Origin of the sequence: Prosthecobacter sp. (assembly GCF_044222565.1) — a bacterium.
Taxonomy (GTDB): Bacteria; Verrucomicrobiota; Verrucomicrobiia; order Verrucomicrobiales; family Verrucomicrobiaceae; genus Prosthecobacter.
Map to the genome: position 1 here is coordinate 171,994 of NZ_JBGANA010000009.1, position 57,671 is coordinate 229,664.

Here is a 57,671-nt window from a genome sequence, read left to right on the forward strand (position 1 = left end):
AATCCTCCAACCCGCTCCCATCATGTTGCTCTCGTATCGCTCCCTTTCCGTCGCCGCCGTTTTCAGCCTCAGTTCCCTCCTCAGCGCCGCTGACAATCCCTTCATCGGCCGCTGGGCCCTCACCATCCCTGGCGGCGGCGCAGGCTGGCTTGGCGTGGAGTCCAAAGACGGCGCTCTCACCTCCAGCGTCCTCTGGGGCGGCGGCAGCGTGGTCCCCACCACCAGCACCAAGCTCGATGGCGATACCCTCATCGTCACCCGCGAGCAAAAGAACAAGGAAGGCAAGCTCAACGCCACCGAAACCATCACCGCCAAAGCCGATGGCGATGTCCTCAAGCTCACCACCGCCAAGAAAAACGCCGCAGGCAAGGACATGGGTCAGCCCCAGGAGTTCACCGGCAAGCGCATCCCCGCCGTCCCCGCAGCCCCCGACCTCTCCAAGGTGAAATTCGGCGAGCCCATCCAGCTCCTCAATGGCAAAGACCTCACCGGCTGGCGTCTTCTCAAAGAAGGCGTCGACAACGGCTGGAGCGTCGTCGATGGCATCCTGCAAAACCGCGTGGTGAAGGCCAAGGACAAGCACTTCGGCAATCTCCGCACCGATGCCGAATTCGAAGACTTCAATCTCAAAACCGAAGTCCGCACCCAGGAAGGCAGCAACAGCGGCATCTACCTCCGCGGCATTTATGAAGTGCAGGTCATGGAGAGCTTCGGCCAGCCTCTCGATTCCCACCACATGGGCGCTCTTTACAGCCGCATCACCCCAAGTGTCGCTGCCGAAAAGCCGATCGGCGAATGGCAGACCCTCGACATCACCCTGGTTGATCGCCACCTCACCGTGATCCTCAACGGCAAGACCATCATCGACAACGCCCCCGTCCTCGGCTGCACCGGCGGCGCCATGAGCAGCGATGAATTCAAGCCCGGCCCGATCTACCTTCAGGGCGATCACACCAACGTGGACTACCGCAACATGGTCCTGCGCCCGGTGGTGAAGTGAGGTTTGCACTCCCCGTCCGCTGCCCTGGCCTCTGACGGCCAGGGAGCAGGCTCCGTCGTAGGATGGGCGTGGCTTCGGCCCGCCCGTCCACCAGCGCTTTTCAAGGCCCATTCCATACAGCCTTCCAGCGCTGGTAGGGCGGGCTGTCCCAGCCCTCAGTCGCCGGAGATCATCATGTTCTAGCCAAAGATAGCCTTCTGACCGGCAATGAGATCGACGAATCGATAGGTCGCCGCTCTCGCACCTCTTTCGCAAGCCGGCGAAAAGTTTCACACCCTGGATGCCCCGGCCATCTAGCGTCTAGAACCTGGGATCGAGCATCTAGGATCCTGCTCTCACAGCCCCAGCCGCTCCTTCACCGTTTTGATCGCCTTGTGCCGGTTGTCCACGGCGAGCTTTTTGAAAATGTGCTCGTTGTGCCGGTTCACCGTATGGATGGCAATGTCCAGGATCTGCGCGATCTCCGGGTTGCTCTTGCCCTCGCACACCCAGTGCATCACCTCGGCCTCCCGCACCGTCAGGCCCAGCGTTTCCAGCCGTTTGATGGAGATCTTCGCCACCTCCACGCGCACCAGCAGATAGAAGCGGTCATCCTTGCAGCGTGCCAGCGAAAGCACCAGACGATGATCCTGCTGCTCCATCTCCAGCGGCGGTGAGACTTTCTCATTCAGGTCCGCCAGCTTCTGCAGCCATTGGCGGATCTGTGGCGGCAGAAAATAATGCGCTCCGCCGGGCGCACGCTCCAGGGCTTTGCCAAAAAACCAGTGGGCCGCTTTGTCGCCTTCGATGATTTCGCCCTTTTCCGTCACAATCAGCAGCTCGCACGCCGCGGAGGACGTCGGCGCATCGCTGAGTGTCTGGGGTGCGAACTCCGTCGTCTTTCCCAAAATGGAGCTGTGGTGCGGCGCAGGCTGCGCGGCATTGTAAAAACTCAGGCGCTGGTTCGCGATGCGGATTTCATCGCCGTTCCGCAGGCGCCTCGCGCAGTTCAGCCGCAAGCCGTTGACCACGATCCCGTTGCGGCTCCCCAGATCATTGATCCACCAGTCGTCGTTCAAATTCATCAGCACCGCGTGCCGGCGCGAGGCCTGCACATTGTTGATCGGGATGTCGTTGTCAGAACGGCGGCCGATGAAGCAGGGGCCTGAGAGTGTGTGCTCTCCTCCACTCCATTTGAGACAGGCTGGTTGGCCCTGCGTACCGGCATTCACTGGCATGCTTAAGAATGTGCGCAGTTTCACACAATGTGCAACGCATGCGAAAAAAATTCGCAGGTATTGGCAGGTCTGCCAATAGCGCATTTTTCACTCCCATGGGAGAGGTGGCGCGGCACTTCCCCGCACTCATGAAAACCAATGTTTTGGAATCTGTTCAGACACGCTCATCGCGGGCGTGTTCTGTGTCTGCCAGTGCTGCTGCCAGCAGGCTCCCCTGCACCCCCCTCGCCTCGGGTTCGCAGCGCCCTTTCTGCATGCTTTGTGTGCACTGCCCCAAATGCCTGGAAAATCCGCACTCCGTCAGCTGCGACCTCTGCGCCGGCTGCCGCGCCTGCTCCATGCATGGCCGCAGTCAGTAAGGGCTGAGTCTTTTTTGTCAGGACAGGCTGGACCCGTTCGTTTATTGTACGAACAACCAACCCACCTATGAATACGATCCCTGTCCCCGTTTCTGGACAGGCGGCCTCGATTCAGCAAGCCGTCTGTGCCCACGACGCCGAAGCGCGTTTTGTCACCCGCAATCTCCACCGCGTCTGGCAGACCCGGCGCATGAAAGCCACCTTTCTGCGGCCTTTTCGCAGAGCCCTCCGCCCTCTTCTCGTATGGCTCCGCCAGGATCACGTCTATGTCCAGCATGGTGAGCTCGGCGCACCGCCCGTCGGTCTCCGCTTGAAGCAGTTCGGCTGGGAGACCATCGCCCTGAGCATCATCCTCGGCCCGCTGGCCTTCATCATGCTGCTCCCGCTCCTCATCGTCATCTTCCCCGTCGCCGTTCTCATCGGCTTGGGTGCCGTCATCGCTGCCGCTGTGCAAACCGATGCCGAAGATGTGGAGCACCACACCCTCACCTGGCATACGATGCACTAATTCGCTCTGCCGCCTCGGCGCAGCAAAGCAGCCTTGTTACTGGGGAACAAAGAAGGGTTCCGCTGTGGCCCCCAATCGCTCCCGCCATTGCGGGGCCTCCACATCACCCCTTCTTCTGCTTCTTCATCACCCGATACACCAGCCACGCCGCGATGTTGATCACCGCGAGCGCGCCTAGCAATTGTGTCAAAGTGGTCAGCAAACTCCCTTTTCCCAAACCGCTGCCCACCAGGCTGAAGGCCACGTTCAGAGGCATGTAGCCCAGCAGTGTGCCCAGTAGAAAGCGCGTGTGTTTCACCGGAGTCATCCCCAGCAGCACATTCAGCACCAGCCCCGGAACCATCAGCTGCCGCACCCAGAACACCCGCAGGACAGACGGCTTCTTCAGCAGCTTTTTCAGCCACGGCCACTTCTCCGCGCGAGATTCCACCGCACGTCGAAACCCATGCCTGGAAAGCACAAACGCTCCATACGAACCCAGCGTCGATGCCACCAGCGAGAGCACCAGCCCTTCGCCAAAGCCAAACACCAGCCCGGCCGCCGCGCACATCGGCAGCCGCGGCACCCCCAGCATCACGGCTCCGGCGCACGCTCCCATGAAGATCGCATGCGCTCCCCAGCCAAACTCGCGCACCAGGTCCTTCCACCGCTTTACATCCGTCAGCCAATCTTTCAGCGGCGTGAAATGCACCACCGTCATAAACGCCGCCACCATCAGCACCGCAAACAGCACCTGCCGCGTCTCCTTGCCCAAGGCACGCGAAGTCTCCTGCTCCACCTCGATCGCTGTCGAGGCATCCAGTTCTTCGATTTCAGGCGTGGGCTCTTCCGGCTTGTCCATCATTGCAGCTTCCACAGTTTCCCGTCGCTGCGCACATAGACCGCCCCTCCGGAGATCGCTGGCGTCGTCAGCACCGTCTCCTTCAGTTCAATTTCTTTCAGCACTTTGCCTTCCGGCGCTTCTGGATCGATCACCTGAAAAATCCCGCGCTCATTCACAATGTAGATGCGCTTCCCCGCCGCCACTGGCGATCCGCTGAAAGGCCCCTTCATGCGCAGCTTCCACGCTTCGTCACCATTCTTCACGCTCGCCTTGATCAGCACGCCGGCGCCATTCACCACATAGATGGAGTCGCCCAGCACCAGCGGACTCGCCGTGCCCGAGTTCAGCTTCTCATTCCGCCACAGCTGCGTCACCGCGCCCTTCTCCGGAGCCAGCGCCGTGATGCCATGAGACACCGCATACAGCGTATCGCCTGCGCCCACGCTCGAAGGAATCGTGCTCGCCCCGTCGCTGTAATCCCACACCGTCTTTCCCGTCGACGGTTCCACTGCCAGGATGCCCTTGCTCGACTGCAGCGCCACCGTGTTTTTCCACACCGTCGCGCTCGTCCAGTTCGCCGCCTTCGGCCGCTCCAGCTTCCACTTGTTCTTCCCCGTCGCCACATCCAGCCCCGCTGTGAAGGACTCGCTGTCATTCTCGCTCTGCACCACCAGCGTCCCATCCAGCACCACCGGAGATTGCGACATCCCCAGGCTGTTGCTCGCATTCGGGTAGTCAAACGTCAGCCCCCGCAGCCACAGCAGATTCCCGTCCAGATCAAACGCGAACAAATCGTTGGAGGAAAACAGCGCAAACACGCGGTCCCCGTCGCTGCACGGCGTATTCGCCGCCACACACGTCTTGTTGTGCGTCATCGTGCGTCCCGTGCTGCGCATCGCCCGCTCCCAGCGCTTCGTGCCGTCCGCCGCATTGAAGCAAAACACATGCAGCGTCTCCTGCCCCGGCCCGCTCGAGCACGTGACAAACACCCGGTCTCCAACCACAATCGGCGCCGATAGCCCGCGCCCCGGCAGATCCGCCGCCCACGCAATTTTCAAATCATCCCCCGGCACCTTCGCCTCCGTGGAAACCGCCGTCGCATTCGGTCCGCGGAATTGCAGCCAGTCGGCATGCACCACACCTGTTGCCACGCAAAGCATCAAACCCGTCAAAATCGTCTTCATAGTCTTCGTCGTTCTAAGTTAACTCATTTCGCCGCCAGAATCGCCGTGCCTGTCGCATCACACACACGCAGCTGGAACTCCCACTCCACCGTCCACTGCTCCGTCTGCTCATTCTGGCAGCACTTCACCAGGATTGTGTTCTTCCCCTTCTTCAGCTGGCATGGCATTTTGTACTGATCCAGCTTTGCCCCACGGTGATACTCATCGCGCGCAAACAGCAGCTCCCCGTTCAGCCAGATTTTCCAGCCGTCCTTGCAGCCGATGCGGATCTCCGCGGCCCGATCTTCCGTGCTGAAGAAATCCGTCGCCGCATAGCCCACCACGCTCTTCTCCATCCCGAAGGGTTTGTTGAAGTCGATCTTCCCGTACTCATCCGTACTTGTGAAGTCCACCCACTTCGCCTCCTTGCCTTTTCCTTCATAGACCGCATCAAACTTCAGCTCCTTCTCCGGCGGATACACCGTATCGAATCCCGCACGATCCGCATTGCTGAACGGCGCGATCATCTTCCAGCTCATCAAAAATCCAAAATGCTTTGGCAGGTCCACCTTCTGTCCCAGGTCCCGCAGCTTCTTTGCCAGCACCTTGATCTGGTCCTCATCCCGCGCTCCACCCAGTCCCTTGCCAAAGGCCACGATCGCCGCCGCGTTGTCCTTCTTTTCCAGCGCCGCATCTCCCGCCTCGATCAGCTTCGCCACCGGGTGCCTTCTCAGGTCCGAGCTCGGATCCTCCAGCAGCGTCGGCGTCAGCTCCTCCGCCAGTTTTTCATCCGCCCGATGAATCAAATCAAACGCCACCACCCGCGCCCCCGGGCTGTTTTTTGTATCCTTTAAAAAAGTCACCAGCGCCGGCACCGGCAGCTTCTTCGCCTTTAGCGCCTCATCCGCGAGCACCCCAACCGCCGTCCGCAGCCAGTTCTCCGCCAGCGGATTCGCCCCGTTCATTCCCTTCAGCACTTCCGGCAAAGAAGCTGGGTCCGCCTTCACGATCTCCCCCCACGCCTTCGCCGCCGCCTCATTCCCTTCACCTTCCTTCTTCACCGCACGCAGCGTCTCAATGGGTTTCGACAAATCGGCAGCGTTCGCGGTCCACGCGGTGGCGATCAATAGCAGGGCGGTATAAGTCTTCATGTGGGGAAAGGCGGCGGATGCTCTCACAAAGAACGCCCCGCGCCAACCGCGAGTTTCGCCATCTTCAGCACCATTGAAGGGATCTCACCTCGCCGCCAGATCATAGCAGAAAATCTGGTCCTGGGCGCGGATGATCAGCTTCTTGTCATGGATGCTCGGGTGCGGCCAGCTTGGTCCCTTCACCGCAGGCAGTTTGAAGGTGCCCTGCAGTTTGTAGCCTGCCGGCGTCGCGTCGATGAGGCCCATCGTCCCGTCCTGCCAGCGGAAATAAAGCTCTCCTTCCGCACTGATGACCGCCGCGCTTTCACGGCCGGGGCGCTCGCTCTGCTCCCACACGACTTTGCCAGTCTTCCATTCGAGACAAACTGGTATGCCGTTGTTGTGGCCGCTGCCCGCATAGATGTAGTCGCCGATGCGCACCATCCCGCCGTGATGATTCTGAAACGTGGCCGCCTTGAGAAAATACTTCTCTTCAGCTGCCACGCCTTCTCCATCCTTCTTCAGCTGCAGCAGTGCCGCGCCCGTGCCGTAACCCGAAGAGGTAAAAACATAATCATCCCACACCAGCGGCGTCGGAATGTTCGCCGTCCCATTGGCCACATCATTGTAAGTCCACAGCGTTTTGCCATCGCTGGCCCGCACGCTGACCAGGCCGCGCCCCGCCAGCGTGATGTACTGCTTCACCCCGCCGCCGTTGGAGATCACCACTCCGGTGTAGCCCGCACCATCCTTGCCACGCTTGCCCACTTCGGCTGGCAAAGCAGACTTCCACTTCACCTCGCCCGTTTTCTTGTCCATTGCAGCCACAATGCAGTCATTGCCACCCGGCACGCCAATCACCAGATCGCCATCCACCAGCGGTGATTCGCTGAAACCCCACCCGCTCATGATCAGGCCGCCCAGATCCGCCGTGTAGCTCTTCCGCCATAGCAGCTCGCCGCTCATCGCATCGCAGCAGGAAAGGATGCCATCCTTCGTCACGGAATACAGCCGCTCTCCATCAAACGTCGGCGCGCCATTCGGCTGGTCACGCTTGTCGCTGATCACCGTGCTCCACACCTCTTTTTGCGTCTCCAGTTCAAAGGCCGTCAGCGACACACCTTCCTTGCGGTTTCCCACCACAAACACACGCCCTTTGCCCACCGTCACAGATCCCATGCCGCCACCCGCGCCTTTGATCTCCCACAGCAGCTTCGGCCCTTCCGCAGGCCAGGACTTGAGCAAACCGGTTTCATTCGAGATGCCGTCTCTGTTCTGCCCGCGAAACTGATGCCACCCCGGTGTCAGGGCGGCGGTTTCTGCTGAGAACGTGATGCCCGCCGAGAGCGAGCCAAACAATGCCATGAGGAGCCGGGAAGTGTGCATGCAGAGATGCCAAACGCTCGTCACCGCCCGCTTTATCGCTTTGTCCGATTTGGCAGGCGCCCCGCCTTCCCCTGCCTGCGTCCTCGACACCGCCCAAATCTCCGCCACTATACGCGCCCCCTTTTCCCCCAATGCTCTCTGTCTCCAACGTCAGCAAAACCTACGCCGGCCGCACCCTCTTCAGCCAGGTGTCGTTCCACATCAACCGTGGCGAAAAAATCGGCCTCATCGGCCCCAATGGCGCTGGCAAGTCCACCCTTTTCTCCCTCCTCCTTCAGGAAACCGTCCCCGATGAAGGCAAGGTCGTCATGGAGCGCGGCCTCGACTTCGGCTTCCTCCCACAGGAAAGCGCCCCCATCGAAGACGTCACCGTTCTGGAACTCGCCACCGGCCACGTGGACGAGCACTCCCGCTGGGAGATCGAGCCCAAGGCCAAGCGCATCCTCAGCGGCCTCGCCTTTCGCGAGTCCGACTTCGAGCGCAATGCCCGCACCCTCAGCGGCGGCTGGGTCATGCGCGCCCACCTCGCCCGCCTCCTCGTCCAGGAGCCCGACCTCCTCCTGCTCGACGAACCGACGAACCATCTCGACCTCGAATCCCTCATCTGGTTTCAAACCTACCTGCAGAGCTATCCCGGCGCCATTCTCATGATTTCGCATGACCGCGAATTCCTCAACGCCCTCTGCGACAGCATCCTCGAAGTCGCCCACAGCAAGATCACCCGCTACACCGGCAACTACGACGACTATACCCGCGAAAAAGCCGCCCGCATGGAGCAGATGCAGGGCGCTTATGACAATCAGCAGCGCGAGCTCGCCAAGATGCAGGCCTGGGTGGACAAGTTCAAAGCCAAGGCCAACTTCGCCTCCCGCGCGCAGGACAAGGCCAAGATGATCGACCGCATCGAAAAAGTCGATGCCCCGGTGGCCGACGCTAAAACCGTCAAGTTCCGCTTCCCCCAGCCACCCCGCAGCGGCCAGCGCGTCATCCGCATCAAGGACGTCGATTTCGCCTACGGCCAGACTCCCGTCTATACCGGCCTCGATCTCGAGATCGAGCGCGGTCAGCGCACCGTCCTCGTCGGCCCAAACGGCGCCGGTAAATCCACGCTCCTCAAACTTCTCGCCGGCGCCCTCACCCCGCAGTCCGGCACTTACGAGCTCGGCCACAATGTGAAGCTCGGCTACTTCGCCCAGTATCGTGGAGACGTGCTCAACATGAAGCACACCGTGCTCGAGTCCGCCATGGACCTCCCCAGCCGCCCCGGTGAAAACATGTCCCGCACGTTGCTCGGCTCCTTCCTCTTCCACGGCGACGACGTCTTCAAGCCCGTCGGCGTTCTCAGCGGTGGTGAAAAATCCCGCCTCGTGCTCGTGCGCCTCCTGCTGGATCCGCCGAACTTCCTCCTCATGGACGAGCCCACCACCCATCTCGACATGGGCAGCATCGATGCGCTCATCAATGCGCTCGATCAGTACGAAGGCACCCTCGTCTTCATCAGCCATGACGTGCACTTCATCCGCCAGATGGCCAAGCATGTCCTCCACGTCAGCGCCGGCGTCATCACGCCCTACGCAGGCGACTACCAGTACTACCTCGACAAAACCAAAGCCGGCTCCGCCCGCGAAGCCCTCACCGCCACCCTCCACAACGCCCAGCCCACCAGCTACGGCAGCAGCAGCGGCCCCGCAGTGAAAGAAGCCCCCAAAAGCAAGCAGCAGCGCCGCCTCGAAGCCGATGCCCGCAACGCCCGCAGCAAGGCCAAAAAGGAGCTCGATCTCCGCGTCTTCCACATCGAGCAGGAACTCGCCACCCTCGACAAGCGCAAGCACCAAATCGTCCAGATGCTCCAGGAAGAAGCCACTTATGCAGACGCCGCCCAGTTCCGCGCCCTCAGCGCCGAACTCGAAACCGTCGAGACCAAAATTACCAAGCTCACCGCCGAGTGGGAAAAAGACACCGAAGCTTTGGAAGCCATCAACAACGCCCCTCCCATTTAGCCGGGAGCAAAGTAAGGCACTCCGATGCCGGGAGCGCGGCACTCCGATGCCGCTCTGGGAGCTTTCTCACGTCCAGAAAATCCCTCATCCTCCATCCGGTCTCTAAACACGCTTGCGCACAGCTTCATCCCGACACGCCGAAAGCAATTGAGTAGGCGATTTCGCGAAAGCTGAATAAAGAATGTTTGCCGCTGCGTTGTGCTGAAATGCCACGCCTGAAATCCGCTGATCCAAACTCCGAGAGCCTGTTTTGCCATGCTCCGAGTTGTGATTCGTTTGTGGCCGTTCAAGTATGATCCCGCTGATTTCTGCACTAGCGGTTCTGATCACAGTGGCAGCCGCCGAATGGCTCCACACCCGCCGCATTCGCATCGCCCAGCGTCTCGCCTTCGGCACCTCCGGCGCACGCCCCTGGACACGCTTCGTCCCACTCCTGCGCTCCCTCAGCCTCGCCGCCTTCACCTGGGGCCTCGCTACCCTCATCCAGCTTCAGACCACCGCCAACGACCCCGCCAAAGACACAAAAAACGACACCGCCACGCGCCTAGTCTTCATCGCCGACTTGTCCCCCAGCATGTACCTGCAGGACGCCGGACCCGACGGTGCCCTCACACGCCACGACCGCATGCGCGATGTGACAGAAGGCATCCTCCAGCGCGTCAGCGGCAATCTCCGCTTCGGCGTCATCGGCTTCTACACCGAGTCCATCCCCGTCGTCATGGAGGCGCGCGATCCCGAACTCGTGCGCAATGTCTTCAACGGCCTCCCGCTTTCGTACGCCATGCCCGTCGGCAAAACCGATCTCGGCAAAGCCGTGAACGAAGCACTCGAACACGTCGCCGCATTCCCCCCAAACAGCACACGCCTCGTCATCTTCACCGATGGCGACTCCGTCAGCCTCGTGCCCATCCAAAAGCGCCCGCAATCCGTCAAGGAAGTCCTCGTTCTCGGCCTCGGCAATCCCACCAAAGGCACCTACATCGACAGCCACCAGTCACGCCAGGAAGGCGATACCCTCCAGCGCCTCGCCACCGCCCTCGGCGGCATCTACGAAGACGTCAACACCAAGCACCTCGCCACCACCGCGCTTGGCGATCTCGTCGTGCCCCTCGCCCCCTTGCAGAAAGGCCTCAGCCTCGCCCAGCTCGCTATTCTCGCCATGGTCCTCGGCGCCTTCATCAATGCCGCCATTCCCCTCGCTCAGGAATACCTCGGCAGCACCTGGCGGCCAGTCGCAGTCACGCGCAGCAGCGCAGAATCCTCTCCCATCATCGAAAGGAAACTGCCCGCATGAGGAAGTTCTTCACCCTCATATGGCTGCTCTGTCCAGTCGCCGCACTCTACTACCACTTCAATGAAGGCCAGGATCAACTGGCACGCGTCAAAGCCCGCCAGCGCGTCGAAGCCATCCGCTTACTCGAACGTGCCCCGGAACCCGACTACGCCCTCATCATCGAAGAGTACGACAAGCTCACCGCCGAACTCCCCAAAAGCGAACGCCCTCTCGTAAAGCATCAAATCCGCCTCGCCAAAGCCAAGGCCCGCCTTGAAATGCTCGATGTCGTCGGTGCCACCGATGAACTCACCCTCCTTCTTCAAGAAGCCGCGCAGGTCCATGGCGAAGACGCCAAGCTCACCCGCGCCGTCCGCGAGGCCCTCGGCAAGGCCTACTATTACGCCACCTACCTTCTCAAAACCAACGGTGCCGCCGAATCCGAATGGCGCCCCTACGCCGAGCGCACCCGCCAAATTTTCCGGTTTCTCGCCGAGCACCAGGAACCCGGCGCCCTCGCCAAATACGAAGAACGCGTCGCCGCCGAATTCGCCAAAACCACGCACCCATGAGCCTCACAAAACCACAGCGCTCTGGTCACACACCCCATCATCCAAGCGACCCATCGTTATTTGGAGTGCGGTCGCGCAGTGAGGCACGAACGCAGCTACCGCTTTCCGCAGGCCGGTCATCTCACTCAAATCGTGACGACATTCAAAATCGCCAGCCATCGTGCTCGCAGTCCGCAAAGATGTCTCGTCATCATCCCACGCTTCAATCCTCCAATTACCCCGAGATTCGTTTTGAGGACGTCGATCAGCCAAGCCTGAACTTCCAAGTGGAAATGCCGAACAACTTGCCAACTCTTCGCAACACTCCAAGCGTTCACCAGGGGCATTTCTCAAATGCTCCGGCCCTCCCCAGCCCCAAAGGGGCTGCGCATCATAGCGAAGGGTTGCCGAGCCTCGGCGAGGCTACCCTGGTACGACGCACGACAAATCGGAAAGCAAACCCAGCGCCTGCTGCACACGCCGCGTTCACCAGCAGCGTCCTCACCGCACCCCCGCCGCATTCACAGCGCCTGCTCAATCTCCACACCTTGCGAGTCATGCCCTTAACCGCACGCCATTTCATCATTCATAGATTAGGCGGCCTCACACTCCTTCTCCTCGCCGTCCTCACCCACGCCCAGGAACCCGCCAAGGCTTCCTCCTCCGCCATTGAAGGCATCAAAGGCGTCAAACAAGAAGCCGTCGAAAGCATCAAGAAGATCGAGCCACCCACCACCACTCCCGTCTCCCCGCCCACCGTGCAAGGCGTCAAAACCACCGTCCCTCCCGCACCTCCTCCGCCCCCTCCACCTCCCGCAAATCCCGTCACACCCAACACCGTTCAGGGCGTCAAACCACCTCCGCCTCCCAACACCGTGCAGGCTCCTCCGCCTCCGCCACCACCACCCGCAAACCCCATCACTCCCAACACCGTGCAAGGCGTGAAGCCACCCCCTCCTCCCAACACCGTCCAGTCCGTCCCTCCTCCTCCCGCCACCAATGCCGTGACCACCATTCGCGCCGTCAAAGGCGTCGAAGGCATCGCCGTCCCCAAGCAGCGCAATCTCGAAGCCGCCCTCCAGATCAAAGCCGGCACCAAACCCGACCCCAAAAACAAAGCCGCCGCCGCAGCCCTCTTCGGCCGCCCCGGCAAAGGCCCGCTACCCACCGAGGACGGCGACGGCCGCGCCGCCCTCCAGGAGTTCGAAAAACAAACCACCCCCGGCTCCTAAAAAGTAGCCCAGTTGCGCCGCAACTGGACCTCTTCCCCGCTTCGCCCTCCCTCTTTCAATCGCTCTCATGACCTCCTCCTCCCAGCGCCTCACGCTCCTCCTTCTCGGCCTAGCGCTGCTCACCTCCGCGCCCGCCCAGGACCCTGCGCCCGCAAATCCGCCCACTCCCGCGCCCGTCGCCGCTCCCACCCCCGCGCCCCCTCCACCCCCCGACCCCAAAATCCTCAGAGAAACCGAGGCCATCCTCAAAGACCGCTTCTCCCGCGATCCCAACGACCTCCTCCGCCACATCGAACGCGTCGGCACCACCGATCCCGCCACGCTCCCCGTCAATGACCGCTTCCAGTTCCGCTTCGTCACCAGCGACTGGCCCAAGATTCGTGAAGAACTCGCGCTCATGCCCCCCGACCTCGCGCGCAAAATCTACGACAAAATGCTCGTCGATCTCACCGACCGTCAGCGTCCCAACATCCGTCTCGAAGACGTCCTCGGTCTCGCCGACTCCGCACCCGGAGAGCTCACCGGCGACAACCTCCGCCGCCTCGGCCAGCTCACCAGCATCGCCGTCCCCGTCGCTGAAAACTACTGGCTCGTGGACCGCCTGAAAAAAGGCACCGCCAAGCTCGGCGGCACAGATCCCGCCAAACGCCTCGCCGCCGCGCGCCTCCTCATCTACGCCAACTTCAAAGACCTCGCCCGCACCTACCTGCCTTCTCCCGCAGAGATGGATCAAATCGCCGACGAAGGTCTTAAAAACGAACTTCGCAATTTCCTCACCACCCAGCAGGAGCGCGAAAACGCCCAGCACGCCGAAGTCCAGCGCATCTGGGACGAAAACATCAACGCCCTTCTCAACCCAGACACCTCCAAAGCCAAAGCCTGGGAGAAAAGCAAAGCCGGTAACAACATCTCCAAAGTCATCACCCAGGTGCCCACCAGCACCCTCGCTTCCGTCCTCGCCGAAGCCGCCAAGACCAATCCGCAGGGTGCCATGCATCTCGTCACCGCTTTCACCCGCAAAGTACAAAACGACCGCAATGGCGATGTCACCTCACGCGCCGAAAATCTCGCCGCCCAATCCACCATCGCCAGTCTCCTCCTCGATCTCGTCCCCTCCGGCGAGCAGCCCTGGAGCCAGATTTTTGAGATGATGGCCGACCACTGGACCAGCGAAGCCGACTACACCTACCAGCAAAAATCCACCAACAACAACCAGGGCCGCTACGTCGCCCCCGAAGAACTCCTGGCCGTCGCTCCCGCAGGCAAATGGGCCGCAGCACTCACCACCAGCGTGCGCGACCGCATCGATGTCGCTATGTCCCGCCTCATCCTCACCGGCGCTCAGTTTGATCAGGCCGCCGAACGCATCGTCGAGATCGGCAAACGCAGCCCCACTGCGGGCGCAGCACTCGCCGAAGACTTCCTCACCGTCTGGGGCAAGACCCACAACCCCCAGCTCCCCGAGCAGCTCCGCCGCAAATACGGCCTGCCCGATGACGCCCGCATCCCCGTCACTCCCATCATGATGGAGAAGAACATCGACAGCCTCGCGCGCATGATGACCCTCTTCCGCAATGCCGGCCTCGCCCCCAAGGACTACGCCAGCGTCGTCGCCGCCTTCGATCTCGCCTACAGCACCGCAGAAACCTATCGCACCAGCCACATCGAAAAAGTCTTCGGCCCCATGGACAAAATGGATGAGCCCGTCTTCTCCCTCATCCTCGCCAAGATGAATTCCAATCTCGGCGAACGCTGGCGCAAGATGGACGTGCAGCGCGCCGGACTCACCCAGCGCGATGAAGGACAAACCCTCGATATGGTGCGCTCCGGTTACGACACCGCATTAAAGCTCATCGACGCCTGGCTCAAAGGCCACGCCGGAAGCTGGCGTGCCCCAATGCTCGCTGGCACCCTTTGCGTGGACTGGGGCGACTTCGAATACTTCCAGCAGCTTGTCGTCGCCGATCCGCAAAAGCGCATGTTCGCCTTCAAAGAAAAGAACGTCATGGCGCAGGATTACTTCGACCGCGCCTGCACCGCTTACGCCGCCACGGTGCCAAAGCTCAGCCCCAGCGACTACACGGTCGAGCCTCACATGGCCTGGTTCAATGGCCTCCTCGGCATCGGCTCCAACAACCAGCTCAATCTCTCCAAGGCCATGAACCGCGCGGCCTTGACCAAGATCCGCGATCACCTCACCGCCCTCCCCGGCAAGGCCGCAAAGGATCACATCAGCCTCTTCGCCAAGATCATCAACACACGCCTCAACGACGAAAAAGACCCGCTCCACGAAGACCTCGAATACCGCTACATCGCCAGCGCCATGATCATCACTAAGGATGATCCCTTCACCCTCGGTGCTGCCAAGAAGCTCACCTACTTCGACGAACTCCTCAGCGAAGTCCGCCTGCAAACCCGCGTCGATGGCCCCAACACCGTCGGCCGCGATCAGGACTTCGGCATCATCGTCAGCATCATCCACACCGAGGCCATGACCCGCGCCGCCAAGTTCGGCCAGTACCTCACCAACGACCTCAACCCCGGCCCCAACCAGGGCAAAAAAAACTCCCCTCTCGTCAAGAAGATGGTCGAGACCCAGGGCCCTCGCGATGAGCTCGAGCTGAACATCACCCAGGCCCTCGCGCCCTTCTTCGACATCAAGTCCATCACCTTCTCCACGCCCGAAGTAAAACCCCGCCCCACCGCGAAGCCCGGCTGGGAGGAAACCGTCCTCGCCTACCTCCACGTTCGCGCCAAGGACGCCAGCGTCGATAAAATCCCGCCCGTCGAACTCGCGCTCAAATTCGTCGATATGACCGGCCCCGTCAGCATCCCCGCTGAATCCGCCGAGACCATCATCAAAGTCTCCTCCGATCCCGTCCCCCCACGTCCCGCCAGCCACATCGAGATCACGCAAACCCTCGACAACCGCCAGCTTCCCATCAACGGCGCACTCACCCTCGAAATCAAAGCCACCTCCACCGGCCTCACTCCCGACCTCGATCAGCTTCTAACCTTCGACCCCAAGGCCGTCATCAGCGTCAAGCACACCAATCCCCACGAAGGTCTTCAGATCAAAGAACTCAACTCCTGGGGCGATGAAGTCACCCCCACCTCCGAACGCCTCTGGACCCTCACCCTCGATGGCGATGCCGTCCGCGCCGCCGAAACCCCGCTCACCTTCCACTTCCCCACCGCGAAAGCCAAAGACGCCACCATGACCTTGCAAACCTACAAGGACATGAACCTCACCACCCTTACCGACCCCGCCGTCACCCTCGGCATGAAGTCCACCCCCGCAGACATCGTCACCCATCCCACCCAGCATCCCACCCAATGGCTCGCCATCATCGCCACCGGCATCATCATCGCCATCGGCTTCGCCTTCCTCCTCTTCCGCAAACGCGCTCCTGATCCCTCTCAAGCCACCCGCGTCACCTTCCACATGCCCGCCGAAGTCGATGCCTTCTCCGTCGTCGCCCTCCTCCGCCGCCTCCGCACCAGCCCCCAGGTAAAACTCAAGGACTCCCAAAAGCAGGAACTCCAATCCGACCTCACCCGCATCGAGCAGCAATGCTTCACCCCCACCCCCTCCATCCCCGAATCCGACCTCCGCACCATCGCCACCAAATGGCTCCGCTGCGCCTCCTAACATTCTTCCTGGTCTATCCTAAGTACGTAGTTCGGGCTTTAGCCCGCTCCGGAATCCCCGCCTCACCCCAAACTCCAATCCACCCATCACACGTTGAGTAGTACCGGCTTCAGCCGGAATTCGGCCTCCCCAGTTCCACTCTTCTCCCCTCTGTCTTCCGTGGATTCAGAGTATTCCGTGGTTCAAAAATTCGTCTCAGCTCCTCCGGCTCTGAAATTTTTCTACCCCTAATTTTTCTACCTCATTTCTCCTCACATGCCCACCCCTCCCAACGCCCGTTCCGCCCAGCAATTCGTCGCCGGCGTCCGTGAACGCGTCGCCAAAATCGTCGTCGGCCAGGACATCGTCGTCGAGCGCGTTTTGATCGCCATGCTCACCGGCGGCCACCTGCTCATGCAGGGTCTTCCCGGCCTCGCCAAGACCCTCCTCGTCAACAGCATCGCCAAGGCCATCAACCTCGACTTCAAGCGCATCCAGTTCACCGTGGACATGCTGCCCTCCGACATCATCGGCTCCGAAATCATCGATCAAAAAACCGGCGACTTTCGCATCCATCGCGGCCCCGTCTTCACCAATCTTCTCCTCGCCGACGAAATCAATCGCGCCGCTCCCAAAGTGCAGGGCGCCATGCTCGAAGCCATGCAGGAGCGCAAAGTCACCATCGGTGGCCAGGCCCTCAAACTCCCCACACCCTTCCTCGTCATCGCCACGCAGAACCCCGTCGAGCAGTCCGGCACCTTCGAACTCCCCGAAGCCCAGCTCGACCGCTTCATGCTCCTCCACCGCCTCGGCTATCCCAGCCGCGAAGACGAGCAGATGATCCTCATGCGTCAGCTCGGCATGGGCTTGAAGCACGAAGACGGCGGCGCTGTCCCACGCTCCGCCTTCGACATGATTGAAGACAACCCCGGTGCATCCATCGCCGATCTCGTCCACGCCATGGAAGCCGTGCAGTCCGTCCATGTCAGCGAAGTCTTCGTCAAACACTGCGTCGAGCTCGTTCGCCGCACCCGCGAATCCAAGCTCCTCGACTTCGGCTGCAGCCCCCGCGCCGGTCTCGCCTTGATCAATTCCGCCCGCGCCCGCGCTGTCATGCACGATCGCGATTTCGTCACGCCCGAAGATCTCTTCGATCTCGCCGAAGACGTCATCCTCCATCGCATCCGCGTCAGCTACGAAGCCTCCGCCGCAGGCCACACCGCCGCCGAAGTCCTGCAAAGCATCCTCGCCACCCTCGGCTGATCATATCTCATACCATGAACCAGCAGGTCAAACTCAACGACGATCCCGTCGATGCCCGGCAGTTCGAGGTCACGGTCAAGCACTTGGCCAACAGCCTCAACTTCGGCCAGGACGAATCCGTCTTCCACGGCAGCGGCCTCGAGTTTGCCCAGTCGCGCCTCTACACTCCCGGCGACCCCGTCAAATCCATCGACTGGAAAGTCTCCGCCCGCGTCGGCAAGCTCTTCATCAAAGAATACCAGGAGCCCAAGCAGATCCCCCTCTACCTCCTCGTCGATACCTCCGCCTCCATGTGCGTGAGCTCGCAGACGCTCAGCAAATACGCTTGGGCAGTGCGCATCGCCACCGGCATCGCCCTCGCCGCTCAGTCCTCCATGACCCCCGTCGGTCTCCTCGGCTGCGGCGCGCGCGAGCTCCACGTGCGCCCCTCCCTCTCGCGCAATCTCGTCATGGAATGGTCGCACAAACTGCGTCATCACAACTTCGTCGAGGAAACCTCCCTCGCCCAGCGCGCCCGCGAAATCGCCCCCGCCCTCAAGCGCCTCACCACCGTCATCGTCCTCAGCGATCTCCACGACCCCGGCGCCTTCGCAGCTCTCCAGGTCCTCGGCCAGGAGCACGACTGCATCGTCCTCCATCTGCAAGACCCCGCCGAGCTGAACCTCAAAGGCGCAGGCCTCTTCCGCGGTTCCGAGGCCGAATCCGGCCGCGCCTTCGTCGGCCACGGTCGCCGCAGTTTCATCGACAGCGCCACATGGCAGAGCGAGCTCACCCGCTTCGGTATCGACTACCTCTACCTCCGCACCGACCAGCCCATCCTCGGCCGCCTGCGCCATTTCTTAAACCGTCGCGGCCTCGGAGGCAGCGCTGGCAGATAGCATCGCATGAACCCGGACTCACACTGGCCCATCCCCCGCCTCCTCTCCCTCCTCTTCGTGGTGGGACTCGTGGCCGCCGTGTTCCTCTCCCGCCCGCCCGAAACCGACACCCTCAATGTCCCCCTCGGCGTCGAGCAGGCCGCCATCATCACCTACAGCGGCCCCCTCATGACCGTCGCTCCTTACAAGTGGGGCGTCGCTGTCAATGTCCGCATCGCCGACATCAAGGAAGTCGAAGGCCGCCGCATCTATGACGTGCGCTACATCGTCAACCGCGCCGGCACCTTCGATCTCAAAGACTACCTCATCTCCGCAGACGGCAGCCCCCTCACCAACCTGCCCACCTTCAAATTCTCCGGCGACGCCAAGCTCTCCAAAAATCTCGACACCCGCATTCAGGAAACCGAAGCCGTTCAAATCGATGTCGGCGGCCGCTACTACGAAACCATGGCCCTCCTCTTCGTGTTATGGATTCTCTGGCTCCTCCTTATCATCTTCTACAAACGTCCGCGCAAAGCTGCGGCCACCTCCACAGGTCCCACCGGCCCCACTCCTGACGAACTCCTCGCCCACTTCCGCGCTCAGCTCGAATCCGGCACCCTCTGCACCACCGACAAAGCCCGCATGGAGATGCTCCTCCTCCACCGCTGGCGCGAGGAACTCTCCCTCGGCTCCCTGCCCATGGACCTCGCCCTTCAAAAGATCAGTCGTCATGCCAAAACCGCCGCTGCACTAAAAACCCTCCAGCACTGGCTCCACCACCCCGCATCCTCCGTTCAGACCGCCGAAATCTCCGCCCTGCTACTTCCTACCAGAACCCCGCAGGAGGTGCCAGCATGACCTTCCAGCATCCCCAGCTCCTCAGCCTCCTCGCCCTCCCCGTCACCCTCGCCTTCTGGGAATTCGTTCGCCGCGGCCAGCCCATGGTTTTGCCCTTCGATCACGGCCGCCAGCGCTCCGGCTGGTTCCTGCGCCTCCTCGTCCTCACGGCCACCCCGCCGGAGGTCGAGCGCCGCCTCAACAACGTCCAGTTCGTCCTCGATACCTCCGGCAGCATGGCCGAGCCCCACGGCTCTCAGGCCAATGGCCGCCACCGCCGTTTCGACTCCGCCATGGAGGCCATCGAGCAGTTCATCAGCCACCGCCAGGGCGATGCCTTCGGCCTCACCATCTTCTCCCGCTTCTTCATCCACTGGCTCCCCCTCACCCAGGACACCCAGTCCATCCCGCTCTCCAAGCGCTTCATCGAACCCAACAACCCCAAGCTCGATCCCCCCAGCATGGGCCGCCACGGCCTCCCCGATGAACTCTGGGGCCGCACCTTCATCGGCAAAGCCCTCCACGGCGCCGCCGATCTCCTCGCCCAGCGCCCCACCGGAGATCGCATGATCATCCTCCTCACCGACGGCGAAAGCCCCGACATCCTCCCTCCTCTCGATGCCGCCATCATTGAGCACCTCCGCGCCGAAAACATCACCGTCTTCAGCATCCTCCTCAGCAAAGACGCCATTCAGCCCCAGCTCGTCGGCATCACCCAGGCCACCGGCGGCACCGTCTTCAGCGCCCTCACCCCCGAAGCCCTCACGAGCGTCTTCAAAAGCATCGACGAAATGAAAAAAGTCGTCGTCCTCCAAAAGCAGCCCCAGGTCATCGACCACTACGGCCCCTTCATCATCCCCACCCTCTCCATCCTCGCCGCCAGCATCCTCGTCCTCTTCGGCCTTCGCTTCACGCCGTGGTGATCGTAACGATCCGCCGCAGAACCTCGGGAACGGAGCGCGGAATTTATTCCGCAGCACTCCGCCGCTCACCCAATTCTTATACTACCCGAGGCCCCTTCCCACCGAGCACCCACGTGCTTGCGCAGCCCTACACACAGCATGCCACCCAGCACCATATTCCCCTCATGGCGAAAATGGGTTGCGCTCACACACCGGCTGTGGTTACCCCGCGCATGAATTTTTCTTCCCCTTCATTTCCCTGGCGTCCTGGTGCGGCACGTCTCGCGTTGCTGCTGCTGTTCGCATCGCTCAGCCTCGTGCTCAGCTCATGCCAGCAATATGTCGAAGTCCGTCGACCCATCCCCGGCACCGGCGCCTTCTGGGTCGAAAAAATCGCCGTCTATAAAAGACCCCGCGCCAGCGATTCACAGCACAGTTCCCAGTCCTCTCTCTACGACGCCGGCGAGTGGCACGGCGACACCATGACCGGCTCACCCCGCATGGTGATCAATCTCGGCGAGCAAAAAGTTTACTTCTACAAAGGCGGCCAGCTCGCTGGCACCTCCCCCATCTCCTCCGGTCGCGAAGGCATGGGCACCGTCACAGGCAGCTTCTCCGTCATCGAGAAAGACAAAGACCACGCCTCCTCCCTCTTCGGCGACTACGTCAGCAAAGACGGCGAAGTCCTGCAGCGCGAAATCGACGTCCGCAAAGATCCCCGTCCCCCAGGCGCTCTCTTCGATGCCGCGCGCATGCCCTTCTTCATGCGCATCACCGGTGCTACCGGCATGCACGAAGGCTACCTCCCCGGCTACCCCGCCTCCCACGGCTGCATCCGCCTCCCCCACCGCATGGCCGAAATCTTCTTCCGCGAGTCCTCCGTTGGCACTCCCATCAAGATCGTCCATTGACGCCACTGTTCCGTTGGCATGGTCACGGCTTCCGAATTCCAGAGCTGAGGATCAGCACTCCGGACTCTGCGGTCTTCTAATCTCTTGCGGTGTAAAATCCCGGATCCCACGGGATCAAACCACGGCCCACGCTCTTCACGCCTTCGCCACCACCGCCTCGATCCGATACCCATCCGGATCCATCACAAACGCCGCGCAATAGCCCGGCCCATACTCCGGGTGCATCCCCGCGCCCCCATTGTCCCGGCCTCCATGCGCCAGCGCCGCCTCATAAAACTTATCCACCGCCTCCCGCGACGGCGCCGCAAACGCCACATGAAATCCATCCCCCGGCAAACTCACGTTCCCGGGCCGCAGCTTCAGCGCAAACACATCCTTCCCAGCCTCAGTCCCATACCCCACAAACGTCTCATCCTCCCACACCCGCCCATACCCCAGCGCCCCCAGCACCGCATCATAGAACGCAGCCGACCGTTCAAGATCTGTAACCGCAAAAGAGAGGTGATGAAGCATGGCGGAGATAATGCCGGGCTCGTTATTTCCCCAACTCCTTCTCCAAAAGCGCAAACAGCCCTTTGAGGCGATACGAATCCTTGATGATTCCGATGCTGATCGACAGATGCCGAAACTCCGCCTTGATCGCTTCCACCAGCGGCTGACTCATGGGCTTCCCTTCTTTTTCCGCCATTTCCACACCCATCATGGCGATGAATTCGTTCTCAGGAAAGTCCTTCATCGCCTGGATGAACTGTGGCGAATCCGTCTTGAGCTTGTCCGTCCCTAGCAGGCCCACCAGCAGGCTCGCGGCAAAGCGGTCGTCATGATAGCGCTCCCAACCCGCTTGATCGATCTCTGCGAGCTGAGGTGCCAGTTTTTCATCGCTGGCCAGCAGATGAGCCAGCATGTTCAGCGCCATGATGTCCTTCGCATCTTTTCCCAGCGCACGATTCCGCAGCTCGGCTTCAAATCTCTTGAGCAGCGTGGCCTCCTTCTCCAGCTCATGTTCCAGAACGAGCGAGACCAGCCGGTCCGCCACATGGCCTCGTGAGGGAAGCTTGCCCGCCTCACCCAGGATCCATCCTTTCGCTTTCAGTTTTTCCTCCAGCCATTTGGGAGTGACTTCCTGAGTGTAAGTCTCCGCATAAACCTCCAGTTCCGCAAAGTGCTCCGCATCACCGGCAAGAATCTCCTTCGCCAGCGCCACATCCTTCTTCAGCATCTCAGGATTCACATCAGCATTCCACCAGTCCCGATCCCAGTTCGCGGACAGCGCGAACAGTTCATCCAGCTTGTTCACCTGTCCAGCATGAATGGCCTTCAGCAGATCACTGCGGCGCTTGAATGGCAGGGCAGCTCCATAGATCGAGTGAATGGCAAAGTCGATTTCCGTATGGTTGTTCGGATGATCGGCTAGCTTCCATTGCTCGCAGGCCTCCTTCAGCCGCCCGGTCCGGACCAGGCAGTCCGCCAGCAGCGTATGGGGGAGGTATCCACTCTTTCCCTTGCTCAGATATTTCTCATAGTGGGGAAGGGCTTCCTTGGCTTTCCCCTGCCGATGCAGATCCATCGCATACTCCAAATTCACATGCGGATCATCCGGCAGTGCGGCAAGCGCGCGCTGTTGGTACTTCAGAGCCAGGTCGTCCTCCATGGAGAAGAACGTGTTTCCCAGCACGAAGCACTCCGCGGGCGTCAGCTTGTCATCGGGAATGAGACTGATGTAGGCCTGATTGGCCTCATCGAGTTTATCCTCCGCGAGCAGACTTTTCGCCTTCTTCGCGGCGGCTTCAAACTTTTCGGAAGACGCCACCTTGTTGACCTCGTCCATAAACTCTGCTGCCCTGACGGGCTCGCAGGTCAGACAAAGAACCGCTAGCAGACCGAATCTTTGGGTGAGACCACGCATAGGTGTAGAAGTAGAGATTTACGCCACCGTACAAATCCCCACCCCCTGCTTCAGCGATGCCAGCTTGTCCGCCCGCTTCGGAATAAACTCCTGCCCCAGGTATCCTGTATATCCCGTCTCCTGGATCGCCTTGATGATCGCCGGATAGTTCAGCTCCTGCGTCTCATCGATCTCCGCCCGTCCCGGCACCCCGCCCGTGTGATAATGCGCAAAGTACTCATGATCCCTCCGGATCGTCGCAATCACATCCCCCTCCATGATCTGCATGTGGTAAATATCATACAGCAGCTTGAAGTGCGGCGAGCCAATCTTCTTGCACAAGCCCACACCCCACGCGCTGTGGTCGCACATATAATCCGGATGGTTCACCTTGCTGTTGAGCAGTTCCATCACCAGCGTCACCCCCAGCTTCTCACACAGTGGCATCAGCCGTGTCAGCCCCTTCGCGCAGTTCTCCATCCCCTGCGCATCATCCATTCCGTCGCGATTCCCGCTGAAACAGATCACCTGCTTAAACCCAGCCTCCGCACTCGTCTTCAGCAGCGGCTCATACGCCTGCACCAGCAGATCATGATGCTCAGTGCGGTTCCACCCCTTCGGGATCGGCCCCAGCTTCACCCCGCCCGGCGCCTCAATCGTCGGATAGCTCACCATCGCGCAATGCAGACCATGCTTCTTCACGATGGGAAAATCCTCCGGGTTCAGCAGCTCCACCGACTCCAGCCCGATCTCCTTCGCCGCCACGCAAAACTCCTCCAGCGGGATCTGCTTGTAGCACCACTTGCACACCGAGTGCTTCACCTTCCCCATGCCCACAGCCCCAGTCGCCTTATCCGCCGCCTCCACCTGCGCCCGCAGCATCGCCGCAATGGCACCCACACCCGCAAGAGTTCCAAACTGACGACGCGAAAGAGAGTTGATTGGATTCATACCCCGCAGCCTACACAAACCCTGCGCCACATTCCAAGCACAGAATCAAAGTTCCTGGTTAACGCTGCGCAGTGCCGACAGAAACGAGTTCATTCTCTGCTCCCTCTGCATCTCCGCCCCTCTGCGGCAAAACCGAAACTTCCCCTGGCTTCAAAACGCTACAGAAAATCCCCACAACTCACCCAGCGTCAAAAACACCCGCCGCGCCCACGCACAGGCGCCAGCAAAGTGGTCCGCACAGTCCCCTGTGCGGCTTCTGGGCTTTCCGCTGCCACAAAAATTCCTCTCACGCTCGCAGCCAAGTTCTGCGCCAGCCCTCAGCCCACAAAACTCCCCATCCTCAACCGAATCCAAACCTAGCCGCGTCGCCACATCCGCCTTACACCCTCACCGGCACCCCACGCGCACCCAAATACTTCTTCACGTCTCCCACCGTGAACTCCCCAAAGTGGAAAATGCTCGCCGCTAGCACCGCATCCGCTTTCCCATCTCTCAAGACATCCACCATGTGGTCCAGGTTCCCCGCACCACCGCTGGCGATCACCGGAATCGTCACAGCCTCGCTCACCGCCTTCGTTAAACCAATGTCATAGCCCGCCTTCGTCCCGTCAGAGTCCATGCTCGTCAGCAAAATCTCACCCGCACCGCGCCGGCACACCTCAGCCGCCCACTCCACCGCATCCAGCTCCGTCGCATTGCGACCGCCGTGCGTGTAAACCGTCCACGACCCCTTCGCATTGCGCTTCGCGTCAATCGCCACCACCAGGCACTGGCAGCCAAACGCATTCGCCGCCTCATCAATGACGTGAGGCGTCTTCACCGCCGCTGTGTTAATGCCCACCTTGTCCGCACCCGCCAGCAGCATCTCGCGCATGTCTGCCACGGTGCGAATACCACCGCCCACCGTCAGCGGCATGAAGCAGCTCGCCGCCGTGCGTGCCACCACGTCCACCATCGTCTTGCGTTCTTCATGGCTCGCCGTGATGTCCAGAAACACCAGCTCATCCGCCCCCTGCGCATTGTACACCTGCGCACACTCCACCGGATCTCCGGCATCACGCAGTTGCAGGAATTTCGTGCCCTTCACGACACGGCCTTCCTTCACGTCCAGACAGGGAATGATGCGCTTCGTCAGCATAAGAAAGAAAAGGGGATACGCCGAAAGAATCAAAAAAGGGAAAGGAAAAAATCAGAGACCGCTGCCTCCGATTTTTTCCCGTCTTTTTCCTTCTTTCGGCTCAATCTTCAGCCAATCGCTGCCTCCACCATCTTCTCCAGCTTCACAATATCCTTCGCAAAGTTGCGGATGCCCTCGGCCGTCTTCTCAGTCGCCATCGCGTCTTCATTGAACAGCCAGCGGAAGGTCTTCTCATCACTGCCGATCTTCTCGATCTTCAGGTCCTTCGCCTTGCTCGCATCCAGCTTCACGGTCAGTTCATCTTCGCTGCCCGCCAGTTCACCCAGGAGAGCAGGGCTGATCGTCAGCAAATCGCAGCCCGCCAGTTCCGTGATCTCGCCCTTGTTGCGGAAGCTCGCGCCCATCACTTCGGTCTTGTAGCCAAAGTGCTTGTAGTAGTTGTAAATTTGAGTCACCGACTGCACGCCCGGATCTTCCGCGCCCGCGTAGTCCTTGCCCGTGCTCTTCTTGTACCAGTCAAGAATACGGCCCACAAACGGGGAGATCAGCTTGATGCCGCCTTCTGCACACGCCACCGCCTGCGCCAGGCTGAAAAGCAGCGTCAGATTGCAGTTGATGCCTTCCTTCTGCAGCACTTCAGCCGCCTTGATGCCTTCCCACGTGGAGGCGATCTTGATCAAAATGCGCTCACGGCCAATGCCCGCTTTTTCATACATGCCGATCAAATGACGCGCCTTGTCGATGTTCGCCTGCGTGTCAAAGGACAGACGTGCATCCACTTCCGTCGAAACACGGCCTGGGACGATCTTCAAAATCTCAAGACCGAAAGCAACGACGAGGTTGTCCATCACCGCGTCCACACCGCCGGACTTGCCATCCGCCACCGCCTTGTCAAAGAGCGACTTGTACTCAGCCTTCTGCGAAGCCTGGAGGATGAGGGAGGGATTCGTCGTGGCGTCCTGAGGCTTGTAGGCCTTCATCGCCTCGAAATCGCCAGTATCGGCGACGACAACGGTGTGCTTCTTGAGCTGATCGAGCTGGGTCATAATCGTGGTTTTTGGGGCAGTCAGAGTAGAGCCAAAGACGGCGGGCGCAATGACGAATGCCCGCCCTCCTCCCACACCAAAGAACCCCGCCCCAGGCCATCCCCACCTCACGGCACCACCACCGCCCGGTAAAACCGCCTGCTCTGCGCCGTGCCTGTGCTGTCATTGACTTGAAGCGCCCCCCCGGTGCCCGAAAGGTTGTTTTGCAGCACATTCCATACACCATCCAGCAGGTTGTCCTTGTATTCCACGCGATAGGTCTTCCCCGCCACGCTCGGAAAGTTGAGCGTCGGCACTCCTCCGTTCACCTGCACAGAGCCGATCTTGAACACACTCGCCGCGCTCTGCGGGCTCGTCCCCGCAGTGAACTCCTGCACATTCGTCATGCCATCCCCATCCGGATCCGCACCATCCGCCGCCGTCCCCGTATTCTCCGTGCTTCCAAAGTAGGTCCTCCGCCATTCCTCCTGTACCGTCAGCGAGGTGAAAGTCGCATCCGCCGAGACGGTGGTTCCCACCAAATTAGTCGCACTGAGGCGGTAATGATATGCCATTCCCGCCGTCAGCCCCGCCAGCGTGGAGCTCACCTCCTGCGCACTGCTGCCGTCGTTGGGGGAAAGCGTGACGCTCGCGCTGCTGCCATAGCTGGCGTCCAGGCCATATTGAAAGATTGCCGTCGTGGCCAGCCCCCGGGGATTCACACTTCCATGCAGCACTGCCCCGGCGCTGGTCAGCCCGTCTGCGGCTGTCGTCAGCGCTAGGACAGGGGGATAAAGCGGCATTCCTTGCGAGATGCGGTGGTTGGAGGTGTCCGCCAGAAACACCACCCCGTCAGCAGTCACGGCAAGCCCGCGTGGTGTGGAAAACTGCGCAGCCGCGCCGATGCCCTCCGCCCCACCCACCACCCGTGCAGTGCCACCGATGGTGGTGACGACTCCGGAGGGTGTGATCTTGCGCACGGTGGAGTTGTTGGAGTCGGCCACATACACATTCCCCTCGCCATCTGTGGCCACCCCCATCGGATTGCGGAAGCGCGCATCCGCTCCCGTGCCATCAGGGGTGCCTTCAGAGGTGTTCGCCGTCCCAGCCAGCGTAGTCACCACACCGGCCGGCGTCACTTTGCGAATCACTTGGTTGTTGTTGTCCGCCACGTACACAGTTCCCGCCCCTTCCACGGCGATTCCGGAGGGGCTGAAGAAGTAAGCCCCTGTGCCCGTCCCGTCCAGGTACCCTGGAAACCCACTACCCGCCAGCGTGGTCACCACTCCGCCGGAGGTTATTTTGCGGACAAGCTGATTGTTGGTGTCCGCCACATAGAGGTTCCCACTCCCGTCTACCGCTACTCCCTGGGGAAAGTTGAAGCGGGCCGCGCTGCCAGTGGCGTTGATGTTGCCAATGCTGCCCGCCGTGCCGGCCACGGTGCTCACCGCTCCTGCCGGCGTCACTTTGCGGATCGTGTGGTTGCCGGAGTCCGCCACGTACACATTGCCGCTGCTGTCCGCCGCCACTCCATAGGGTGTCTTAAATCGAGCCGCGCTGCCTGTGGCATCCGTGCTGCCGGAGTTCCCCGCTGTGCCCGCCAGTGTGGTCACCACCCCGGCAGGGGTGATCTTGCGGATCGTGTGGTTGCTGGTGTCCGCCACATACACATTGCCACTGCCATCCACCGCCGCACCAGACGGGACCTTGAAGGCGGCGGCCGTGCCCGTGCCGTCCGCAGTTCCCAGATGACCGGGAGCGCCTGCCAGCGTGGTCACCACCCCGGCGGGAGTCATCTTGCGAATCGTTTGGTTGCCTGCATCCGCCACCCAGAAGTTCCCGCTGCCGTCCACGGCAATGCCATGCGGAGAACTGAATCGTGCTGCGGCACCCGTGCCATCAGCGCTGCCGGAACTCCCCGCCGTCCCTGCCGGCGTGGTGACGACTCCGGTGGTGGTGACCTTGCGGAGGGTGTGATTGCTGCTGTCTGCCACCCACAGGTTGCCGCTGCTGTCCACAGCAATGCCCCCAGGATAGTTGAACCGCGCGGCGCTGCCGGTGGCGTCCGTACTGCCCGTGCTGAGCGCCGTCCCGGCCACGGTGCTCACCGCTCCGGCGGGAGTCACTTTGCGGATGGTGTGGTTGCTTTGGTCGGCCACGTACAGGTTGCCGCTGCTGTCCACGGCAATGCCCCCAGGATAGTTGAACCGCGCAGCGCTACCGGTGCCATTGGCGCTCCCGGAACTGTTGGGACTACCCGCCAGCGTCGTCACCACCAGTCCCGGCGTGATCTTGCGGATCGTGTGGGCGTAGGTGTCCGTCACATACAGATTCCCAGCGCTGTCGATTGTGATGCCATACGGGCTGTAAAACCGGGCAGCGCTGCCGGTTCCGTCGGCTCCTCCGCCCGTGCCCGCCGCCCCTGCCACGGTGGTGACCACTCCCGCAGGCGTGATCTTGCGAATCGTGAAGTTGCTCGTGTCCGCCACATACAAATTCCCGCTGCCATCTACCGCGACACCGGAAGGTGCTTGGAACCGCGCGGCGCTGCCCGTGCCGTCCGCTGTGCCGCTCTCTCCCGCCTTGCCTGCCAGCGTGGTCACCACTCCGGCGGGTGTGATTTTGCGGATGATGTGGTTGCCACTCTCCGCCGCATAGATGTTTCCGCTGCTGTCCACAGCAGTGCCCATGGGATTGTAGAATCGCGCTTCCGCGCCCGTACCGTCCACAGTGCCCGCGCCACCTGGCTGTCCTGCGAAGTTAGCCCATGCGTAGCTCTGCGCCCGGAGCACCGGAGCGAAACCGCAGAGGCAAACCCCGGCGAGCGAGGCGGCGATGAACAGTCGAGACAGGATCATAGAAGTGAGGGAAAGGTGGCAGGTCGGCATCACAAACGAAATACGTGGAACTACGCATTCATGTCAGCTGCTCCGCCACCATGGCGGGGCATGCACGGCAGGCCTGCGCCACCGCCGCCGCCCGCGTCTCCACCCCCAGCTTCCCTAAAATCGAACGCACATGTGTTTCCGCCGTGCGCGGGCTGATGCCCAGAATGACCGCAATCTCCCGGTCCCGCTTCCCTTGCACCAGCCAGTACAGCACCTCCGCCTGCCGCCGCGTGAGACCTCTGCGCTTCAGCGCCAGAAAGTCCTGTTTCTCCGCCCTCTGGCGCTCCGCCCCCACCGTTGCCAGCAGACGGGCCGTCTGGTGCGCCAGCGCGGTGTGCCGCCCAAACAGGGAGATGAGCCCCAGCTCCTCCGTCGTGAAATCTTGGCTCCCCCCTTTGTTAAAAGTCACCGCGCCCAGATGCGTCGCAGTGTTCAGCGGTATCGCCACCTGGTGCTTCAGCCCCACCGGTTTAAACACCATCTCAAAAAACTCCGTCCGGCGGATCTCCCGCAGCGTCGTGAAGTCAGACAGCCGCATCGGTTCCGTGTCTCCTGCGATCAGCCGTTGAAACATCGGATTCTGGGTCGGCGCCAGTTCGCCGATGATCCGGAAGCGCTCCTGCATGTCCGCCGCATCGTAGGGCACGTTCATTGCCCCCTCATGGCTGCCATCGCCCCGGCCCCAGATCTCAAAACTGTTGCAGGTGTCAGGTAAAAAGTGCTGGCACGCGGCCAGCACCCGTTCCGGAAATGGTCCTGCATCGTGATCATGCAGGATCGCAAGGGCTTCCAGCAGCAGGTGCAGGCGCTGCTCTTTCGTCAGATTGCTTCTGGAAAAACGGGAAGTCATGGCATGCGGGCCGTTTCCCCGCACACTCAAAAAAACGAACCAAGCCCCCCGCTTGTTTGTGTTGTTCTTCTAAAGATATTCCGCATGCGCGCTGCAATTTTTCAGTCCAGCGCAAGGAACCGCACGCAGATGCTGCCCGGCACGTTCACCTTCGTGCCGCTGAAGGTCAGCTTGCCGCTGTCCTGGTCCACTTTGAAAAGCGCCGCCGTTCCGCTGTTCTGGTGCGCGGCGATCAGCCACTTGCCCGTCGGGTCCAGGCAGATGTTGCGCGGCACTTCGCCTTCCACCGGTACATACTGCAGCGCCGTCAGCTTGCCTGTCGCAGGATCACACCCAAACACTGCAATGGTGTCATGCGTGCGGTTGGAAACATACACCGTCCGTCCGTTCGGATGCACCACCGTCTCCGCCGTGCTATACCCCGGTTTGCCCCGGTCCGCCTCCGGCAGCGTCGAAATCGTCTGAATCTCCGTCAGCGCACCCTTCTCCGCATCATAGCTGAAGACCGTCTCAGTCATCGCCATCTCATTGTTCACAAACACAAACTTCCCGTTCGGGTGAAACGCCAGGTGCCGCGGCCCGCCGCCCGCCGGCGTCTTTGCAAATGCCGGCTCGTTTGGCGTCATCTTCCCGCTCGTCGGATCGATCTTGTAAATCAGCACCTTGTCCAGGCCCAGGTCACAGGCGAAGGCAAAGCGGTTGTCCGGGCTGAAGTTCACCGAGTGCGCATGCGGTCCCGCCTGTCGCTTCGGATCCGCACCACTTCCTTCATGCTGGAAAAAGCTCACCTCAGGCGAGACCGAGCCATCCTCCTTGATCGCATACGAGCCGATGCTCCCGCTCCCGTAATTCGCGATCGTCGCCAGCTTCCCTGTCTTGTCCACATTCACATGGCACGGCCCCATGCCCGCCGTCGCCGCCTGGTTGATCAGCGTCAGCTTGCCGCTGTTCTTGTCGATGCTGAAGGCGCTGATCCCGCCGCCCTTCTTCCCATCCGGCAGGGAGACATCCGTGTTGGCATAGAGGTACTTCTTTGACGGATGAATCGCCAGGAAGCCCGGCGCACCCGCCTCCACCGCCAGTTCCGGCTGCGTCAGCTCACCCGTCGCCGTGTTAAACCTCGCCACATAGATCCCCTTGCTCCCGTTCTTCACATTTCCGTTCGTGCCGAAGTAAACAAGGAAGTTTTCCCCGGCGATGGCCGTGGTGGTCAGGGCTGCAAAAGCAAAGGCGAGGGTGGAGCGCGTCATGGTGGCCCGGATGCTGACGGCGGCGGGCATTCTGGTCAAGCCCTCACTGCGCCTGTCCCATGAACGGATTTCATCCCCCCAATTTGTTAGCTTGCTCCTTCAAAAGGGCCGCGCATCTTCCGCGCCCATGAAACCATCCCTGTTTCTCCTCGCCGCCCTACTTTTGATGCTCCCTGGTTGCAGCGGCTTCCAGCCCATCAAGCTGGAGCACGACACGGATAAAGAAAAACTTCTCGACTACCGCGAGGGCGATTGGATTCCCAAAAACACCTAGCCCACCGTAGCCATCCCGCTTCCGGTACAGTAGCCATCTCGCTCCGTCGAGATGAGCCAAAGGCTCTCTAAATAACAGAGCCCCTCGCGCCCCTGGGACCGCGGCGTTCCAGTGCCGTCCCTCCGGCCTCACCATGTCCTCACCGCTCCCCAGGACCACCATGCCCATATCCCATCCCCTCCCAAAATCCTCCTCGCGCCTGCATTTGACCATTCCGCCCCCGCTCGCCAGTTTGCCTCATGCATCCCGCCTGGTTCCACATCGAAAACGAAGCTGACATCCCGTCCCCTGCGCTCCTCTTCTACCGCAAGCGCATCGAACACAATCTCGACCTCATGCTCCAGATCGCCGGCGGCAATCCCAAGCGCCTGCGCCCCCACGTCAAAACGCACAAAACCGCCGAGGTCATTGCCATGCAGATCCGCCTTGGCATCACCCAGTTCAAGGCCTCCACCATTGCCGAGGCCGAGATGTGCGCCGCCGTCGGCGCCACCGATGTCCTCCTCGCCATGCCCAGCGTCGGCATCAATGCCCAGCGCCTTGGCGATCTCGCCGTTAGATTCCCGGACACCCAGTTCTCCAGCATCGCCGACTCCGAGGAAGTCGTCGCCTTCCTCGCCTCCGCCGCCCAGCAGCACAATGTCACCCTTGGCGCCTATATCGAGATCGACTGCGGCATGAGCCGCACCGGCATCGTCCCCTCAGATGAAGCCGCCCTCCTCGCCCACGTCATCAAAGACACCCCCCGCCTCCAGTTCCGCGGCATCCACGCCTACGACGGCCACATCCATGACGAAAGCCTCGACGTTCGCCGCGAGCGCTGCGATGCCGCCTTTGAGCCCGTCCTTCAGTTCCGCTGCCGCCTGCAAGGGGAGGGCATCATCGTGAAGGAACTCGTCGCCGGTGGTTCCCCCACCTTCGGCATTCATGCCGGCTATGAAGACCGCACCCTCAGCCCCGGCACCACCGTCCTCTGGGACTTCGGTTATGGAGACAAATACCCTCAGGACTTGCCCTTCCTGCCCGCTGCCGTCCTCCTCGCCCGCGTCATCAGCAAGCCCGGCAAAAACCGCATCACTCTCGATCTCGGCCACAAATCCGTCGCCCCCGAGAATCCCCATCCCCGCGTCCGCTTCGAGGAGCTGCCAGACGCCGTTGCCATCATGCAGAGCGAGGAGCATCTCGTCCTCGAAACCGAGCGCGCCCACGAATTCACCATCGGCCAGGCCCTCCACGGCATCCCCCGCCACGTCTGCCCCACCGTCTCCATGCACGGCGAAGCCTACGTCATCGACGCCCTCAAAACCACCGAACGCTGGCCCATCACCGCCCGCAACCGGATCATCACCGTATAACTCCGGGGCGCATCCCGCATCCTTTCCGTCGTCTCTGTCCTTTCCGTCCTTTCGTAGGCCATCCTCATGCATCACTGGCTCCTCAAATCCGAACCCGACGTCTTCTCCTTCGACCACCTCAAGAAGCGCCCCAAAAAAACGGAACCCTGGAACGGCGTGCGCAACTACCAGGTCCGCAACATGATGCGCGACGACATGTCCATCGGAGACCTCGGCTTCTTCTACCACTCAAGCTGCGACGTCCCCGGCATCGCCGGCATCGTCAAGATCGTCAAAGAAGCCTACCCCGACCACACCCAGTTCGACCCCTCCTCCGAATACTTCGACAAGGGCAGCAAGCGCGAAGACCCCCGCTGGCTCATGGTCGATGTCAAATGGGAGGCCGACTTCAAAACCTTCGTCACCCTCGACATGCTCCGCGAAGATCCCAAGCTCGCCGACATGCTCATCCTCCGCCGCGGCAACCGACTCTCCATCACCCCCGTCGATCCCAAACACTGGGCCCACATCTGCAAGCTCGGCGGCCTCTAGAGCACAAAGTGAAGTGGTCCGCACTCTCCGAGTGCGGCATCTGGGCATTCGCATTCCCTCATAACGCACAAAGTCTGTGCGCTGCTCCTTCTGCGCCATCCCACCGCTTACTTGTCCACCACCAGCTCCGTCACACTCACGGTCCCGTAGCTGAATCCCACGCTCAGGTTCACCTTCGCCGGAGCGATGGAAGCATGTTCATACGTCTTCGCAAAGTCCCCCACCTTCACCTTGGCCTTCGTGCCCCGCAGGTCCACGCTCACCTTCGTCCACGCGCCTGCCTTCAGCACCACCTCCTTCTCATTTCCCAATGAGATCGACTTATGGTCCTCCCCCTCCGGCGGAAACGCCCGCACCCCCATTCCCGTCGGCGTGAACACCAGCCGGAAAACATGCCCGTCCGCGCCATTGGCCGTGAAGACGATCATCTTGTTCGCCTCATCCGGTTTCACCGCAAATTGGATCAGCGCATCCGTGTAATTCAGGTCGTAAAAAAGAATCGGACCGTGATCTTTGTTCTTCTTAAAAAGCGCGTCATCCTGGGTGCACGTCGCGCTGCCTTCGGCAAATTTCCACTCGCCCCTCGCAGCCCGTCTTATTGCCGAATCCGACACATAAAAGTCATCTTTCAGCAGCGGCGCATCCGCCGCAAAAACCGCCGAAGTCAGGATCAGAAAGAGAATCGTTTTCATGGCAGTGTTTTCGCAATCTGGTTAAAACCCTCCCGTACCGTGCCATCGGCGCCGATCAGCGGCTGCGGATTCTCCACTCGTCCAAGCGCCCGCACACCGGGGGCGTTGTTCGTCTTGTCCCCCAGATCCGCCTTCATCTTCTCCGCCAGCTTCTGCAGCTTCTCCACGATGTCCGCGTGATCCGCTGCAACATTCTTCGCCTCCCCGATATCCTCTTCAAGGTGATACAGCTCCTTGCTACCCAGATGCAGTTTCCACGGCCCGCTTCTCACCGCCTGGAGGTTGAAACCGCTGTAATAATGAAACACATCGTGCCCCTTGGCCTCCTTTTTCCCCAAAAGAACTGGGGAAATGTCCTTCCCGTCCAGCTTCAGCTCTCCCACGCTCTTGCTTTTTGCCAGCGCTCCAAAGGTCGGCAGCCAGTCCATGTGCGCCGTGATGTCCTTGGTCTCTGAACCCGCGGCGATCTTCCCCGGCCACCACGCAATGGTGCACACGCGGATGCCGCCCTCCAGCGTGCTGCCCTTGCTGCCACGCAGCGGCGTGTTGTCCGCTCCCTGGTTCAGCGGCCCGCCATTGTCGCTGGTGAAGATGACCAGCGTATTCGCATCCAGTTTCAGTTCACGCAGGGTGTCCAGCACCTGCCCCACAGACCAGTCCACCTCCATCGCCCAGTCCTTCTGCAGACTGATGCCTGACTTTCCCGTGAAATCCTTGCTGGGATAATGCGGGAAATGCACCGCATTGTGCGGCAGGTAGAGGAAAAACGGCTGCTTTTCGTGCTCCCGGATGAACTTCACCGCGCGCTCCGTGTAGCGCTTGGTGAAGGTGTGGTGCTGCTCCACTTTGACACGTTCCACCACATTGTGATTCTCCACCAGCGGCAGCGGCGGCTGCGCATTTCCCTTCAGCCCCGTTTCCGGTTCGGCATCACCCTTGCCCTTGCCGGCGCCCGCCTTGGGATTGCTCTGCGGCAGCGGCTTGTCCGGATTGCTCTTCGAACCCTCCGCCGCAGGTCCCATGTCATTCGAATAAGGAATGCCAAAGTAGCTGTCGAAGCCTTGGTTGGTGGGCAGAAACTCCGGCTGGTCCCCCAGATGCCACTTGCCGATGCATGCGGTGGCATAACCGGCCCCTTTGAGCACTTCCGCCACCGTGGTGGCATTCGGGTTCAGGCCCACGGCAGCCGCTGGAAACAGCACACCCGGAATGGGCAGCACGCGCTTCGGGTAGCAGCCCGTCATCATCGCCGCACGGGAAGGGGAGCAAACCGGCGCTGCATAATGGCTCATCAGCTTCATTCCCTCCTTCGCCATGCGGTCCAGGTTGGGCGTGGAGATCTTGGCGCCAAAGGGACCAATGTCCGCATAGCCCAGATCATCAATGTTGATCAGCACGATGTTTGGCGTCGCGGCAAAGGACGAATGCAGGGCGCAAAATGAAGCAAGAAGAAGCAAAAGGGGTTTCATGAGGTTGGTCTTTCGTTATTCCTTGGAGGCTTTGACGCTCAGGGGCTCCACCAGTTCTGGCGTGTACATTGCGTTGCCTTTGGCGATCTCCGGCGTCACGCCATCGGGCGGGAAGGTGGTCTTCACAATGCCGTGCAGCTGCTCGGCCAGCCTGGCCTGCGTTTCAGCCTGCTCGGGTTTGTCGGCCAGATTGGTCAGCTCCTTCGGATCTTTTTCGTGGTCATAGAGTTCCTTGCCTGCCTTGCCCTCATCCCACTCGATGTAGCGCCAGCGGTCGGTGCGCAGCGCATAGCCAAAGAAGCGCTTGCCGTCGTCGCCTTTCGCAGCGCTGGCTCCCATGCGCTTGAAGCCGCCACCCCGCACCACCTGGCTCAGCACCCAGCCGCGTCCCTTCGCTTCCGGGTCTTTCAGCATCGGCACCAGGCTCTGGCCTTGCAGATTCTCAGGTCCTTTCACACCGCAGAGCTCCGTGAGGGTCGGGTAGAGGTCGATCAGACCCACCGGGCTGTTGGCCACCACACCCTTTTTGGCACCGGGTCCAGCAATCAGCAGCGGAACGCGCGCACTTTCCTCAAAGATGCTCTGCTTCTGCCACAGCCCGTGCTCGCCCAGGTGATAGCCATGATCGCTGGTGAAGACCACGATCGTGTTCTCCGCCAGTCCCAGCCGGTCCAGCGCATCCAGCACCTTGCCCGCCTGTGCATCCATGAAGCTGATGGCCGAAAAATACGCCTGCACCGCCTGTTGGCGCAGATCGTCGGTCAGGTTGTCCTGCTCCTTTTTGTAGCTGCCCAGCGCCGGGGCAGGGAGATCTGCCTGGTCTTCCTTCACCCCCTGCACCACTGGCATCGTTTCCTTGGGGTATCCCTTGAACCACTTCTCCGGCGAGACATACGGCGTGTGCGGACGGAAGAACCCCAGCGCGAGGAAAAAAGGACGGTCCTTCTCCTTCGCGCAGCGTTCCAGCACCCATTCCGCATCCTTCGCCTGCAGGCCGTCCGTGTGCCTCTCATCGGGCCGTGGAGAAGCATACCAGCTCAAGGTGCCGCCAAAGTTCCCCGGAAGCAGCGAGAAGATGTCAGGAGACTCCAGCAGGCGGTCGCAGCCCGCCGGATTCAGCTCCAGCTCCCAGGAGGAAGGGTCATCATGGCCATTCGTGCCGATGGAATTTGGCACCCCATAGTGGTACAGTTTGCCAATGCGTGCGGCGAAATACCCGTCCCTGCGAAATGCCTGTGGCAGGCTCACGGCATTGGGGATCGTCTGGCGGAAAAGCTGGGAATTGCCCAGAATGCCGGTGCTGTTGGGATAAAGCCCCGTCAGCATCGAGTTCCGGCTCGGGCCGCACAGGGGGAACTGGCAGTTGGCATTTTGGAAGCGCACCCCACGGGCGGCCAGCTTGTCCAGATTAGGCGTCTTCACCAAAGGGTGCCCATAGCAGCCGAGGCTGTTGTTGAGGTCATCCGCCATCATGAACAGCACATTGGGGCGCTGCGCGGCATGCAGTTGCAAACTGGCGAAAAGTACGGCGGTGGCGAGAAAGGTTGGGAGTCTCATGCGGTGGGCTGAAACGCGGCGCAGGGAGGCATCTTGCTACCGGACCCGGCCGATGTGATCCTCGCGAGGTGGATTTTGATAAAGGCAGTCTTTAGATCGCGGGGCGAACCGGCAGAAATCTTTAGCCAAAATATGAACATTTTCTTGCCTTCAACCTCCCAGAACTCTTAGCATTGCCGGTTGCCGAGCAAAATTCATTATGAGTCATTTACGCACTTTCCGTCGTCCATTAGGTTCTCTGATGTTTGTTTTGCTGCTTTCGTGGCAGGTTGGACAGCCATTGCAGGCATCCACATTTTTGTGGAATCAGACTGCAGCAGGGACGTACAGCTGGAATGATGGAGGCAACTGGAACGTCCCCCCGGGCTTTCCCAACGCGATTGATGATATTGCGAATCTGACCACGAGCATCAGTGGCGCCCAGACCATCAATTTGAATCAGCAGACCACCATTGGGACGCTTAACATTGGTGACAGCAGCGGCAGCAACAATGCGATCACTGTGGCTGCGGGAACGAGCGGTGCATTGGTATTCGATGTGAGCTCGGGTTCAGCCACCATTAACAAGACTGGCAACGGACTGGATGTCATTTCGGCCAGCTCGGTGTTCAATGACACGCTGGCCATCTCCAATAGTGCCACCACAGGCACACTGACCATCTCAGGAGTGTTGCGCTCGGCATTCGCGGGCCTTACACTGAGTAGCACGGGCACGGTGACGACGGGATCGATCGACATCTCTGGGGTCATTGGAACGGTCGGAGGGCTGACAAAAAATGATGCCGGAACGGCCCGAATCTCAGGCGCCAACACTTATGCCGGTACGACGACGGTCAACGGTGGCACACTGATCTTAAATGGAACGACCGCGCTTCCAGTGCGCAGCGCGGTGACCATCGCCAGCGGGGCCAAACTGGACGTGCAGCAGGCCCTGACCATGGGGTCGCTGAGTGGTGCAGGGGCTTTGGACAATAGTTCGGGCACCAGCCGAGTTATCACCATCGGACGTGATGACACCAGCACGACGTTTTCGGGCACGATTTCTCCAGCGACGACGGCCCGGGTGGCGATCACCAAAATCGGCGCGGGTATCCTCACATTTTCACCTTCGGTGAGCAGCACCTTCACCGGTGCCACCATTATCAACGGCGGCGGCATTGTGCTTGATTTCAGCAACATGGCGACCACCAGCATGTGGGGCTCTACTGCACCGACCATCGCGGGGGGAACGCTGACTGTGAAAGGGAAAAGCGGACTCGCTGTGGCTCAGACACTGGGGAATTTCACCCTGGGAGCCACCGGCGGTTCCATCATCATGGACGCCAACGGCAGCACCTCCGGCACCACCCTCACCCTGGGTACCTTTACGGCGAGCACTTCCGGCAGTGCGTTGCTGGTGCAGGCACCTGCCAATACCACAGTAAAAGTCACAACCACGAACGTGACCAACAACATTTACGGTGCAGGCAGGGCGGTTTTCACCGATGGTGCCGGCAACTACAACTGGCTTAGCAATACGGGTGGTTCGACGCCTTTCACCCTGAGTGGTCTGGGCACTGGTGTGGGCTCCACCCCGACGTATACGGGAGCGCTTCCAGCGACGGGTGGCACCACGACTGCAAACTACACTCTCAGCGGCGGTCTGACTTTGACGGGGGCCTCCACTCCAGGAACGGTTAAAATCACCGCCACCGGAGCAGGGCAGATTTTGGACTTGAGCTCTTTTGGCATGACGGTGAACCAGTCGGGTGTGCTCGTTACCGGCACCGACGCCTACTCCATCAACGGAACCACGGGCACCCTGGCGTCTGCAGGTTCCGCTGATTTGATCATTCATCAGTACAATTCAGGGGGGCTCACGATCAACGCCGGTATTTCAGGGACGGGTGCACTGGTCAAGGCAGGCACAGGAGTTTTGACCTTGGGCAGCACCAATGCCAATACCTTTACCGGCGCCATTTTTGTTGATGCCGGCACCCTGAGCTTTAACAACGTGACCGCTGCGGGTGCCGGCAGCCTTGGCAATGGTTCCACCACTGCTGTGACATTGCGCGATGGTGCCACTTTGCAGTACACGGGTGCAACGGGCACCATCAGCGGAGCCGCCGCTACGGCGGGTGCGCACACCTTTGTGCTTCAAGGGGGCAATGCGAACATCGACGTCACCTCTGCCGCCACCGTCCTGACTTTGAGCGGTGTCATCAGTGGCGCGGGCGGACTGACAAAACTCGGCGCGGGCACTTTGGTCACGGGTGTTGCGGAAACATATACCGGCCAGACGATCGTTGCCGCAGGCACCCTCAGGGCAGGCATTGCAACCGCCGCCTTCGGTTCTGCCAGCAGCCCGGTCACGCTCCTCGGCAGCAGCATCCTGGACATGACCACGCTCAGTCAGACAATCGGCGCCCTCAGCAGTTCCTCGGCCACGGCCGCGGTCAACAACATCACCACTGCGGCCACTCTCACGGTGGGAGGCAGCAATATTTCGACCACTTACGCGGGTACCTTCACCGGCGGGATTGCCAGCATTCTCACGAAGACGGGCACGGGCGTTTTGACCCTCTCCGGAACGACCAGCACGTGGACGGGCGGCACCAACATTCAGGGTGGCGCGATCCGATTTGGCGCAGACCAGGCTCTGAATGCAACCGGCACCGTAATCATCGCGTTCGGAAATGGCCTGCCGGCCATGCTGGATCTGAACGGGTTCAATTTTAGCTCTGGCGCCATCACTTTTGGTGGCACCAGCACCACCGCCACCGCGCAAGGTACGGTCAATGTCGGCACCGGCACCCTCACGCTTGGAGGCAATGTGACCTACACTTCGACAGGCAATCCGCTGGGTGCTTCGTTCATTGGCAGTGGCGCGGGCAATATACTGCTGAGCGCCGCGCGCACCTTTTCCGTTGGAGACAGCACCAGTGAGGCTGCGGTGGGCGAGTATGAGCTCTCGGTGTTTGTACCTGTGAACGGAGCGTTTGCTTTGACCAAATCTGGCGCGGGCAACCTGCTGCTGGCGGGGAACAACACGTTTGCCGGGCTCATCGTTCAAAGCACGGCCGCGGGCGGCACCCTGGCGCTGACGGGGGACAATTCAGGACTTACCGGCACCACCTCGGTCAACAGCGGCATTCTCCTGCTGGACTACACGACTTCAACAGCGGCCAAGATCAACAGTGCAGGAGCACTTTCGATGCTGGGCGGGAACCTGATGCTGACCGGCAACGGCGCGGCCGCTGTTTCCCAGGCAGTCGCCAGCACCACCTTGGCCGCCGGTGCTCAGGCAAGCATCACTTTAAACCCGGTTTCCGGCCAAGACCTGGCGCTGAACCTCGGCGCGATCACCCGCGCTGCAGGAGCGGGGTTGCTGCGTATTAATCTCGGCTCGGGCACCCAGAGCGCGACCAATGGAGTGATCACCTCCACCACCAACGATGCCACCACGGGGCTGGTCGGCACCGGGGGCGGCTGGCTGACGGTCACCAGCGGGGGCGTGACCTCGTTTGGCACGGTATCCGGCGGCAACATCGTCGCGGCCACCACCACCATTCAAGACAATGTGAACCTGTGGCAGGCTGCGCAGAACATTTCTGACTCCACCGGCTTTACAGGCACGCTGGACACGGAGACGAGCATCACCAGCCTGCGGTTCAACTCATCCAGCGCCTCGAACGTCACAATTTCCCCGGGCGGGGTGCTGAAAATCGACAGCGGCGGCATTCTGCAAACTTCAGGAACCGGGGTAACGACGATCAGCGGCGGACGCATTCTGGGCAACGTGGGCAACGAACTGGTCATCACCACGGACAACCTGTCCCAGCCGCTGGCCATTTCATCCAATTTCACAGGCGGCACGCTGGTGACCAAGGGTGGGGCGGGTACGCTGACACTGAACGGATACAACAATGCGACGGGTGCTTTCAGCGTGCTGGGTGGCACCGTGATCGCGAGCGGAGGATTTGCGGTGGGGGACACCCAGGCGCTGACTTTTTCAGCAACGGGCAATGCCGCTGTCTTCAGCCTGCCTGGTGGCAACACGGAAACCGTGGGCAATCTTACGGGGGGCAACACCGGTGCCAGTGGAGGCACGACGGTGGCGGTTGGAAGCGGCAGCACTCTGATCATCAATGAAACGTCAGCCACGACCTACTCGGGTGTCTTCTCGGTGGATGTGGCCGGCACTCTGGTAAAATCGGGTGGCTCCACGCTGACTTTTTCCGCCAATGGCGGCACTGGCTTTGCCGGAACGCTGCAGATCAATCAGGGCATCTTTTTGCTCAACGGCAACGTCACGCAGTTTTCGACGACGGTGCCGGCTGGCATCGTGCTGAACGGTGCCGGTGCATCGCTGCAGGTGAACAATGACCAGACGGGCGCCCTCAACCGCATTCCAGACGCGACGCCGGTCCTCTCCAGCAACACGGCGGGCGGACTGGGTGTTTACGCCACGCGCAACGGCGGCACCACCACCTCTCTTGAAACCCTGGGTGTGCTGACCTTGAATGCGGGGCAGAACACCCTCACAGGAGATGGCACCGCCGCCTCACGCATCGGTGGGGTGAGATTCAGCAATGCGACGGCGCCTCTCGTGCGCAACAACTTTGCCACTGCGCTCCTGCTGGCGAGGAACTTTGACACCGTTTCCACCCAGGGCGGCAGGATCGTTTTCAACTTGGATCCGGGGGGGGCCGTCGGTGGCGGCCTTCCTCTCACTGGAACGGGCGCCACCAACTACAGCATCTACCCCTATTTCATCGGCGAAAACACCACTGCCGCCCCCTCCGCCGCGACCAACGTGGGCAATTCATTTGTCACCTTCGTGGACGGTACGCTGGGAATGCGGCCTCTCAATATCACCACCGAATACGTGCTGGAAGCCGCTGGCTTCAACGCCCTCACCGGCGCGAACACGGACAACGTCCGCTTCACCACGGGTGCCACGCTCACTGGCAGCGCCTCGGCCATTAACTCCCTGGTGATCGATGCGGCGACGGGCCAGACGCTTACCGGTCCTGCCAGCGCTTTGCAGATCACGAGCGGCGCGTTCCTTTCCACGAATGCGGTGGCGAACACCATTGGCGGATTCACCGCCCTGACCACCGGCGGCACCACATCTCCCTACTATGCCTACGTGACGAATGCGACAGGCTCACTGACGGTGAACTCCCCGCTAACCACGGCCACGACGCTCGTGAAGTCGGGCGCGGGAACACTCGTGCTGGGCAGCGCCAGCAACGGATTCACCGATCTCTATTTCAACCTGGGACTGGTGCAGGCGGATGCGTTGAACAAGCTGGGCACGGGGTCGCTGAACTTTTACGGCGGCGGCCTGCAGTTCACCGGGGTTTATGATCCGTCCACCAAGACCATGACGATCGGGTCTGGTGGCGCCAATTTTGACACTCAGGCCAACAATATTTCATTCGCCAACGCCATCGGCAACGCTGGCGTGGGGGGGATCATCAAAACGGGTACGGGGACCCTCACACTGAACGCGGCGGCCGGCTTCTCCGGGACGACCACCGTCACTGCAGGCCGCCTGATCCTCGACGGCGGAGCGGGCCGCATTTCCACCACCGCCAATGTCACACTGGCCGCAGGGGCCGCGCTGCAGCTGGGCGGGACGACGGTGGCGGATCAGACCGTCTCTGAGCTCGTAGGGACAGCGACCTCCTCACTGGTGGGCGGCAACAGTTCGGTCTCCACTCTGACCGTCAATCAAAACACGAGCACAACGTATTCCGGCTTCATCGGTGGCGCGGGCACCAACGAGAACAACATCGCCATCGTCAAGACAGGGCTGGGTACGCTGACGCTCGGCGCAGTGGCCAGCACTTTCACCGGCGGGCTGACCATCAAGTCGGGATCCGTGGCCGGCGGCAACAATGCCGGTACTTTTGGTGGCGGCACCAACGTGATCACCCTCGGTGACACCACCGGCAGCGCCGACGCGAGCGTGGTCTTTACCAACACGGGCAACTACACGAATCCGGTCATCGTGGCGGCCGGCACCACCGGCAACGCGCTTACGATCATGGGCGGCGGCACCACGGGCGCTCCGAACATCGGTGGTCCCATCACCCTGGGCCACGACGTCATCATCGCCAAGCAAGGTACCACGGGCACCTTCACGCTGAGCGGCGGCATCACTGGCACGGGTAACATCGTCATCAGCAACCTCGGCACCACAGGCATCATCACTCTGACGACGAACGCGGTCAACAACGTCGGCTCCATCACCAACAGCGGCCTGGCTGCCGCCACCACCACCATCAGTGCGGACATCGGTGCCAACGTGACCAACATCACTCAGAGCAGCCCGACCTCGGCCATGGTCCTCAGCGGCGCGAACATTCTCTACACCGGCACCACAACGGTCAGCGCAGGTTCTCTGAGCGTCACCGGGTCCGCAGCTGCACCCCTTGTCACCACCGGGCTGGTCGTCGCAGGCGGCGCGACCTTCAACACCTTCAACACCGTGGGACAGGCGGTGAACCTCGGAGCCGGCCCGCTGAACCTGGGTGCAGGCACGGGCACGGCCACCCTCGGTCTCGACATTGGTGCCACGAACGACAGCTACACCACCTCAGGTGCGGCCACGACGGCCAACGCGGTCCGGTTCAACCTGAACGGCCTCACCGGACTCGGGGCCGGCACGTATACGCTGCTCTCTGCCGCCAGCGGCCTTGATTCCGCCACGTATTCAGTGGTTGGAACGACCGCCGGCATTCTCGCGGGAATGCAGGGTTTGACTCTCAACCTCGTCAGCAGCCCCACGCTTGTTCAACTGACGGCTGTTGCTGCGACCGGCGACTTCTACTGGAACGGTGGTGCAGGGAACACGAGCTGGCTCGGCCTGAACGGATTGAACACCAACTGGGCCACCAACCAGACAGGCACGCAGGGCACCATTGATGTCAATGGCACTCCGGCCGCTTCAAGCAGCGTCATTTTCAGCGCCGACGGCCTGACCGCCACCACGCTGAGCACGACGCTGGATGGCAAGTTCAACATCAAGGACCTCACGTTTAACAACGACGTCGGCACGGGTCCGCTGAGCGCCATCACGATTGCTGCCGGCACCGGCGGCACGCTGACTCTGACGCCAGCCTCGGCGGCCAATGGCATCAATATTCAAACGGGTGCTCCCGCAGCCGTCACCATTTCCGCACCGGTCGTTCTCGCTGCGTCTCAAACCTGGACTGTTGCCGATGCAACGACTGTTTTGAATGTGTCGGGAGGCGTCACTGGCAACGGGTTCTCCCTGACCAAGGCAGGGAACGGCATTCTGCAACTGACCACGGCCAATGCTTCGACCTACAATGGCGCGACCAACGTCAACGGCGGCATTCTTCGCGCAGGTTCCGCCACAGCCCTCAGTGCGAACTCGTCGGTGGTAGTCGGCGCGAGCGGCAAACTGCAGCTCAATGGCTTCAACAACACCGTTGGCTCCCTGGCGGGTGTTGCGGGTGCGATCGTTGAGAACGGCAGTGCGGCCACCGCCATCACTCTCACCGCAGGAGGCGACAACTCTTCGACTACTTTCCAGGGAACCTTGCAAAACGGAGCAGCTGCAAACCTCGCGTTCACAAAGACGGGCACAGGAACCCTGACGCTCACTGGGGCTGCAAATTATTCTGGCGCGACTATCGTGGCCGGGGGAACCTTGGTGGCAGGAGGCACATCGACCGCCACTGGAAACATCACTGTGGGCAACGGCACCGTGAATTCCGTGCTCAATGTGGTCAGTGGCGGCGCTTTGACGGGAGGCACCCTCACTGTCGGCACGGCGTTGAATTCCTTCGGAGCCGTGAACATCACAGGCGGTGATCTCACAATGGCCACGCCAGAAACCACGGACACAATCTCCTTTGGTGCGGCCAATGGTGGCTACGGAGCCTTCACGATGTCTGCCGGCAGCTTCTCCCAGTCTCGCTTCATGTTTGGCGGCACCAGCGCCACGACTGCGGCGGGTGGCATCGGCATCGGTCTTGTTTCGGGGGGCACGGTCAACACCAATGGTTACATCATTCTGGCTCGTGCCGGCGCATCCACAGGGGTCCTCACGCTGACCGGTGGTCTGATCAACCACACCAGCGCAAGTCAGAATGTAAACATCGGCTGGCAGGGGTCAGGACGCGCGGAGCTGAATGTCGCCGGGGGAACTCTGGATACCACGGGGCGCACGGTCAACTTTGGCGGCGGCACTTGGACTGGCACAGGCATTGCCAACCTGAACGCGGGTGTCCTGATCACGAACTCCGTGGTGAATACCTCGGGAACTTCCATCCTGAACTTTAACGGGGGCACTCTGAAGGCTGCCGTCGCCAGCACAACCTTCCTCCCAGCGCTGAACAGCGTTTACGTTAATGGTGCCTTCGGGAGCTTTGCGGGTGGAGCCGTTATTGATACCAGTGGATTCGGCGTCACCATCTCCGCGCCCTTGATCGCTCCCACAGGGAGTGGCGTTTCTGATCTTACCGTAGCGACACCGGGTGCTGGCTATGTCGGTGCGCCTTATGTGCAAATTACCGGAGATGGAACCGGTGCCACGGGATATGCAGTGGTGGATACCGACCCATTAAGCGCCACATTCGGCCAGGTCACCGGCATTGTCGTGACCAATCCGGGTGTCAACTACACGACCGCTACCGTCACGCTCGTAGGGGGCGGTGGTTCTGGAGCCACTGCAGGCTCGACCCTCGCTGCGAATACCTCTGGAGGTCTTACCAAACAGGGCGCCGGCACTCTGACCCTGTCTGGAGCGAACACCTACACCGGACTGACTTTGGTTAACGCCGGCACTCTTGCGCTCGGTGCCAGCAATACCATCGCCAGCACAGGTGCCCTCACGGTGAACGGCGGCACGTTTGATGTCACCACCTTTAGCAACACACTCGGCACCGTAACCCTGCAAAGTGGCACCCTTGCTGGCAGCACGGGTGTGCTGACTTCGACTGCCAACTATGAACTCCAGAGCGGCACGGTCAGCGGCATTCTTGGCGGCACCGTTGGAATAAACAAGACCACTGCAGGCACAGTTACCATCAGCAGTGCAAACACCTTCAGTGGCGCGGTGAACGTAAATGGAGGCACGCTCAACTTTTCCACGAGTGCCAATCTCGGTGATGCTTCCGCCAGTAACGTTTTGTCCGCCTCCGGAGGCACCCTGGCTTTCACGGGTGCAGGGGCGCTCGACCTTGGGGCGTCACGCGTTCTCAAAATTGGGTCCGGTGGAGCGACGCTGAGCACTCCCAGCACGACCGGCGTGCTCACCGTTTCCGCCGGCATTGATCCGACCAGCACCGGCAATCTTACCAAAACCGGTCCGGGCACGGTCATTATCGGGGGCAGCAATTCCTGGAACGGCGGGGCTCAAACAGTCTTCGTCAATGATGGTGTTTTGCGCGCAGGCTTTGGAACCTCTGGTATCGGCGCACTCAATGTGAGTGCGACGGGGACCATGGACTTCCGCAATGGTGCTGCTGAAGCCCTTACCATCGGCATTACCGCGGGTGCGCTTACTCTTGCTGGCGGATCACATCTCGGGTTCGAACTCGGCACCGCGAATATCAATCCGGCGCTTGCCTTGAACGATCAGATCATTATCGGTGCCGGCGGCACAGCAGTGACATCGGGTTCCATTACGCTGGATTTCTTCAATCTGGCTGGCTTCGGCGCAGGCACCTACAACCTCTTGAGCTCTGCCGGCGGCGGATTGTCTGGAGCGGTTTACTTGCTGGGCACGGCACCTGCTGGATTCAATTACACCATCAATGCCACCGATACGCTGGTCAGTCTTGGGGTGGTTTCCTATGTGCCGGTTTATTGGACCAACAGCCAGGGAACGAACTCATGGGCAACCATCAGTGTCGGACCTCTCACGAACTGGTCCACGGACGCCCCGGGAACAGTCAACTACACCACGACTCCTCAGTCCTCGGATACCGTGGTCTTCAGCGCCACCAGCGTCTCGGGAGCAGCAGTCTCGACCACTCTGGATGGAAACTACACCCTGGACGGTCTTCAGTTTGTCGCGGGCTCCGGAACGGTTGCTTCCACGACGATCGCCCAAGGGACCAGCGGTACGCTTACCCTCGCTCCCTCCAGCACTTCTGGAGGTATCCTCGTCGGTGCCAATGCAGGCGCTGCGATCATCAGTGCGCCGGTCGTGGCTGCAAACCAGCAGACTTGGAGTGTTGACGGCACCGGAGCCAATGGCTCGTCGTTAAACTTGTCTGGCAGTGTTGCTTTCAATGCCTCGGTCAACAAGACCGGAGCGGGCACGCTGACCCTCAGCGGCACCAATTCGGGCACCGGAGCTTTGACCCTCACCGGCGGCCGCCTCAATATCAACAGCAGCACCGCCATTGGTGCCGGCAATTTCACGATCGCTCCTGGCACGATCATTGACAATACCTCTGGCGGCACAGTCACTCTCACAACGAACAACACCCAGAATTGGAACGGTAGTTTCACCTTCACCGGAACCAATTCCCTCACATTCGGCAGCGGTAATATCATCCTGGGTCTCAATGCCACGATCACCACGGTGGCGAACACGCTGGCCACAGGCGGAGCGCTTTCAGACAGTGGCGGCAATCGTTCACTCACCAAGGCGGGTGCGGGCACGCTCAATGTGGGAGGAAATGTCTCCATTGGCGGCAGTCTTGCAGTCTCGGCCGGGTCCGCCTCATTCGGTGGCGCTACCAATTCCATTGGTGGATCGCTTACCGCAAGCGGCGCCTCATTTACCATGAACGGGAACTCCACCATTGGCAGTGGATTGGCGATTACTGCGGGAACTGCCACATTGAACGGCAACAATGGAATCACCGGATCGATCGATGTAAGCGGCGGCACGGTTACGATGAATGGTGCCAACACCGTCGGCGGATCGGTCAACGTGACCGGGGGTTCGCTCTCACTGGGCGGCGCCAATACCATCACAGGCGGTGCCAACGTTTCCACCGGCACGCTGATCCTCAACGCTGCCAACTCCATTGGTGGCGGTGTCACGGTGAATTCGGGCGTGCTGAATATCGGAAACGCAGGGGCGCTGGGTGCGAATACTTTGACCATCAATGGAGGCACCATTGACAACATCTCCGGCTCTCCGATGACCCTCAGTGGGAATAATCTGGAAACCTGGGGTGGCAGCTTTACCTTCACAGGCACCAAAGACATGAACCTCGGCACGGGTGCCATTACGCTGACGGCATCGCCCACCATTACGGTTTCTGCGAACACGTTGACACTCGGTGGAGTGATTGACGACGGTGGAAACACCTTTGGCATCACCAAGGCTGGAGCGGGCACCATGAGAATCGCTGCATCCAATGGCTATGATGGCGGAACCGTCATCAATCAGGGCGTGCTCATTCTTGATGTGGCACAGAATTTAGGCGCGATTACCAATGCGTTCACCTTCGGAGCGGCTGCGGGCAGCACGAACGTGGGCACGTTGACCCTAAATGGTGTGAGTTCCACTTTTGGAGGGCCATTTATAGCCCAGACCAACTCCGCTTCCGCAAACGTAATCAACATACCAGCCGGTCAGACCTTGCGTTTCAACAGCTCCTTTGCCGTCGGTTACAATTCTACGGGCAACTCCACCACGAAGCTCACTGCAACCGGAGGCGGCACGCTGTCCATCGGTGGCGTCGGTCAGCCCACGAATGCAGGCTTCACGGTGGGAGTCGGGGGCACCACCAATGTTAGCAATGCTGCAACGCTTGATCTCACTGGACTGGGTGTCTTCTTTGCCAATCTGGGCAGCGGCACCTTCCGTGTGGGGGATGGTACGAACGCCGGAGGCTCCGCTTCCGCGGGTTCCACGGTCATTTTGGCCCCGACGAGCACCATCATAGCCACCACGATCACTTCGGACTCCCCCGATAGTGGCGTCACTCAGGCCATCAAGCTTGGCAGCGGTGTGAACACGCTGAATGCCACCACCATTGAAATCGCCGGCTCCACGGGTGGAAGATCAAGCGGCACCCTCGACTTCAATACGGGTGCCGGCAGTTTGATTGTGCGCAACCTGGCAGGCACGGGTCGTGTCACCAACATCAACATCCAAAACGGTGCGACTGGCACGGGTGCCAGCCCTGCCGCAAACGTCAACCTGCTCGGACATTCGGCAGACATTCTCGCCACAACCATCACGATCGGTGGACGCAGCGCTGGCACCACGGGCAGTGGCACCGGCACTTTTTCCTTTGATACCGGGACGCTGGACGCCACCACGATCTCTCTTGCCTCCCGCACTGGCTCCTCGATCACGACAGGAAGTGTCACTGGCACTCTAAACATCGCTGGCGGCACCTCGACGATCACCACCCTGACAATGGGAACCAACTCGTCCAGTGCTTCCACCACAGGAGATTCCACCGCAAATGTGAACATCAGCGGTGGCACTAACGCCATTGGCACCATCACCATGGGCGTTAATACAGTCGCCGGCGCAACGGGCAACGGTAGTGACATCAACTCCACACTCACCATCACCGGTGGTACGACGACCGTGGCGACGGCCTTTTCCATGGGCCAGGAAAACTCAGCGAATAACGCCGCCACCACGGTGAACAATGCCACATCCGTCCTGAACATCAGCGCTGGATCCCTCACACTGCTGGGCACCACGAACCTCACCATGGCAGGCACCACTCTTGACGTCAATAATGCGGCTACGGGCACCATCAACATCACTGGGACCGGTTTGCTCAAAGTGGGAGGCAACATCACGTATGCCTTCTTCGCGGGCAGCACGGTTACCAATACGATCACGCTCAATGGTGGCACGCTCGACATGGATGGAGGCACCATTGGAGCGGCTGCTGCTCCGGTGATCTTCAACCTGCAGACCGGCACGCTTAAAAACCTCGCTGATTTCAATACTGGGACAGCTTTGGTCAAATCAACGGCTGGCACGCTGATCCTTGATGGCGTCAACACCTACGTGGGCGACACCACCTTTGCCGTGGGTGGTGGCACCATCCAGCTTGGGGCAACCAATGTTCTACCCGATGGCTCGGGCAAAGGTAATCTGGTCACGACGAACGGCCTCGTGAACATGAACGGCTTCAGTGACACCGTGAACGGACTCAGCGGCACCGGCACCGTGGACAATCTTGCCACCGGAACGACCAGCACGCTGACCGCAGGCGGGGGCAATGCCAGCAGCACTTTCAGCGGCCTGCTGCAAAACACCGGCAGCGGCGCGGTGCTGGCGCTCGGCAAGACAGGCACGGGAACGCTGATCTTGAATACGGCCAACACCTTCACCGGCGGCACCACGATCAGCAACGGGATTCTGCAGGTCGATAACGCCAACGCTCTTGGCTCTGGCTCCGTCACCTTCAATACTTCCGGCATCCGCCTTGTGATTAGCACGGGCCTGACCTTCGCCAATCCGATCGTCATCGGAGCCAACGCCGGCGTCGCGAGCCGCGGACTTGTGGAAGCGGGGACTGTGGCCGGAACCACCACGATCTCTAGTCCGATCACCATCACTGCCGGTGCCGCTTCGGGAGGCCATTTCGCTGCGCCAACGGCGGGTACGATCTTGAATCTCACCGGGGTCATCACTTCCTCGGTGCCTGTTGTACTGCGCCTCGGCACCGTGGTGCTCTCGGGAGGCGGGACGGGTTACACCGCTTTGACCAACAGCCAGGACACGACTGCCATCGGGATCAACAACGGCATCGCAACCACTGCCACGCTGACGATTGGCGGCAGTGCGGCGGGTACCTTCGACCTTGCCGGATTCAACCAGTCACTGGTCGGCATTGTCAAGGGGACTGGCGGCGCGACCATCGGAAACAGCTCGACCACCAGTGACTCCAATCTCACTGTTACCGGAACCTCAACCTACGGCGGTGTCATTCAAAACACCGTGGGCAGCGGCACCCAGAAGGTGAACCTCATCGTCAACGGAGGTGCGCTGACTCTCACTGGCGTCAATACCTACACTGGAACCACAACGGTCAGCAGCGGCACTCTCGCCCTGAGCGCCGCGGGGACTGCGGCTTCAACGCCGATCACGCTGGGGGGCAGCGGGTCCAACTTTGACATCAGTGGCGTCACCGCGACGACGGCCACCATCGCCTCACTGGCCGCTGGCGCTGGCGCCAGTGTGACGGAGGGCATCAAGACCCTCGTGACGGGTGGAGACAACAGCAGCACCACCTTTGGCGGTGTCATCAGCAGCACCGCCGGCGGGCTCACCAAACAGGGCACCGGCACCATGATCTTGACCGGCGTCAACACTTACATCGGTGCCACGACGATCAGCGCCGGCACCTTGCAGCTGGGGGATGGCACCAGCGGCAATGACGGCACGATCTCCAACAGCCTGAGCATCATTGACAATGCGGCCTTGGTTTACAACCGCTTTGGCACCTTCACCTACGGTGGTGTGATCAGCGGCAGTGGCACGGTGACGAAGACTGGGGCTGGCACCCAGGTTTTCACCGGCGCCAACACCTACAGCGGCACCACGACGATCAGCGCCGGCACTCTGCAGCTGGGGGATGGCACCGGCGGCAAGGACGGCACGATCTCGAACAGCCTGAGCGTCGTTGACGACTCGGCTCTGGTTTACAACATATTTGGCACGGCCACTTACGGCGGTGTGATCAGCGGCAGCGGCACTGTGACGAAGACGGGAGCTGGCACCCAGGTGCTCACCGGCACCAACACTTACATCGGTACCACGACGATCAGTGCCGGCACACTGCAGCTGGGCGATGGCACCAGCGGCAAGGACGGCACGATTGGTGGCAGCCAGAGCGTGGTCAACAATGGCGCCCTGGTTTACAACCGCTTTGGCACGGCCACCTACAGTGGTGTGATCAGCGGCAGCGGTACGGTGACGAAAACGGGAGCTGGAACCCAGGTGCTCACCGGCACCAACACCTACACTGGCACCACAACGATCAGTGCCGGCACCTTGCAGCTGGGGGATGGCACCAGCGGCAATGACGGAACGATTGGCGGCAGTCAGAGCGTGGTCAACAATGGCGCCTTGGTTTACAACCGCTTTGGCACAACCACCTACAGTGGCGTGATCAGCGGGAGCGGCACGGTGACCAAGACAGGCGCTGGTACCCAGGTGCTTACCGGAACCAACACGTACAGCGGTGGCACCACCGTTGCCGGCGGCACTCTTGAGGTCAGCAACACAGTCACTCTCCCAACTGATTCCGGCACGGGTTCCGGCAGCGTGTCCGTCATCAACGCGGGAAGCAAGCTTGCTGGATCGGGCAGCATCGGTGGTGGCACCAGCCTCGACAACGGCACCGTCCTCGCGCCGGGTACCGGCAATACTGATACAAGCAACCAAACGCTTGTCTTTACCGCCGTGACTAACACCCTCACGGTGAACGATGGAGCCAGGATCGAACTCAGCCTCACCACTCCCACGACCCAGGCTGCCGCAATCTATTACAATGGGACATATAACGATGGCGTGGGCGGCACGGCTTCCACGGCTCTTAGCTATCTGACGGGAATCGGCAGTTCATCCCTCTCGACCTGGAACAGCGCCACACCCGGCAATCATGACTTCATCAATCTTGGCGGAGGATCGCTCTCTCTTGGCACCGGAGCGGGCACCGTCACTCTGCTCAACAACGGCTACAGTGCTCATGCTCAAACAGGAGATGTCTTCAACCTCCTCGACTGGAACAGCTACAGCGGCAATTTCAATGCCAGCACCGATTTCTCTCTTCCCGATCTGAGCTCAATGGGCCTTCTCTGGGACACCAGCGCGTTCACCACCTACGGCATTGTGGTGGTGGTGCCTGAGCCTTCCCGTGCGTTGTTCCTCATGTTCGGCCTGCTCGGCCTCATGATCCGTCGTCGTCGTCGTTCTCAGGTCCTTTAATTCCTCATCAGCCCATGCTCGTGGCCGGAAGCTCTTTGATGGGGGTGACCGATCATGAGGATTGGAGCAACGGGAGATCGTGGGGAAGTGTCCACGTGTGACTGATGAATTTCGCCCTGAACGTAGCAGTCAGCCATCATCATAGAACTTCCCTTCTGGGGCAGGTTCAATGAGCCCCGGTGATCTCTGCGCTGCATTTCAGCCGAGGCATTTTTCGATGGAGATTGCCTTGGACGGGGGTGTGAGGAGGGGGGGACGAAAGTGATTTTTTCGGGGTCCTTTGTCACGAAAAACTTCCAACCGAATCTCCCGAGGACTAAGTGACGTCCTTATCGTCGGGGAAGCCACAGCAGACTCGTGGCCACCGCCTCAAAACAGCCAATTAACGAATTAAAGAGTCCCAGTGCAAGTCAGTGGGCGAGGCCGAAAGTGACAAGTCACCCAGATTGTCCGCACTTAAATAAAGAGGCGGCCGAGGTGTGCTTAAAGATACGCGATTAAGTCGGTAAGTGGTTATCCGCGCTGTCGCCTAAGTATCGATTTGTTCTTGTTCGAAATTATGCGGGACCCGCAAAATGACCGGATTACCCTGCCTGTCAGATCATTGATGGGCTGCTTCCCGGGCTTCCGGGAAGTGGGGAAAAAATCGAACTTTTCCAATCCCCTCCGCATGAAGGCCTCACAACCGCTGCTCAGAGCACCTGCATCTTACAGTGTCATGGTGCTAGCCATGATGACCTGCCAGTTCGGAGCCTTGATGCGGCCCGCCGAAGCCGCCACGCTCTACTGGGACACGGATGCCAGCACCACCGGCAATAATGTCAACGGCACCGGTCTGGGTGGGACAGGTGTCTGGGATCTGGCCTCGGCAAACTGGTGGGATGGGACCACTCTCATCCTTTGGCCAAACACCAACGGAGACACTGCCATCTTCTCCGCGCCGGCGTCTTCGGTGCCTGTTCTCAATACTGTCACGGTCAGCTCCGGCATCACAGCCAATCAGCTGGCTTTCCTGCGCAGCGGGTATGTTCTGACAGGCGGCAGTTTGACGCTGGCCGGCATCACGCCCTCTCTGCGGGTCAGTTTTGCCGAACTGGCCACGATCGACAGCCAGGTTCAAGGAAGCGATGGTCTCACTCTGGTAGGCGGAGGCACACTCCGGCTGACCAATGCTGCCAACAGCTACACGGGTACGACGAGCATCAGCAACGGCGTTCTTTCCATCAGCAGCAACGGTGCGCTGGGCACGGATACCTCGGCCATTCTGGTTACGGGATCCACCACCCGCGGTTTCGGCGGTGGCGCGCTCATGCTGGCAGGTGGATATGGCTCCGGAGTGACGCTGACGCGCGACGTGGCGCTGCAGGGACTGGGGCCCGTGCCTGCGTTTGGCGCGGCGCTGCTGAGTGTGGGAGACAACACGATGACTGGCACTCTGACCAACGGCTCCGGAACACTGAACACCGGCATTCAGTCCGCCGGTGGACGGCTGACTCTGACGGATGTCAATCTGGCGGGCACCACCGGCACCATCTTCCTGACGGTGGGCGTGGGCAGCAGCCTGGCCAATCTGCCTGGCTCCGGAAGTTATGCCATCACGGGTGCATTATCCGGTTCTGGCAGCATTCAAAAATCCGGCGGCGGCACATTGATCGTCGATCCCACTTCGGCGGCGGGTTATTCCGGCACGTTCCGGATTTACTCGGGGTCGATGCGGTTTGAGTCCGCAGCGGCTTTTGGCAGCAATGCAGGCACCGGCACTTTGTCCACACTGGATCTGGCGGGCGATGGCGCCGTGCTGGAGCTGCGGATGGACAGCGGTGTCATTGGGAAGAACGTGTACAATCGCGGCGGCGGCTCGCCCATCATTTTCGTGGATCACTCGATCGGGAGCGCCGCCATCAATGGCGCGTCCTCGTTTGGAACCTTGACCTACGATGACAGCGAGACGCTCACCTTTAACAGCCGCAACGGCTACGGCCTCTCGTTTGGCGCCACTCCCGTCATCACCGGGGATGGCGCAACGATCTTCACCAACAATCTGACCGGCATGCTGACTTTTACGGGGGATTTCTGGAGCGACGCCAACAACTCGGGGAACCGCACCTTCACGATCGGTGGCAATGGCAGCACCACAATCGACGGCAGCATTATCGCGACGGCGTCAAATTTTGGCCACAGCATCGTCAAAAGCGGGACCGGCACACTGACGATCACAGGCTCGGCTTCCACCTATGGCGGCAATACGACGGTGTCAGGCGGGGTGATCTCCATCGCGAATGTAGGGGGCATCAACGGCAGCTCTCCCACCGGCAGCGTCATCCTGGGAGCCACCACCACCACGGGTGGGCTGCAATACACGGGCACTGCCGACACGCTCGCCAAGCCCTTCAGCCTGGCAGGCACCACCGCCGGCGGCGCTGTCCTTGCGGATGGCACTGGCGCGCTCACGCTCACCGGAAACGTGAGCGCCAGCGGAGCGGGCGTGAAGACATTCTTCCTGGGCGGCGCCAGCACGGAGGCCAACACCTTCAGCGGCCTCCTGCTCGACAACAACAGCGTCAATACGACAGGGCTGATGAAAACCGGCTCCGGCACCTGGGTTTTGAAGGAGTCCGCGGCTGGCTCCACCGGCAGCGCGAGTACCGTGACGATCTCCGCGCCCGGCACCACTGCCACAAACATTGTCACTCTTTCCAGCGGGACGACGGCGGGACTGCTGGTGGGACAGACAACCTCGCTTCTAGCGACGTTGCCTCAGATCACGGGGATTCTCGACGCCAAGCATTTCACCATCAGCTCCACGATCACGACCAGCACGGCTCCCGCCGGCACTTACAACGTGAACGCCATCCCCACGACCTCCACCACCACCATGGGAGGCACGTGGTCGGGGCCGCTTTCAGTTGCCAATGGTCTGCTGCAACTGCAGGCGACCAACGCCGCCTCCAACATCGTTCCGGACGTGAATGCGGTGGCTTTTAGCGTGGACGCTTATGCTGGCAGCCAGGCTGCCGGCGGTACGTTGCAATTGATCGGCATCGACGGCCAGGCTGTTACGGAGACGGCGGGCGCCTTGCTGGCTTCAGCAGGTGCCGGGACTGTGCGGGTGACGGCCGGCATCGGCGGGACAGCAAGCCTCACACTGGCCTCCATCGGCACTTCACAGGTTACCACGGCGGCGTCCTCGGCCTCCACGACCGTCACTGTGGGCAGCACAGCCGGTCTGGTCCCGGGCATGCGCTTGAACGGCGGCAGCGCGGCGGCAACCATCACCAGCATCACCAATGGAACGCAGTTCGTGGTGAGCGCGGCGCAGACCATCTCCGCCTCCACCACGCTGACCTTTGACCGCGCCAACGGCGGCGCCACGGTGAACTTTGATCCCGCTGCAAACAGCGCCGTCATCATCGCCGCAGTGCCGGCGACCGGTCTGCTCAATTCCTACAGCTACTTTAACGGCGCGGATTTCGCCTATGCCAGCGGCACCTCCAATGTGACCCTGCGCGCACCGATGTATGGTGCCGATGCGGGCTTTTTGACCGTGGGCGCGGGCGCCAATGTGATGACCACCGGCAACAACTATGAGCTGACGGGAGACGTCACCGGGCAGGCCGCCACGGTCATCAGCTCACTGAAGTTGAAAGGAGACGTGAGCCTGGCCCTCACAGGCCTGCTGACCATCCGCACCGGTGCGGCCGGTACGAGCGGCGGCCTTCTGGCCACCGGCGGTGCCAGCACGATTTCCGGCACGGGGATCACCACGGGCGGCGCGGCTGATCTGATCATCCGCGTGGATGGCGCTTCGGATGTACTGACCCTCACAGCTCCGGTGACCGCCACCACCACGGGAGGACTGACGAAAACCGGCGCGGGCACGCTGGTGATCGGTGGCGTGAATGCCTACACCACCGGGGGGGTGACCAGCCTGCTCGAAGGCACCCTTCAGCTGGCGGCCGGAGGGCGGCTGAGCGCTGCGAGCGTGAATCTGGTCATGCGCCAGGGGACGACATTCGACCTGAACGGAGTCAACACGGCGCTGACGGCCACCACGACCATGATCGGAGCATTCAACGGCACGGGCACTGTGACCAACACGAGCACGAATCCGGTGGTGTTTGCCGTGGGCGGCGGCACGACCGGCGGCACAGGGACCTTCAGCGGCAGCATCAATGAAACAGCGGGCGTCATCAGCGTGGTGAAAATGGGGACCACGAATTCACAAACATGGAACGGCATCAGCAACTACACGGGCAGCACCAGCATTGGAGTTCCCGGCACGGGCACCACGGGTGTTCTGTCCGTCACCACTCTGGCCAATATTGGTTCGGACAGCAGCATCGGCCGCGGCAATGCTGCAAGCGTGGCCACCAATCAGGGCAGCCTGATCTTTGGCGGGACCACCGGCGGACTGACGTATGTGGGCACGACTTCGGTGAGCACGGACCGCCTTTTCACGATGGCCGGTACGGTGGCCACCGCAGGTGCCACGATCACCAACAACGCCGTCAACAATGAGGCGCTGGTTTTCAGCAACACCAACCCGATCGCCTTTGCCAGCGCCAATCCCCAGCTGCTCCAGCTCGGCGGCACCTCGACGAGTGACAACTGGTTCTACCCGCAGATCACCGACAGCGGCAGCGGTGCCAACATCACCAGCCTGAACAAGCTCGGCGCCAGCGTGTGGGTGCTCGGCAACACAAACAACACCTACACCGGCACCACCACCGTTTCCGACGGATCACTGGTGGCGCAGGACGGCCAGGGCCTGCCCAGCAACAGCGGACTGATCCTCGGCGGCACCACCACCACAGGCATCTTTCAGTCCACCGGCGACTTCACGCGCAATCTCTCAGCCTCCGCTTCCGCGG

33 protein-coding genes (1 of these 33 running past the window's edge) are annotated in these 57,671 nt (G+C 61.0%); 17 read left to right on the forward strand and 16 right to left on the reverse strand.

Translation table 11 applies throughout. The annotated features are described in order from the left end of the window. Positions 1 to 22: 22 nt before the first annotated feature. Complete coding sequence (locus ACILSR_RS15315) at positions 23 to 1,000, forward strand: DUF1080 domain-containing protein (RefSeq protein WP_395750659.1); 978 nt, start codon at positions 23 to 25, stop codon at positions 998 to 1,000. A gap of 335 nt (positions 1,001 to 1,335) precedes the next feature. Here the strand turns inward: ACILSR_RS15315 and ACILSR_RS15320 are convergent, their stop codons facing one another. Then, entirely contained in the window at positions 1,336 to 2,217 is an 882-nt protein-coding gene (locus ACILSR_RS15320; protein WP_395750660.1) for an FHA domain-containing protein, read from the reverse strand. Positions 2,218 to 2,643: 426 nt separating this feature from the next. Between ACILSR_RS15320 and ACILSR_RS15325 the strand changes: the two genes are divergently transcribed. Further along, the gene (locus ACILSR_RS15325) at positions 2,644 to 3,084 is read left to right on the forward strand and encodes a hypothetical protein (protein ID WP_395750661.1); all 441 of its coding nucleotides are present in this window, start codon (positions 2,644 to 2,646) and stop codon (positions 3,082 to 3,084) included. Between the two features lie 103 nt (positions 3,085 to 3,187). Here ACILSR_RS15325 and ACILSR_RS15330 read toward each other — a convergent pair whose 3' ends face one another. The 4 genes from ACILSR_RS15330 to ACILSR_RS15345 all read right to left on the reverse strand — a co-directional run bounded on the left by ACILSR_RS15330 (position 3,188) and on the right by ACILSR_RS15345 (position 7,586). Further along, positions 3,188 to 3,928, reverse strand: a complete 741-nt coding sequence (locus ACILSR_RS15330) for a TVP38/TMEM64 family protein (protein WP_395750662.1) — start codon at positions 3,926 to 3,928, stop codon at positions 3,188 to 3,190. Then, on the reverse strand, positions 3,925 to 5,091 hold the full coding sequence (locus ACILSR_RS15335; protein WP_395750663.1) for a PQQ-binding-like beta-propeller repeat protein: 1,167 nt from the start codon (positions 5,089 to 5,091) through the stop codon (positions 3,925 to 3,927). The genes ACILSR_RS15330 and ACILSR_RS15335 overlap by 4 nt, the downstream gene beginning before the upstream one ends. Positions 5,092 to 5,114: 23 nt before the next feature. Further along, a complete protein-coding gene (locus tag ACILSR_RS15340) occupies positions 5,115 to 6,221 on the reverse strand; it encodes a hypothetical protein (RefSeq protein WP_395750664.1) in 1,107 nt (368 codons plus the stop codon). Positions 6,222 to 6,305: 84 nt separating this feature from the next. Continuing rightward, positions 6,306 to 7,586 (reverse strand): PQQ-binding-like beta-propeller repeat protein, encoded by a 1,281-nt coding sequence (locus ACILSR_RS15345; protein WP_395750665.1) that lies wholly within the window; start codon positions 7,584 to 7,586, stop codon positions 6,306 to 6,308. Positions 7,587 to 7,717: 131 nt separating this feature from the next. On the opposite strand from ACILSR_RS15345, the gene ACILSR_RS15350 reads away from it, so the two are divergent. The 10 genes from ACILSR_RS15350 to ACILSR_RS15395 all read left to right on the forward strand — a co-directional run bounded on the left by ACILSR_RS15350 (position 7,718) and on the right by ACILSR_RS15395 (position 21,046). After that, positions 7,718 to 9,586: an ABC-F family ATP-binding cassette domain-containing protein gene (locus tag ACILSR_RS15350; RefSeq protein WP_395750666.1), complete on the forward strand. Its 1,869-nt coding sequence runs from the start codon at positions 7,718 to 7,720 to the stop codon at positions 9,584 to 9,586. Positions 9,587 to 9,878: 292 nt separating this feature from the next. Then, a complete protein-coding gene (locus ACILSR_RS15355) occupies positions 9,879 to 10,880 on the forward strand; it encodes a VWA domain-containing protein (protein ID WP_395750667.1) in 1,002 nt (333 codons plus the stop codon). After that, positions 10,877 to 11,431 (forward strand): hypothetical protein, encoded by a 555-nt coding sequence (locus tag ACILSR_RS15360; RefSeq protein WP_395750668.1) that lies wholly within the window; start codon positions 10,877 to 10,879, stop codon positions 11,429 to 11,431. Before ACILSR_RS15355 ends, ACILSR_RS15360 begins: the two co-directional genes overlap by 4 nt. A gap of 536 nt (positions 11,432 to 11,967) precedes the next feature. Then, entirely contained in the window at positions 11,968 to 12,642 is a 675-nt protein-coding gene (locus ACILSR_RS15365; protein WP_395750669.1) for a hypothetical protein, read from the forward strand. Positions 12,643 to 12,709: 67 nt separating this feature from the next. Further along, complete coding sequence (locus ACILSR_RS15370; RefSeq protein WP_395750670.1) at positions 12,710 to 16,294, forward strand: hypothetical protein; 3,585 nt, start codon at positions 12,710 to 12,712, stop codon at positions 16,292 to 16,294. A 255-nt stretch (positions 16,295 to 16,549) separates the two neighbouring features. Further along, entirely contained in the window at positions 16,550 to 17,536 is a 987-nt protein-coding gene (locus tag ACILSR_RS15375; protein WP_395750671.1) for an AAA family ATPase, read from the forward strand. Positions 17,537 to 17,550: 14 nt separating this feature from the next. Further along, entirely contained in the window at positions 17,551 to 18,414 is an 864-nt protein-coding gene (locus ACILSR_RS15380; RefSeq protein ID WP_395750672.1) for a DUF58 domain-containing protein, read from the forward strand. Between the two features lie 6 nt (positions 18,415 to 18,420). After that, complete coding sequence (locus ACILSR_RS15385; protein WP_395750673.1) at positions 18,421 to 19,254, forward strand: hypothetical protein; 834 nt, start codon at positions 18,421 to 18,423, stop codon at positions 19,252 to 19,254. Next, a complete protein-coding gene (locus tag ACILSR_RS15390) occupies positions 19,251 to 20,156 on the forward strand; it encodes a VWA domain-containing protein (protein WP_395750674.1) in 906 nt (301 codons plus the stop codon). Before ACILSR_RS15385 ends, ACILSR_RS15390 begins: the two co-directional genes overlap by 4 nt. Before the next feature lie 212 nt (positions 20,157 to 20,368). Further along, the gene (locus ACILSR_RS15395) at positions 20,369 to 21,046 is read left to right on the forward strand and encodes a L,D-transpeptidase family protein (RefSeq protein ID WP_395750675.1); all 678 of its coding nucleotides are present in this window, start codon (positions 20,369 to 20,371) and stop codon (positions 21,044 to 21,046) included. 135 nt (positions 21,047 to 21,181) lie between these two features. Here the strand turns inward: ACILSR_RS15395 and ACILSR_RS15400 are convergent, their stop codons facing one another. The 8 genes from ACILSR_RS15400 to ACILSR_RS15435 all read right to left on the reverse strand — a co-directional run bounded on the left by ACILSR_RS15400 (position 21,182) and on the right by ACILSR_RS15435 (position 31,063). Continuing rightward, positions 21,182 to 21,559: a VOC family protein gene (locus ACILSR_RS15400; RefSeq protein WP_395750676.1), complete on the reverse strand. Its 378-nt coding sequence runs from the start codon at positions 21,557 to 21,559 to the stop codon at positions 21,182 to 21,184. A 22-nt stretch (positions 21,560 to 21,581) separates the two neighbouring features. Further along, positions 21,582 to 22,874 carry a tetratricopeptide repeat protein gene (locus ACILSR_RS15405; RefSeq protein ID WP_395750677.1) on the reverse strand — a complete coding sequence of 431 codons (1,293 nt, stop codon included), beginning with the start codon at positions 22,872 to 22,874 and terminating at the stop codon, positions 21,582 to 21,584. A gap of 96 nt (positions 22,875 to 22,970) precedes the next feature. Then, positions 22,971 to 23,882, reverse strand: coding sequence for a hydroxypyruvate isomerase family protein (locus ACILSR_RS15410; protein WP_395750678.1), 912 nt, complete (start codon positions 23,880 to 23,882; stop codon positions 22,971 to 22,973). Positions 23,883 to 24,261: 379 nt separating this feature from the next. Then, the gene (gene hisF, locus ACILSR_RS15415; protein WP_395737562.1) at positions 24,262 to 25,020 is read right to left on the reverse strand and encodes an imidazole glycerol phosphate synthase subunit HisF; all 759 of its coding nucleotides are present in this window, start codon (positions 25,018 to 25,020) and stop codon (positions 24,262 to 24,264) included. 107 nt (positions 25,021 to 25,127) lie between these two features. After that, on the reverse strand, positions 25,128 to 26,066 hold the full coding sequence (gene tal, locus ACILSR_RS15420) for a transaldolase (RefSeq protein ID WP_395750679.1): 939 nt from the start codon (positions 26,064 to 26,066) through the stop codon (positions 25,128 to 25,130). Positions 26,067 to 26,173: 107 nt separating this feature from the next. After that, entirely contained in the window at positions 26,174 to 28,903 is a 2,730-nt protein-coding gene (locus tag ACILSR_RS15425; RefSeq protein WP_395750680.1) for a hypothetical protein, read from the reverse strand. A gap of 58 nt (positions 28,904 to 28,961) precedes the next feature. Next, on the reverse strand, positions 28,962 to 29,783 hold the full coding sequence (locus ACILSR_RS15430) for a response regulator transcription factor (protein WP_395750681.1): 822 nt from the start codon (positions 29,781 to 29,783) through the stop codon (positions 28,962 to 28,964). A 101-nt stretch (positions 29,784 to 29,884) separates the two neighbouring features. After that, the gene (locus tag ACILSR_RS15435; protein ID WP_395750682.1) at positions 29,885 to 31,063 is read right to left on the reverse strand and encodes a lactonase family protein; all 1,179 of its coding nucleotides are present in this window, start codon (positions 31,061 to 31,063) and stop codon (positions 29,885 to 29,887) included. A 97-nt stretch (positions 31,064 to 31,160) separates the two neighbouring features. On the opposite strand from ACILSR_RS15435, the gene ACILSR_RS15440 reads away from it, so the two are divergent. The 3 genes from ACILSR_RS15440 (at position 31,161) to ACILSR_RS15450 (ending at position 33,193) form a co-directional block, all read left to right on the forward strand. Then, on the forward strand, positions 31,161 to 31,307 hold the full coding sequence (locus tag ACILSR_RS15440) for a hypothetical protein (protein ID WP_395750683.1): 147 nt from the start codon (positions 31,161 to 31,163) through the stop codon (positions 31,305 to 31,307). 239 nt (positions 31,308 to 31,546) lie between these two features. After that, entirely contained in the window at positions 31,547 to 32,662 is a 1,116-nt protein-coding gene (locus tag ACILSR_RS15445; RefSeq protein WP_395750684.1) for a D-TA family PLP-dependent enzyme, read from the forward strand. Between the two features lie 66 nt (positions 32,663 to 32,728). Then, positions 32,729 to 33,193 carry an EVE domain-containing protein gene (locus ACILSR_RS15450; protein WP_395750685.1) on the forward strand — a complete coding sequence of 155 codons (465 nt, stop codon included), beginning with the start codon at positions 32,729 to 32,731 and terminating at the stop codon, positions 33,191 to 33,193. A gap of 107 nt (positions 33,194 to 33,300) precedes the next feature. On the opposite strand, the gene ACILSR_RS15455 is transcribed toward ACILSR_RS15450, so the two are convergent. Genes ACILSR_RS15455 through ACILSR_RS15465 form a run of 3 tightly spaced genes read right to left on the reverse strand, consistent with a single transcriptional unit; the run spans position 33,301 to position 36,911 of the window. Further along, on the reverse strand, positions 33,301 to 33,885 hold the full coding sequence (locus ACILSR_RS15455) for a hypothetical protein (protein ID WP_395750686.1): 585 nt from the start codon (positions 33,883 to 33,885) through the stop codon (positions 33,301 to 33,303). Continuing rightward, positions 33,882 to 35,354: a sulfatase gene (locus ACILSR_RS15460; RefSeq protein WP_395750687.1), complete on the reverse strand. Its 1,473-nt coding sequence runs from the start codon at positions 35,352 to 35,354 to the stop codon at positions 33,882 to 33,884. The genes ACILSR_RS15455 and ACILSR_RS15460 overlap by 4 nt, the downstream gene beginning before the upstream one ends. A gap of 15 nt (positions 35,355 to 35,369) precedes the next feature. Beyond that, positions 35,370 to 36,911, reverse strand: a complete 1,542-nt coding sequence (locus ACILSR_RS15465; protein ID WP_395750688.1) for a sulfatase — start codon at positions 36,909 to 36,911, stop codon at positions 35,370 to 35,372. Positions 36,912 to 37,209: 298 nt separating this feature from the next. On the opposite strand from ACILSR_RS15465, the gene ACILSR_RS15470 reads away from it, so the two are divergent. Both ACILSR_RS15470 and ACILSR_RS15475 read left to right on the forward strand, forming a co-directional pair. After that, the gene (locus tag ACILSR_RS15470; protein ID WP_395750689.1) at positions 37,210 to 52,800 is read left to right on the forward strand and encodes an autotransporter-associated beta strand repeat-containing protein; all 15,591 of its coding nucleotides are present in this window, start codon (positions 37,210 to 37,212) and stop codon (positions 52,798 to 52,800) included. A gap of 670 nt (positions 52,801 to 53,470) precedes the next feature. Beyond that, on the forward strand, positions 53,471 to 57,671 hold the beginning of the coding sequence (locus ACILSR_RS15475; RefSeq protein ID WP_395750690.1) for an autotransporter-associated beta strand repeat-containing protein. Its footprint extends 13,397 nt past the window's final position; only the first 4,201 of its 17,598 coding nucleotides appear in the window; its start codon is at positions 53,471 to 53,473; its stop codon lies off the right edge, out of view.

What these genes read in the sequence shown, in the direction of transcription:
- ACILSR_RS15315 (WP_395750659.1), top strand. Translation starts at nt 23, where the DNA reads ATGTTGCTCTCGTATCGCTCCCTTTCCGTCGCCGCCGTTTTCAGCCTC.
- ACILSR_RS15320 (WP_395750660.1), bottom strand. Translation starts at nt 2,217, where the DNA reads ATGCCAGTGAATGCCGGTACGCAGGGCCAACCAGCCTGTCTCAAATGG.
- ACILSR_RS15325 (WP_395750661.1), top strand. Translation starts at nt 2,644, where the DNA reads ATGAATACGATCCCTGTCCCCGTTTCTGGACAGGCGGCCTCGATTCAG.
- ACILSR_RS15330 (WP_395750662.1), bottom strand. Translation starts at nt 3,928, where the DNA reads ATGATGGACAAGCCGGAAGAGCCCACGCCTGAAATCGAAGAACTGGAT.
- ACILSR_RS15335 (WP_395750663.1), bottom strand. Translation starts at nt 5,091, where the DNA reads ATGAAGACGATTTTGACGGGTTTGATGCTTTGCGTGGCAACAGGTGTG.
- ACILSR_RS15340 (WP_395750664.1), bottom strand. Translation starts at nt 6,221, where the DNA reads ATGAAGACTTATACCGCCCTGCTATTGATCGCCACCGCGTGGACCGCG.
- ACILSR_RS15345 (WP_395750665.1), bottom strand. Translation starts at nt 7,586, where the DNA reads ATGCACACTTCCCGGCTCCTCATGGCATTGTTTGGCTCGCTCTCGGCG.
- ACILSR_RS15350 (WP_395750666.1), top strand. Translation starts at nt 7,718, where the DNA reads ATGCTCTCTGTCTCCAACGTCAGCAAAACCTACGCCGGCCGCACCCTC.
- ACILSR_RS15355 (WP_395750667.1), top strand. Translation starts at nt 9,879, where the DNA reads ATGATCCCGCTGATTTCTGCACTAGCGGTTCTGATCACAGTGGCAGCC.
- ACILSR_RS15360 (WP_395750668.1), top strand. Translation starts at nt 10,877, where the DNA reads ATGAGGAAGTTCTTCACCCTCATATGGCTGCTCTGTCCAGTCGCCGCA.
- ACILSR_RS15365 (WP_395750669.1), top strand. Translation starts at nt 11,968, where the DNA reads ATGCCCTTAACCGCACGCCATTTCATCATTCATAGATTAGGCGGCCTC.
- ACILSR_RS15370 (WP_395750670.1), top strand. Translation starts at nt 12,710, where the DNA reads ATGACCTCCTCCTCCCAGCGCCTCACGCTCCTCCTTCTCGGCCTAGCG.
- ACILSR_RS15375 (WP_395750671.1), top strand. Translation starts at nt 16,550, where the DNA reads ATGCCCACCCCTCCCAACGCCCGTTCCGCCCAGCAATTCGTCGCCGGC.
- ACILSR_RS15380 (WP_395750672.1), top strand. Translation starts at nt 17,551, where the DNA reads ATGAACCAGCAGGTCAAACTCAACGACGATCCCGTCGATGCCCGGCAG.
- ACILSR_RS15385 (WP_395750673.1), top strand. Translation starts at nt 18,421, where the DNA reads ATGAACCCGGACTCACACTGGCCCATCCCCCGCCTCCTCTCCCTCCTC.
- ACILSR_RS15390 (WP_395750674.1), top strand. Translation starts at nt 19,251, where the DNA reads ATGACCTTCCAGCATCCCCAGCTCCTCAGCCTCCTCGCCCTCCCCGTC.
- ACILSR_RS15395 (WP_395750675.1), top strand. Translation starts at nt 20,369, where the DNA reads ATGAATTTTTCTTCCCCTTCATTTCCCTGGCGTCCTGGTGCGGCACGT.
- ACILSR_RS15400 (WP_395750676.1), bottom strand. Translation starts at nt 21,559, where the DNA reads ATGCTTCATCACCTCTCTTTTGCGGTTACAGATCTTGAACGGTCGGCT.
- ACILSR_RS15405 (WP_395750677.1), bottom strand. Translation starts at nt 22,874, where the DNA reads ATGGACGAGGTCAACAAGGTGGCGTCTTCCGAAAAGTTTGAAGCCGCC.
- ACILSR_RS15410 (WP_395750678.1), bottom strand. Translation starts at nt 23,882, where the DNA reads ATGAATCCAATCAACTCTCTTTCGCGTCGTCAGTTTGGAACTCTTGCG.
- hisF (WP_395737562.1), bottom strand. Translation starts at nt 25,020, where the DNA reads ATGCTGACGAAGCGCATCATTCCCTGTCTGGACGTGAAGGAAGGCCGT.
- tal (WP_395750679.1), bottom strand. Translation starts at nt 26,066, where the DNA reads ATGACCCAGCTCGATCAGCTCAAGAAGCACACCGTTGTCGTCGCCGAT.
- ACILSR_RS15425 (WP_395750680.1), bottom strand. Translation starts at nt 28,903, where the DNA reads ATGATCCTGTCTCGACTGTTCATCGCCGCCTCGCTCGCCGGGGTTTGC.
- ACILSR_RS15430 (WP_395750681.1), bottom strand. Translation starts at nt 29,783, where the DNA reads ATGACTTCCCGTTTTTCCAGAAGCAATCTGACGAAAGAGCAGCGCCTG.
- ACILSR_RS15435 (WP_395750682.1), bottom strand. Translation starts at nt 31,063, where the DNA reads ATGCCCGCCGCCGTCAGCATCCGGGCCACCATGACGCGCTCCACCCTC.
- ACILSR_RS15440 (WP_395750683.1), top strand. Translation starts at nt 31,161, where the DNA reads ATGAAACCATCCCTGTTTCTCCTCGCCGCCCTACTTTTGATGCTCCCT.
- ACILSR_RS15445 (WP_395750684.1), top strand. Translation starts at nt 31,547, where the DNA reads ATGCATCCCGCCTGGTTCCACATCGAAAACGAAGCTGACATCCCGTCC.
- ACILSR_RS15450 (WP_395750685.1), top strand. Translation starts at nt 32,729, where the DNA reads ATGCATCACTGGCTCCTCAAATCCGAACCCGACGTCTTCTCCTTCGAC.
- ACILSR_RS15455 (WP_395750686.1), bottom strand. Translation starts at nt 33,885, where the DNA reads ATGAAAACGATTCTCTTTCTGATCCTGACTTCGGCGGTTTTTGCGGCG.
- ACILSR_RS15460 (WP_395750687.1), bottom strand. Translation starts at nt 35,354, where the DNA reads ATGAAACCCCTTTTGCTTCTTCTTGCTTCATTTTGCGCCCTGCATTCG.
- ACILSR_RS15465 (WP_395750688.1), bottom strand. Translation starts at nt 36,911, where the DNA reads ATGAGACTCCCAACCTTTCTCGCCACCGCCGTACTTTTCGCCAGTTTG.